Consider the following 56,289-nt stretch of genomic DNA (forward strand, 5'->3'; position numbering starts at 1 on the left):
TACCGGCGCCTCTCCCGCGAGGTGATCGACGCCGAGCGCGAGGTCTTCGTCCAGCTGCGCTGCGACCGGGCGCCGCCGCCCGCGCCGTACCGTCAAGGCGGCGAGCGTCACGGCGACGGCCGGGCTCGTCGCCGTCGGGCTGTCCCTGGCCGCCTGCTCCACCGGTGGCACCGGCTCCCGCGACGAGGGCGCGGCCCGCACCGACGAGATCGCCGCCGCGGCGCCCACCCCCTCCGCCTCCGACACCGCCGGCCCGCAGTCGGCCGAGCGGGTGGATCCGATCGCGCTCCTGAAGGCCGACCCGAAGATCGGCCAGCGGCTGAAGAGCGATCTGAAGCCGTGCGTCGCGGACGCGTACCCCGTGGACGCCTCCTACGGCGACCTCACGAACGCCTCCGCCCCCGACGTCGTCGTCAACGTGATGACCTGCGGCGATGCCGTCGGCATCGGCACGTACGTCTACCGCAAGCAGAGCGACCGGTACGAGAACGTCTTCATGGCCGAGGACGCGGCCGTCTACGCCACGATCGACCGGGGCGACCTCGTCGTCACCAAGCAGGTGTACGCGAAGGGCGACCCGGTCGCGTACCCCTCGGGCGAGGACGTGATCACCTACCGCTGGTCGGGAAGCAGGTTCACCCAGCACGACTGGGTGCACAACGACTACAGCAGGGCCGTCGGCGACGGCGCGGAGCCCGCGCCGGCCGCGTCCCCCACCGGCTGAGCCGTGGACCGCCCCGAACCGCCGACCGCCACCGACCGAGAGAACGCACAGACCCCGAAGGGCACGCACGATGGCCGAAACCCATGTCCTGTTCGTCGAGGACGACGACGTCATCCGTGAGGCCACCCAGCTCGCCCTGGAGCGGGACGGTTTCCGGGTGACCGCCATGCCCGACGGGCTCTCCGGCCTGGACGCCTTCCGGGCGCAGCGGCCCGACATCGCGCTCCTCGACGTGATGCTGCCGGGGATGGACGGGGTGAGCCTCTGCCGCCGCATCCGCGACGAGTCGACCGTGCCCGTGATCATGCTCTCGGCGCGCGCCGACTCGATCGACGTCGTGCTCGGCCTGGAGGCGGGCGCCGACGACTACGTGACCAAGCCCTTCGACGGCTCGGTGCTCATGGCCCGCATCCGGGCCGTGCTGCGCCGCTTCGGGCACGCGGGCGGCGCCGGCGCGGGCGAGCAGGGGGACGCGCCGGACGGCGGGCTCCTCGTCTTCGGCGACCTGGAGGTCGACACCGAGGGCATGGAGGTCCGCAGGGGCGGGGCGCCGGTGGGGCTGACCCCGACCGAGATGCGGCTGCTCCTGGAGTTCTCGACGGCGCCGGGCACCGTGCTGTCCCGGGACAAGCTCCTGGAGCGGGTCTGGGACTACGGCTGGGGCGGTGACACCCGGGTCGTGGACGTCCATGTGCAGCGGCTGCGCGCCAAGATCGGCCAGGACCGGATCGAGACCGTGCGCGGCTTCGGCTACAAGCTCAAGAGCTAGGGCTCGTACTCGTGCGTGTGAAGCTGCTGCCCCTGCGCACCGGGGTCCGCTGGAAGATCGCCGTCGCCATCGCGGCGGTCGGCGCCCTCATCGCGGTCACCCTGAGCATCGTCGTGCACAACGCCGCCCGCATCTCCATGCTCGACAACGCGCGCGAGGTGCAGATGGAGCGGCTGCTCTTCGCCCAGCGGATGTACGAGACGTCGAAGCCGAAGGAGCCCCGCTTCGGCACGAAGATCAACGACCCGGCGCTGCCGGACCAGCTGGACCAGCTGATGCGGGACAAGCGGCGCGGGACGTACGTGCAGGAGCACCGGCACGGGGGGCCGCCGGACGTGTGGGCGGCCGTGCCGCTCGCCAACGGCGACGTGCTGTCGCTGCACATCCCCTTCGCCGACCGCAGCGCGACGATCATGAGCGATCTGGACCGGGCCCTCGTGATCGGCTCGGTGTCGGTGGTCTTCGGCGGCTGCGCGCTCGGCGTGCTCATCGGCGGCGGGCTCTCGCGGCGGCTGCGGAAGGCCGCCGTCGCGGCCGGCCGGGTGGCCCAGGGCAACACGGACGTGCGGGTGCGGGACGCGGTCGGCGGGGTCGTACGGGACGAGACCGACGACCTGGCCTGGGCCGTCGACGCCCTGACCGACGCCCTGAACGAGCGGATCGAGGCGGAGCGCCGGGTCACCGCCGACATCGCGCACGAGCTGCGCACCCCCGTGACCGGGCTGCTCACGGCGGCCGAGCTGCTGCCGCCGGGGCGCCCGACCGAGCTCGTACGGGACCGGGCGCAGGCCATGCGGACGCTGGTCGAGGACGTCCTGGAGGTGGCCCGGCTCGACAGCGCGTCGGAGCGGGCCGAGCTCCAGGAGATCGCGCTCGGGGAGTTCGTGGAGCGGCGGGTGCGGACCCTGGACCCGGAGGTCGTCGTCCGGGTCGTGCACGAGTCCTGGGTGAACACCGACCCGCGCCGTCTGGAGCGGGTCCTGGGCAATCTCCTCGCCAACGCGGCCAAGCACGGCAAGCCGCCGGTGGAGGTCACCGTCGAGGGCCGGGTGGTCCGGGTCCGCGACCACGGTCCGGGCTTCCCCGAGTCGCTCCTCAAGGAGGGCCCGAGCCGTTTCCGTACGGGGACGAGCGACCGCGCGGGCCAGGGCCACGGCCTGGGGCTGACGATCGCGGCGGGCCAGGCCCGGGTCCTCGGCGCCCGGCTGACCTTCCGGAACGTGGCCTCGGAGGGGGCCGCGGAGGGGGTGGGCGGTGCCATCGCGGTGCTGTGGCTGCCGGACCACGCGCCGACGAACACGGGCAGCTTCCCGGTGCTGCGCCTGGCGGAGTGAGCACATGGATGTGGGGCCGGCCCCTTCACGGGACCGGCCCCACATCCGTACGAGGGATCCGTACGAGAGATCCGTATGAGGGATCTACGAGGGATCAGACCGTCTCGGCGACCTTGGGCGCGTCGTCGCCGGACTCCGCCTTCGGCTCCGCGGCCGGTCCGGCGCCGCGGAGCGCCACCTCCTTGACGAAGAAGGCGAGGACGAAGCCGAGGACGGCGACGGCCGAGCCGATGAGGAAGGCGCCGTGCGTGCCGGAGGCGACCGCGTGCTGGTAGGCCTCGCGGAGCGCGGCCGGCAGCTTGGCGAGGCTCGCCGCGTCGAGCTGGGCGGTCCGCTCCGTGAGCCCGCCGCCGCCGCGGGAGGCCATCTCGTCCTGGACGCGGCTGGTGAAGAGGGCGCCCATGATCGCGACGCCGAAGGAGGAGCCGAGCGTCCGGAAGAGGGTGGTGGAGGAGGAGGCGACGCCCATGTCCTTCATCTCCACGCTGTTCTGGGCGACCAGCATGGTGATCTGCATGAGGAAGCCCATGCCGGCGCCGAGGACGGCCATCCAGATCCCGGAGACGAGGCGCGAGGTGCCGGTGTCCATGGTGGAGAGCAGGAAGAGACCGGCCACCATGAGCGCGCCGCCCACGATCGGGAAGACCTTGTACTTGCCGGTGCTGGTGGTGAAGCGGCCGACGAGCAGCGAGACGACCATCATCGACAGCAGCATCGGCAGGAGCAGCAGGCCGGAGTTGGTGGCCGAGGCGCCCTGGACGGCCTGCTGGAAGATCGGCAGGTAGAGGACCGCGCCGAACATCACGAAGCCGGTGATGAAGCCGATCAGGGACATCAGGGTGAAGTTGCGGCTGCGGAAGATGTGCAGCGGCATGATCGGGTCGCTCGCCCGGGTCTCGACGAAGAGGAACGCGGCGAGGGCGGCGGCGCCGCCGATCGCCAGGCCGACGATGGTGGCCGAGCCCCAGGCGTACTCCGTGCCGCCCCAGGTGGTGACGAGGACGATCGCGGTGATGCCGGCGGTCAGCAGCGCGGCGCCGAGGAAGTCGATCCGGGTGCCCGTGGCGCGCTGCTTCTTCGGCAGGTGCAGGACGGTGGTGAGCATGGCGAGGGCGACGGCGCCGAGCGGCAGGTTGATGTAGAAGGACCAGCGCCAGCCCCAGTGGTCGGTGATGGTGCCGCCGACGAGGGGGCCGCCGATCATGGCGAGGGCCATGATTCCGGCCATCATGCCCTGGTACTTGCCCCGCTCGCGGGGCGGGATCAGGTCGCCGATGATCGCCATGACGCCGACCATGAGGCCGCCGGCGCCGAGGCCCTGGACGGTGCGGAAGCCGATGAGCTGCCCCATGTCCTGGGCCATGCCGCTGAGCGCCGAGCCGATCAGGAAGATCACGATCGAGGTGAGGAAGACGCCCTTGCGGCCGAACATGTCGCCGAACTTGCCCCAGAGGGGGGTGGAGGCGGCGGTGGCCAGGGTGTAGGCGGTGACGACCCAGGAGAGGTGCTCCAGGCCGCCGAGCTCACCGACGATCGTCGGCATGGCGGTGCCGATGATCATGTTGTCCAGCATCGCGAGCAGCATCGCGATCATGAGGGCGAGGAGGACGACGCGTACGCTGCGCGGCTGCGGGTCCGCGGCCTCCCCCTGCGCTGCCTTTATGTTCTGTTTCGTCGCCATGTCGGTCCCCGTCGCTCCCTTACTTGCCGCCCGGCTAGTTACTACACTGAGGACGGTAGGCCGGTAACTAGCCGGGCGTCAAGTAAGTTTTCTGGAAAGCGGAGACCCGTCATGGCCCGAGGCAACACCCGCCAGCGCATCCAGGACGTGGCTCTCGAACTCTTCGCCGAGCAGGGGTACGAGAAGACCTCGCTGCGGGAGATCGCGGAACGTCTGGACGTCACGAAGGCGGCGCTCTACTACCACTTCAAGACCAAGGAAGACATCATCGCCGGGATCTTCGAGGACCTGACCCGGCCGATGGACGAGCTGCTCGCCTGGGCGGCCGAGCAGCCGCGCACCCTGGAGACCAAGCAGGAGATCCTGCGCCGCTACCAGAAGGCCCTGCTCGCCGCGGCCCCGCTCTTCCGCTTCATGCACGAGAACCAGGCGACCGTGCGCGACCTGAGCATCGGGCTCACCTTCAAGGAGCATTTCCTCGCGCTCAACGAGTTCGTCCAGGAGCCCGACTCCTCGGTGAAGGACAGGGTCCGCTCCGTCAGCGCGATCTTCACGCTGCACGCGGGCACGTTCTTCACGCAGAACGCCGAGGGCGACCCCGAGGAGCAGCAGGAAGCCGTCCTCGAGGTCGCCCTCGATCTGATCCAGCAGGCCCACCGGGCCTGACGGTCGTCAGCGTCAGACGCCGACGCCGTGGGCCCGCAGGAACGCCATCGGGTTGACGGCGGAGCCGTAGTTCGGGGTCGTACGGATCTCGAAGTGCAGGTGCGGGCCGGAGGAGTTGCCGGTGTTGCCCGAGAGGGCGATCTGCTGGCCGGCGCCGACCTTCTGGCCGATGTGGACCTTGATCTTCGACAGGTGGGCGTACTGCGAGTACGTGCCGTTGCCGTGCTTGACGACGATCGCGTTGCCGTACGCGGGGCCGTCGCCGCCGCCGTTCGGGCCGGCCTTCACGACGGTGCCGGCGGCAGCGGCCTTGACCGGGGTGCCGACCGGGACGGCGAAGTCCTGGCCGGAGTGCTTGTGGGCCCACATGGCGCCGCCCTGGTTGAAGCTGGCGCTGAGGGCGTACGAGGTGACCGGCTTGACCCAGGCCGGGGTGACCTTCTTGGCGGCCTTCACGGGCGTGGCCTTCACGGCGGCGGCCTTGGCGACGGCGGCCTTCACCTGGGCGGCGACGTGGGCCTGGGCGTCGGCCTGGGCGGCGACGGCGGCGGAGGCGGTCAGGGCGACCGGGGCCGCGGCGACCTTGCCCTCGGCGGCGAAGGCGGACCCTGCTCCGGCCACCAGCGACGCTCCCAGACCCGCGGTGGCGAGAGCAACGGCGGTGATACGGGCGGCGGGGTTCATGACGCGCTTCGACATACGGGGGAAAACCTCCGGGAAGTACGGGACCCGACGCGGACGGTGCTGCGCCGGGCTTGCTCATCCTTGGTAACCCGAGCCCCAGCCCATCCCAAAACACCCCATCTACGACATCGCGTCGTAGCGATCTCCGAAGGAATACGTCCCTTGACAGCCCGGAGACCGAGCCGCGAAATCGGACAAAACAACCCCGCGAAACCGGTTTATCCGCATGTCGAGCCCACCCCGAACCGCCCAAAACACGGCGCACGGCCCGGTTCACGACCCGACGGGCCCAAGGACCAGTGGTTGATACCTGAACGTCCCGATTCGCCGTCAATGTGAGCCACTATCCCGCTTAGTACCCTTCAAAACCCCTGTGCGCCTTGTCACCAGCGCCCGGCTCCGAATGGGACCTGGGTCACGCAACCCAACCCCCCGAAAGCCCCTCCCGCACTACGCTGATCACTTCGGGGACCCACGGGGGGCACACATGGAACCAGCACTCATCGGCACGCGCCTCACCTCGGCCGCGATCAGCCCACTCCTGAAGAAACTGCTGGTCAGCGACGGCCCGGGGGCGGGCCTCACCGGCTCTTCGAAGATCCGGCTCTCCTCCCTGGTCTCCTTCCGGGGCGAGAAGCGCACGCTCACGGAGAAGGACGTCCAGAAGCTCGCCGCCACCCTCGTCGGACGCTCGACGGGCGGCCCCGGCGAAGCCCCCTTCCCCACCGACGAGACCGAGGCCGTCACCGACACCCTCGCCAGGACCCTGCTCGCCCTCGGCGACCTCGACATGGACGACGTCCAGGCCGTCCGCCTCGGCCACCGCGACCTCGCCCGCCGCCTGCGGACGGCGGCCCCGGCCCCCGACGGCCTCTCCACCGACTCGGTCCTCTACCTGGAGTCGATGACCGAGTGGGCCTGCCTCCACCTCCTGGAGTTCTTCACCCAGCGCTCCACGTTCGTCGCCCGCAGCCTGGTCGAACAGACCCGGACCCAGACCGAGCTCATCGCGAAGGTCGACGAGGTCATCCGCCGGACACCCCGGACGGACTCGCGTGACGCGGACTTCGAGCGCCGGTACCTGGCGCACCTCGCGAAGAAGCACGGCCGGCTGACGATCTACGGCGTGGACCTCCGGGACGCCCCGGAGAAGTGGCCGCTGGACGTGGCGTACCTGTCGCTGGAGGCGACGGGGGGTTCATGGCTCTCGCCATGGATGGGGAAGGCGGAGCCGTCGGCACGGGCAGCGGCCGAGCGGGTGGCTCCGGAGGGGCCGGCCGGCGCATGGATGGGCGCGGATGCGGGATCGGCCGCAGGTCCGTTCGCGGACACCGCCGCGGCCATCCGCCGAGGCGACCCGCTCGATGGCCGCGCCGACCAGATCCTCGCCCGGCACGACAAGGTCCTCCTCCGTGGCACGGCCGGCTCCGGCAAGACGACCCTCATCCAGTGGCTGGCCGTCTCAGCCGCACACGGGGACCTCGCGGACGACATGGCGTACCTCCACGGCCGGATCCCCTTCGTCCTCCCCCTCCGTTCCCTCACCCGCCACGGCGAGCGGCTCCCCGCCCCCGACCGCTTCCTCTCCGCCGTCGACTGCCCGCTCTCCCCTCCCGACGGCTGGGCCGACCGCGTCCTCGCCGCCGGGCGCGGCCTGGTCCTCGTCGACGGCATCGACGAGATCCCCGAGGCCGAGCGGGACCGCGCGCGCCGCTGGCTCCGCGACCTCCTCGACTCCTACGACGGCAACCGCTGGCTCGTGACCTCCCGGCCCACCGCCGTGCGCGACGACTGGCTCGCCCCGGACGGCTTCGCCGAACTCACCCTCGCCCCGATGTCCTCCACCGAGGTCGCCACCTTCGTCCGCCGCTGGCACCGGGCCGCCGGGCCGGAGGCGGCACCGTACGAACAGCCCCTCCTCGACGCCCTGCGCACGACGGCGGACGTCGCCCAGCTCGCCACCAACCCCCTGATGTGCGGCCTGATCTGCGCCCTGCACCACGGCAGGCGCGGTTTCCTGCCGCGCGGCCGCAAGGCCCTGTACGACGCGGCCCTCTCGATGCTGCTCTCACGCCGCGACCGCGAACGGGACATGGGGACGCCGTACGGGATCGACCTCGGCGAGACCCCGCAGATCCAGCTGATCCAGCGGATCGCGTACTGGCTGACGCTCAACGGCCGCACGACGATGGACCGCGCGCACGCGCAGGACGTCGTACGGGAGGCCGTGCCCGCGATCACGGAGGCGGCCGGCTACGACCCCGGCACCGTCTTCACGCATCTGCTCCACCGCAGCGGCCTCCTGCGCGAGCCGACGGCGGACACGGTCGACTTCGTCCACCGCACCTTCCAGGACTACCTGGCGGCAAAGGCCCTCGTGGACCGGTGGGACATCGGCGTCCTCGTCCGGCACGCGGCGGACGACCAGTGGGAGGACGTCATCCGCATGGCCGTCGGACACGCGCGCCCGCGCGAGTGCGCGGAGATCTTCGACGAGCTGCTGAAGGCGGCGGACGCGGCACCGGACCGCCGGACGCAGCTCCGCGTCCTGGTGGTGGCGGCGACGGCGCTGAACCACGCGACGGAGGTGGCACCGGAGATCCGGGAACGGATCCTGGCCCGCACGGCCGAGGTGATCCCGCCGTGCGGCCCGGACGAGGCCCGGGAGCTGGCGACGGTGGGACGTGCGGTCCTGGACCTGCTGCCGGGCCCGGAGGGGCTGGACGAGGAAGCGGCAGAGGACGTGGTGATCACGGCGACCCACATCACGGACGACGCCACGCTGCCGTACCTCGCACGGTTCGCGGACCATCCCTCTCTGGGCGCCCGCTCCCAGCTGATGTGGGGATGGGCCCGGTTCACGACGGCCCCCTACGCGGAGGAGATCATCGCCCGGCTCGATCCGAGCGGCCTCGACTTCACGCTGGTGTCCGACGACCAGGCAGCCGAGATCGCCCGCCTCGGGCTGCGCCCCGAGCGCTTCGACCTGCGCAGGAGCCCGAGCCTCACCCCCGACGGCATGGCCGTGCTCCGCGCGGCGTTGAGCGAGACGCAGATGGTGCGGCTGCCGGGAGAACTGGCCCCGTTCCTGAGCCACCTCCCCTCCGACAACAAGCTGAGCAACCTCACCCTGACCAGCCGTCCCACAGGAGGACTCGCCTTCCTGCACCGCCTGGCCGGTCTCCATACCCTCGACATCAGCGAAGACGCCGTCATGAGCGAGGAGGACTGGCACGCGGTGGCCGCTCTGGACGGCCTCTCGCTGCTCGACCTGACAGCCGAGACCGTGAAGAGCATCCCGGAATCGCTGAGGCTGCCGCAGACGGACAATCTGTGGGTGGAGTGCTCCGGCCGCACCGCACCGCTGGACGTCATCGCCCGGTCCTTCCCCGCCCTGCACCTGCTGGTCCTCTACGGTGGCCGCGAAGGGCAGGTCCACGACCTCACACCGCTGGCGTCCCTGACCGAACTCCGACGCGTCCATGGCTTCGGCGGCCGCTTCACCGGTACCGAAGCCCTCGCACCCACGGTCGAGATCCGCACATGAGCCGACCGCCCTCCGCCTCTCCCGATACGTTCATGGTCATGACCGACATCGAGCTCGCCGACGCCATCGCCTCCGTACGCGACCAGCTCGTCGCCGCCGCCACGCGGGCGACCGGGCAGCCCGTCGCCTTCGAAGTGGGCGACATCGAGATGGAGTTCACCATCGAACTCCGCAAGGAGGTGAAGGCCGGCGGCAAGGTCAAGGCCTGGGTCGTCGAGGCCGGTGCCGACGCCTCCCGCGCCCGGGGCGAGACCCACCGGGTCTCCTTCACCCTGAAGCCCCGGAACGCCACGGACAACGGCCCCTGGCTCGTCGGCAACGACGAGGGCGCGGACCTGTCCGACTTCGGTGGCGGGGCCGAGGGGCGGTGAGCGGCTCCACCGCCACCGTCTTCGCCGTCCTCGGCGAGCAGCAGGGCACCGGGGTCCTGCTGACCCCGAGCCTCATCCTGACCAGCGCCCACGTCCTCGGCGGCGCCCGCAGCGCCACGGCCGTGGCCCCGCACCAGGCGGTGCCGGGACGGCTGCCGGTCGTCTGGTCCGACGACCGCCTCGACGCCGCCCTCCTTCTCCAGTCCAGCCTTCTCCTCGGCGTACCGCCCCGGTTCAGCTCCCTCGCCACCGACCGGCCGATACCCGGCTGCGAGATCATCGGCTTCCCCCGCGTCCAGCGGTACGAAGGCCAGAAGCCGGACGTCGACCAGTTCACCGGCACCGTCCTGCCCATGGCCGGGCTCCTCCGCCGCACACTGACCGTCGAGCTGGACCACCCTCCCGTCACCGGGACGGAGGACGGCCCCTCGCCCCTCTCGGGCCTGTCCGGCGCCCCCGTCCTCGCCGACGGGAAGCTCCTGGGCATCGTCCGCGCCGTACCGCGCGGACGCGGCCACCGCCGCCTGGAGTGCGTGCCCCTGACCGCCATCCTCGCGGACGAGGAGGTGCGCCGGTTGCTTCCCCCCGGCATCGCCCCGCCGGTACGGATCACCGGCACGCACCCCCACGACCAGCCGTACGAGGAGGAGTACGCGGACGCCGTCGGGGCCGCCTACCGCCGCACCCGGATCTTCGGCCTCGACGAGCTCGGCAAGCGCGCCTCCCAGTGGGACCTCGACACCGCCTACCTCTCCCTGGAGGCCGCTTCCAAGACCCCCGGCTCGCCCGACCGCGTCCCGCAGCGCGTCGACGACCTGCTCGCCTCCCGGCCGCGCGTCCTCCTCCGGGGCGACGCCGGGGCCGGGAAGACCACCCTCGTGTGGTGGCTGGCCGCGCACGCCTCCGCCGGGACCCTCGGGCCGAACCTCGCCGGGCTGAACGGCCTCGTCCCCTTCGTCGTCCCGCTGCGCACCCTGCGCGCCCGGGGCAACGGCTACCCCTCCCCCGCCGACCTGCCCGGAGTCGCCGGTCTCATGGTCGACGCGGCCCCCGAGGGCTGGGCGGGCCGGGTCCTGGCCGCCGGGCGGGGACTCCTCCTGATCGACGGCCTGGACGAGGTCCCGGCGGAGGAGCGCGAGGCCGCCCACGCCTGGCTCTCCCGGCTCCTCGCCCGCTACCCCCGCACCCGCTGCGTGGCGACCGTACGGCCCTTCGCCGTCGCCCCCGACTGGCTCGCCTCCGAGGAGTTCGAGGAACTCACCCTCCTGCCGCTCCGGGACGCCGACATCCAGGCCTTCGTCGCGGCCTGGCACGCGGCCGCCCGGCTGGACGGCGACCCCGACCGGAACCTCGCCGACCTCGAGCGCGACCTGGCCCAGCAGTTCGACCACAACCCCGCCCTGGCCGACCTCGCCCGGACCCCGCTGCTCTGCGCGGTCATCTGCGCCCTGCACCGGTTACGGGAGGGCTTCCTGCCCAAGACCCGCTGGGCGCTCTACTCCTCCGCGCTCCAGATGCTGCTCGGCGCCCGTGACGAACAGCGCGGGATCGGCACCCCCGACGGCATCGGCATGACGGTCGACGAGCACACCGAGCTCCTCCAGCGGCTCGCGGCCTGGCTGGTCCGGGGCGGTCAGACCGAGTTCACCCGGGAAGAGGCCCTGCGGCAGCTCGCCCGCGCCCTGCCCGGCATGCCGGACGTCGCCGGCCAGGGCACCCCCGAGGAGATCCTCACCCACCTCCTGAACCGGAGCGGGCTCCTCCAGGAGCGCACGGACGACGTCTTCCAGTTCGCCCACCGCACCTTCCAGGACTTCCTGGCGGCGAAGGAACTGGTGGACGGCGACCAGCTCAAGGAGGCCCTTCGCCACGCCCACGACCAGCAGTGGCACGACGTCCTGCTCCTGGCGGCCGGGCACTGCACCCGCCGCGACCTGCCCGTCCTGGTCGAGGGCCTCCTCGCGGCCGGCTCGGCCACCCGCAAACGGGAGCTGAAGACCACGCTGTACGTCCTGGCGGCCCTGGCGGCCCAGCACGCGGCCTGGCTGGACGGCAGCCTGCACGGACGGGTACGGAAGGCGGTGAAGTCGGTGGTGCTGCCGAGGGACCGGCAGCAGGTCGGCCAACTGGCCCGCCTGGGCGAGCACGTGCTGCCGCTGCTGCCGAAGCCGGAAACGGTACCCGCGGATGCCGTGGGCCCGGTCGCCGATCTGATCGTCTCGATCGGAGGCCAGGCGGCCCTGCCGTACGCCCGAGCCTTCTGCGAGGCGGGGCACCCGGGCAGATTCGCCAGCAAGTGGGGGGCCTTCCCCTCGGAGGCCTTCGCCCGCCAGATCGCCCCGCACCTCGACGACGAGTTGCTGTTGGTGACCGAAGCGGCACAGTTGCGCGTCCTGAGCACCCTGCGCGACCAGAAGGCCGTCCAGATCATCGGCGACTTCGACGAGGACGACCTCGCCCGCGGACTCGACAAGCACCGGCCGACGTTTCTCGCTCTCGGTCTCAACCCTCGGCTCACCGATCTCGGCTTCCTGCGAGCGCTGGACTGCTCCCGCCTCGGCATGATCATCCTGAGTGACTGCCCCCGGCTGACGGACCTGACAGCACTGGTCGACCTGCCGTCCGTGTCGGTGCAGGTCAGCGGAGTGCTTCGCGACGAAATCATCGGCGCCGCCGCCCTCGGTGACCGGCTCACCGCCCGGTAGACGGCAAAGGGGCGGCCCCGGAACCATCGGGTTCCGGGGCCGCCCCTTGTTCAGCTACGCCTTACGCGTCCTTCGAGAGGTTCGGGCCCGAGCCGCCCGCCGCCTCGATCGGCGGGGCGTCCGGCAGGGCCGTCTTCTCCTCGCCGCGGAAGGTGAACTTGCGCTCCTCGCCCTCGCCCTCCGTGTCCACGACCACGATGTGACCGGGGCGCAGCTCGCCGAAGAGGATCTTCTCCGACAGCGTGTCCTCGATCTCGCGCTGGATCGTCCGGCGCAGCGGCCGGGCACCCATCACCGGGTCGTAACCCTTCTTGGCGAGCAGCTCCTTCGCGGACTGGGAGAGCTCGATGCCCATGTCCCGGTCCTTGAGGCGCTCGTCGACGCGGCTGATCATCAGGTCGACGATCTGGAGGATGTCCTCCTGCGTCAGCTGCGGGAAGACGATGATGTCGTCCACACGGTTGAGGAACTCCGGGCGGAAGTGCTGCTTCAGCTCGTCGCTGACCTTCGCCTTCATCCGCTCGTAGTTGGACTTCGTGTCGCCCTGGGCGGCGAAGCCCAGGTTGAAGCCCTTCGAGATGTCCCTGGTCCCGAGGTTGGTCGTCATGATGATGACCGTGTTCTTGAAGTCCACGACCCGGCCCTGGGAGTCGGTCAGGCGACCGTCCTCCAGGATCTGGAGAAGGGAATTGAAGATATCGGGGTGGGCCTTCTCGACCTCGTCGAAGAGGACGACGGAGAACGGCTTGCGGCGCACCTTCTCGGTGAGCTGGCCGCCCTCTTCGTAGCCGACGTATCCGGGCGGCGAACCGAAGAGGCGGGAAACCGTGTGCTTCTCGCTGAACTCCGACATGTCGAGGGAGATCATCGCGTCCTCGTCGCCGAAGAGGAATTCGGCGAGCGCCTTGGAGAGCTCGGTCTTACCGACGCCGGACGGGCCGGCGAAGATGAACGAGCCACCGGGGCGCTTCGGGTCCTTCAGACCCGCACGGGTACGGCGGATGGCCCGCGAGAGGCCGATGACGGCGTCCTTCTGGCCGATGACGCGCTTGTGGAGCTCGTCCTCCATGCGGAGCAGACGCGAGGACTCCTCCTCGGTCAGCTTGAAGACCGGGATGCCGGTGGCGGTCGCGAGGACCTCGGCGATCAGCTCGCCGTCGACCTCGGCGACGACGTCCATGTCGCCGGCCTTCCACTCCTTCTCGCGCTTGGCCTTCGCGGCGAGGAGCTGCTTCTCCTTGTCGCGCAGGGACGCGGCCTTCTCGAAGTCCTGCGAGTCGATCGCGGACTCCTTGTCGCGGCGGACGCCGGCGATCTTCTCGTCGAACTCGCGGAGGTCCGGCGGCGCGGTCATCCGGCGGATGCGCATCCGGGAGCCGGCCTCGTCGATCAGGTCGATCGCCTTGTCCGGGAGGAAGCGGTCCGAGATGTACCGGTCGGCCAGGGTCGCGGCCTGGACGAGGGCCTCGTCGGTGATGGAGACCCGGTGGTGGGCCTCGTACCGGTCGCGCAGACCCTTGAGGATCTCGATGGTGTGCGGCAGCGACGGCTCGGCGACCTGGATGGGCTGGAAGCGGCGCTCGAGGGCCGCATCCTTCTCCAGGTACTTCCGGTACTCGTCGAGCGTGGTGGCGCCGATGGTCTGGAGCTCACCGCGGGCCAGCATCGGCTTGAGGATGCTGGCGGCGTCGATCGCGCCCTCGGCGGCGCCCGCACCCACGAGGGTGTGGAGCTCGTCGATGAACAGGATGATGTCGCCGCGGGTGCGGATCTCCTTGAGGACCTTCTTCAGGCGCTCCTCGAAGTCACCGCGGTAGCGGGAGCCGGCGACCAGCGCGCCGAGGTCCAGGGTGTAGAGGTGCTTGTCCTTGAGGGTCTCGGGCACCTCGCCCTTGACGATGGCCTGCGCCAGGCCCTCGACGACGGCGGTCTTGCCGACGCCGGGCTCGCCGATGAGGACCGGGTTGTTCTTGGTGCGGCGGGACAGCACCTGCATGACCCGCTCGATCTCCTTCTCGCGCCCGATGACCGGGTCGAGCTTGGATTCGCGGGCCGCCTGGGTGAGGTTCCGGCCGAACTGGTCGAGGACCAGGGACGTCGAGGGGGTGCCCTCGGCAGGACCGCCGGCCGTGGCGGCTTCCTTGCCCTGGTAGCCGGAGAGCAGCTGGATGACCTGCTGCCGCACCCGGTTGAGGTCGGCGCCCAGCTTCACGAGGACCTGGGCGGCGACGCCCTCGCCCTCGCGGATCAGGCCGAGCAGGATGTGCTCGGTGCCGATGTAGTTGTGGCCGAGCTGGAGGGCCTCCCGGAGCGACAGCTCCAGGACCTTCTTGGCACGAGGGGTGAAGGGGATGTGCCCGGACGGGGCCTGCTGCCCCTGGCCGATGATCTCCTCCACCTGCTGGCGGACCGCCTCGAGCGAAATCCCGAGGCTCTCCAGGGCCTTAGCGGCGACACCCTCACCCTCGTGGATAAGGCCCAGAAGGATGTGCTCGGTGCCGATGTAGTTGTGGTTGAGCATCCGGGCTTCTTCCTGAGCCAGGACGACAACCCGCCGCGCGCGGTCGGTGAACCTCTCGAACATCGTTAATCGCTCCTCAGAGCGGTCAGTCAGTTAGGGGTCGATCCCCTCCCTGTCCTTCCGCAGCTTAGTCCCGCAAGCGGGGACCGCTCATTCCAACTGCCGACATCCGTCCGGATCACCCCCTCTTCAGCGGGGAGACCTGCTGCCGAACAGCCGACAAATGCTCCAACCCGATGGTGCGAGACGATGTTCCCGCAGGCCAAGTAGTTACCCGCGCCATCAGTACGCCGATGGCGAACGTGAGACGCCGAAGCCCGCGAGTCGCCCCTCCCCACTAGGAATGTCTTACCCGTAAGGACTGACACTCCATGCGGCGCACCCCGGTTCCCTCCGCTACCAGCGAACACCCTTGCGCGCTCGAATGCACCCTTACGCCCCATCCCGGACACCCTGCGCGACCGACGGGGACGCTGTGTCACCGTGGGCGTAACCAAGACGCCCCCTCGGGAGTTCCCCGGACATGGCCTTCACCGTCCCGCCGCCCCGCTCGCCGATCGACGGCGATGTGGCGCGGTGGTACGAGGACGAGCTCGGCTGGGCGACGGAGGCGGGGCCGCCGGTGCGGCTGGTCACCGGGCTGCGCTTCGACGTCCTGGAGGTGCCTGTCGAGGCCGGCCGGGGCGTGCTGCGCCGGATGGGCGCGGCGACGGGTCCGGTGGCCCTGATGGGGCGCCGGATGGGGCTGCTCGTGGCCGCGGGGAGCGCGGAGGAGCTGCCGGGGCTGCTCGACTGGCTGGAGTGGGGCGGGATCTCACTGGATCTCGCGATCCTCGGTGCCGACGGCCGGATGACCGCACCCCTTCCCCCGGGGCGGGGCGGATCCGGCGCGCCGGGCGCCGCGGTGTGGCTGCGGGCGCCCGCGCCGGGCCGCGAGGTCGAGTCCTCGCTCCCGGTGCTGCGGTCCGCACCGTGGGGCGTTGCGGGCGCCCCCTGTCTGGTGCGTCTCGTGGCCGCCGCCGCCGCGGAGTGCCATCGGGTGCGGCTGCTGAGCGCCCGTACCCGCGGGACGGCTCAGCAGCTGTCGCCTCAGCGGTTCGCGTCCTCGTAGGCAGCCTTGATGTCGGCGGGCACGCGACCGCGGTCGTTGACGTTCATGCCGTTCTCCTTGGCCCACGCGCGGATCTTCGCGGTGTCCTGGCTGCCCGTGGCCACGGCGCGGCCCTTGCCGCGTCCGCCGGTGGTGCGGCCACCGGTGCGACGGCCACTCGTGGTGTACGGCTCGAGCAGGCCACGGAGCTTTTCCGCGTTGGCGGTGGTGAGGTCGATCTCGTAGGTCTTGCCGTCCAGCGCGAACGTCACGGTCTCGTCCGCCTCGACGCCGTCGAGGTCGTCGACAAGAAGGACCTGAACCTTCTGTGCCACCGGATTTCCTTTCATCGAAAATGCAGTACGCGGAAAGGAAACCGCTTTTCCCGGAAAAACACAAACCCCTGGGAGAGGTTCAGAACCCCGGCACCACGGGAAACGTGCGCGATTCGGACATAGGGATCCCGGGCTTCCGCGTCACAGGTGCAGAAGCATCCGGCTGTTGCCCAAGGTGTTCGGCTTCACTCGTTCGAGACCGAGGAACTCGGCGACTCCCTCGTCATAGGAACGCAGGAGCTCGCTGTAGACATCTCCGTCGACCGGGGTCTCGCCGATCTCGACGAACCCGTGCTTCGCGAAGAAGTCGACTTCGAAGGTCAGGCAGAATACCCGCCGCACCCCGAGCCATCGGGCGGTGTGCAACAACTTGTCCAGCACCTGATGTCCGACGCCGGCGCCCTTGAACTCGGGATCGACGGCGAGAGTGCGGACTTCGGCGAGGTCTTCCCACATGACGTGGAGCGCGCCGCAGCCGACGACGGTGGCGTCCTCGTCGCGTTCCGCGACCCAGAACTCCTGGATGGACTCGTAAAGGGTCACGGTCGCCTTGTCGAGCAGGATGCCGCGCTGCACGAAAGGATCGACGAGGCGGCGGACCGCGGGGACGTCGCTGGTGCGGGCCCTGCGGACGGTGACGGCTTTGGCGGAGGTCGACATGGGGGGACGCTATCGCTACGGGCGGGCTGTTCCCTCGCCACCCTCGGGCTCCCGCGGGGCGGCGGGGAGGGGGCTGTCGCGCTGGACGATCCGGATGGCGTCGTTCAGCGACTCCCGCTGTTCCGGCGACATCATCCCGAAGAAGGCGACGAGTGCGGCGGCGGGGTTGTCGCTCTGTGCCCAGGCCTCGTTCATGAGGGCCGCCGAGTAGGCGGCGCGGGTGGAGACCGCCGTATATCGATAGGCGCGGCCTTCGACTTCCCTGCGGACCCAGCCCTTCTGGTGGAGATTGTCCATGACGGTCATGACGGTGGTGTAGGCGATGGACCGCTCCTGCTGGAGGTCCTCCAGAACTTCCCGGACGGTCACCGGGCGGTTCCATTGCCAGACGCGCGTCATGACGGCGTCTTCGAGCTCTCCCAATGGACGGGGCACAGCGTCACCATAGTGCGAAAAGCGTCAATACGGGGCTATTGGCGACAAGAAACCAACAAAAAGGACGCACGACCTCGAAAGGTCGCACGTCCTCGGTGGTACGGGGCCGGCGGGGCCTCAGGAGGCGGCGGAGCCGTCCGCCTGGCGGGCCGCCTCGGCGCGGGCGAGGGCGGCGTCCACGGCCGCGTCCTCCTTGGCCTTGTTCGGGCCGCCCTGGGTCTTGACGATCGTGACGACGAGAGCGATGAAGAACGCGGCCATCACGACGGGGGGCAGGAGCGCGGATACGTAGTCCATGCCGTCCAGAGTAGCCAGGGGGTGGCCCTCCGGTCAGGCCGGGTCGGCGCGTGCCGCGCCCGGCCTGACCGGAGGGTCACCCCCTCATCCGGCGACCCGTTCCTCGGGCGGGGGCGGGGGTACGGGGCGGCGGCGCGGCGGGAAGGCCTCGGAGGGCTTGGGCACCGGGCGCTCGGCCGGGGCGGGCGGGGTCGGCTTGGGCTCGTCGCCCGCCCCGCGCCCGCCGGGCAGGGCGAGCAGCCGGGCCCGGGAGGGGGAGGGCACGGCCGGGGCGGTGGCCTGGGAGACCCGGGCCAGGCGCGCGCGTACGGAGCGCTCGGCGAGGACCTGGCAGCGGGCGAGCAGCTCGGCGGCGGCCGGGTTGCGGCGCAGCGCGCGCAGGGCGGCGAGGTCGTCAGCGGCGGGCTCGTAGCCGGCGGCCAGCGCGTCCCGGAGGAGCTCCAGGTAACCGCCGAGGGACCCGGGCAGCGCCTCGCGGTAGCGGGCCAGGTCGTCGAGGAGGAAGGCGCGCAGCCGGCCGGCCTCGCGTACCGCCTCGTCCACGGATTCGGTCAGACGCAGGCAGTCCTGGACGTCCTCCTCCTGGAGGGGGGCAGGGTGGAGGGCGGTGGCAAGGGCGCGGCGAAGCACACGCAGTTCGTCCGCGCTGAACGCCATGCCGCCGCGGGATCCGTATGGCGTGGGCATGGGCCGACACTACGCGCTAATCGGACAATTTTCGCTTAGCGATCATCGCGGCGCGCCGAACCCACCCCTACATGCGGGACACGTTCCGCTCGTAGACCAGGCGCAGACCGATCAGGGTCAGCCAGGGCTCGTGCGCGTCGATCTCCTTCGAGTCGGCGAGGACCATAGGCGCCAGGCCGCCGGTCGCGATCACCGTGACGTCGGAGGGGTCGCCCTTCGGCCCGACCAGTTCCCGCTTCATCCGGGCCACGACGCCGTCGACCTGGCCCACGTACCCGAAGACGATGCCCGACTGCATGGCCTCGACCGTGTTCTTGCCGATCACGCTGCGCGGCCGGGCCAGCTCGATCTTGCGGAGCATGGCGCCCTTGACGCCCAGGGCCTCCACCGAGATCTCGATGCCCGGCGCGATCGCGCCGCCCGCGTACTCCCCGCGCGTGCTGACCGCGTCGTACGTCGTCGCCGTGCCGAAGTCCACGACGATCGCCGGACCGCCGTACAGCTCGACGGCCGCGACCGCGTTGACGATGCGGTCGGCGCCGACCTCCTTGGGGTTGTCCGTGAGGATCGGCACCCCCGTCTTCACGCCCGGCTCCACCAGGACCGCCGGCACGTCCCCGTAGTACCGGCGGGTCACCTCGCGCAGCTCGTGCAGCACCGAGGGGACCGTCGCGCAGATGGCGATCCCCTCGATGCCGTCGCTCAGCTCGACGCCCAGCAGCGGGTGCATGCCCATGAGGCCCTGGAGCAGGACCGCCATCTCGTCGGCGGTCCTGCGCGGGTCCGTGGAGATCCGCCAGTGCTCGACGATCTCCTCGCCGTCGAAGAGACCGAGCACCGTGTGCGTGTTGCCGACGTCGATGGTGAGCAGCATCAGGCCCGCACCTCGCGCAGGTCCAGGCCGATGTCGAGGATCGGGGAGGAGTGGGTGAGGCCGCCGACCGCCAGGTAGTCCACGCCGGTCGCCGCGTACGCCGCCGCGTTCTCCAGGGTCAGCCGGCCCGAGGACTCCAGGACGGCGCGGCCCGCGACCAGGGCGACGGCCTCCTCGGTCTCCAGCGGGGTGAAGTTGTCGAGGAGGATCAGGTCGGCGCCCGCGTCCAGGACCTCGCGGACCTGGTGCATCGTGTCGACCTCGACCTCGATCGGCACCTCCGGGAACAGCTCGCGGACGGCCTTGAAGGCCTCGGCGACGCCGCCGGCCGCCACCACGTGGTTGTCCTTCACCAGGGCGGCGTCGGAGAGCGACATGCGGTGGTTGACGCCGCCGCCGCAGCGGACCGCGTACTTCTCCAGGGCACGCAGGCCCGGCGTCGTCTTGCGGGTGTCGCGGACCTTCGCCTTCGTGCCCTCCAGCGCGTCCGCCCACGCGCGCGTGGCGGTGGCGATGCCGGAGAGGCGGCACAGGATGTTGAGCGCGCTGCGCTCGCCCGTGAGCAGGTCGCGGGTGCGGGCGGTGACGCTGAGCAGCTTCTGCCCGGCCTCCACGCGCGCGCCGTCCTCGACGTGCCGCTCGACCTCGAACTCGTCGGTGCAGACGATCGACAGGACGGCCTCGGCGACCCGCAGACCGGCCACGACACCGGCCTCGCGGGCGGTGAAGTCGGCCGTGGCGACGGCTTCCTCGGGGACGGTCGCCACGGTCGTGACGTCGACCCCGCCGTCGAGGTCCTCGGCGATCGCCAGGTGCGCGATGTCCTCGACCTGGACGGGGTCGAGACCGGCTTCGGCGAGCAGCTCCGCGAGGGCGGGGTCGAGCCCGCACTCGAACTCCTCGCCGTCGCCGCAGGCGCAGCCCTCGCCGCAGCCGTCGGGCTCCTCGTCGGAGACCGTGTTGATCTGGATGAGAGGGACGTCCACGGGCTCGGGACGGGCTTCCTCGGGCGTGCTCACTTACGGCTCCCTGGGGGCGTCGACGGTGGGGGGAAGGTCGGAGGTCTCGGTGGTGCGGACGTCGAGGGTCCGCTCCGGGGTGAGGTGGACGACGAGGTGCCTGCGCCACCGGGCGTCGTCCCGGTCGGGGTGGTCCTCGCGCCAGTGGCAGCCGCGGGTCTCCTCGCGGCGGGACGCCGCCGCGACCAGGAGGCGGGCGACGGCGAGCAGGTTGGTGGTCTCCCAGGACTCGACGCCCGGCTCGGCGGACTTCCGGTCGCCGGCCTCGCCGGACACGGGCGGGATGTGGAGGGCGTCCAGCTCCCCGGAGGCCGTGCGCAGGCCCGCGGCGGACCGGAGCACTCCCGCGCCCAGCGTCATGGTGCGCTGGATACGGCGCCGGGCGCCGGGGTCGAGCAGCGGCAGGACCACCGGGGCCGGGTGCTCCACCGGGACGGCCGGGCCGCGGCCGGGGGCGCGCGCCACGACGTCCTCGGCGATCCGCTCGGCGAAGACCAGGCCCTCCAGGAGCGAGTTCGAGGCGAGCCGGTTGGCGCCGTGGACGCCCGTGCAGGCGGCCTCCCCGCACGCGTAGAGCCCGGGAACGGTCGTCCGGCCCGACAGGTCCGTACGGACGCCGCCGGAGGCGTAGTGGGCGGCCGGGGCGACCGGGATCGGCTCCGTCACCGGGTCGATGCCGTGGGCGCGGCAGGCCGCCAGGATCGTCGGGAAGCGCTCCGCCCACATCTCGGCGCCGAAGTGGCGGGCGTCGAGGTACATGTGCTCGGCGTCCTGCTCCTGCATCCGGCGCGTGATCGCCTTGGCGACGATGTCCCGGGGCGCCAGCTCGGCCAGCTCGTGCTGCCCGAGCATGAAGCGGACCCCGTCGCCGTCGACCAGGTGGGCGCCCTCGCCCCGTACCGCCTCGGAGACCAGCGGCTGCTGGCCCTCGGAGCCGGCCCCGAGGAAGAGCACCGTGGGGTGGAACTGGACGAACTCCAGGTCGGAGACCTCGGCCCCGGCCCGCAGCGCGAGCGCGACGCCGTCGCCGGTGGAGACGCCCGGGTTGGTGGTGGCGGAGAAGACCTGCCCCATGCCGCCGGTGGCGAGGACGACCGCGGGCGCGTGGACGGCCCCGACGCCGTCGTGCTGCCCCTCGCCCATGACGTGCAGGGTCACGCCCGCCGTACGGCCCTCGGCGTCCGTCAGGAGGTCCAGGACGAGGGCGTGCTCGATGGTGCGCACGCCCCGGTCCCGTATCGCCTCGACCAGGGCGCGGGAGATCTCGGCGCCGGTCGCGTCCCCGCCCGCGTGGGCGATCCGGCGGCGGTGGTGGCCGCCCTCCCGGGTCAGCGCGATCTCGCCGTCGGCTGTCTTGTCGAAGTCGGCGCCGGTCGCGATCAGGCGGCGGACGGCGTCGGGGCCCTCCGTGACCAGGGTCCGCACGGCCCGCTCGTCGCACAGCCCGGCACCGGCGACGAGGGTGTCGTCGAGGTGCTGCTCGGGGGTGTCGCCCTCGCCGAGCGCGGCCGCGATGCCGCCCTGCGCCCAGCGGGTGGAGCCCTCGTCGAGCCGCGCCTTGGTGACGACGACCGCACGGAGCCCGGCGGCGGTGCAGCGCAGGGCGGCGGTGAGGCCGGCGACCCCCGAGCCGACCACGACGACGTCGGCGTCGATGGCCCAGCCCGGCGCGGGTGCGTGCAGCCGTATTCCGGTCACTTGGTGGCTCCGAAGGTCAGGGGGATGTTGTCGATGAGCCGCGTGCTCCCCACGCGCGCGGCGACGGCGAGGATCGCCTCCCCGTCATGGCCGTCGGCGACCTCGGTGAAGTCGGCCGGGTCCACGAGGGCCAGGTAGTCGAGGGTGAGCGGCGGCTCGGCCTTGGCGGCCTCGTCCAGGACGGCGCGGGCCGCGGCCCGTACGGCCTCGGCGCAGCCGCCCTCGGCGGCCTGCGCGACCGCGTGCGCGTCGGCGGCGGCCCGGGCCTCGCCGAGCCGCGACAGCGCCTCGGCCCGGTTCTCGGCCCGGCCCTGGGCGCCGGGCAGCGAGGCGGCACGCGCGCGCAGCGCCTCCTGGGCGGCGAGCCGCTCACGGGCGGTGAACAGGGCGCGCGACAGCGACAGCGCCGTCCGGCGCTCCCCGGCCGAGAGGTAGCGGTTGCGGCTGGAGAGGGCCAGGCCGTCGGCCTCGCGGACGGTCTCCACGCCGACGATCTCGACGGGGAAGTTCAGATCGCGGACCATGCGGCGGATCAGGGCCAGCTGCTGGGCGTCCTTCTGACCGAAGAAGGCCAGGTCGGGCGAGGTGAGGTGGAGCAGCTTGGCGACGACCGTCAGCATGCCGTCGAAGTGACCCGGCCGGGAGGCGCCTTCGAGCCGCTCGCCCATGGGTCCGGCGGTGATCCGGACCTGGGGCTCGCCGCCCGGGTAGACCTCGTCCACGGAGGGCGCGAAGACGGCGCTCGCGCCCGCCTCGAAGGCCAGCGCGAGGTCGGCGTCCAGGGTGCGGGGGTAGCGGTCGAGGTCCTCGCCGGCGCCGAACTGGAGCGGGTTGACGAAGACGGTGACGACGACGAAGCCCTCGGCGCCGACGCGCTCGCGTGCGGCCCGGATCAGGGTGGCGTGGCCCTCGTGAAGGGCGCCCATGGTCATGACCACGGCGGTGTTCCCGCGCGTCGCCCAGTGGGCCGCCGCATACTCCAGGTCCTCCACCGTGGGCAGCAGCTCGGCCGGCTCGTACCGGCCGGCGGCCTTCTTGGCGAACAGGGTCATCGGTCGTCTCCTTGCGGCCCGTCGGCGGGGTCTGCGGGGTGGGCGGAACCCGAGGGCTCGGCCAGCACACCCAGCAGGTCCTCGGCCAGCTCGGGCTTGAGCAGGCCGTGCGCGAGCGCCCGGTCGGCGGTCGTGCGGGCCATCGCCAGATAGCCGGACACGGTGCCGGGCGCGTGCTTGCGCAGCTCGGACACGTGGGCGGCGACCGTGCCGGCGTCCCCGCGCGCGACGGGCCCGGTGAGGGCCGCGTCCCCGGACCGCAGGGCGTTGTCCAGGGCGGCGCCCAGGAGCGGGCCCAGCATGCGGTCGGGGGCGGCGACCCCGGCCTTGTGGAGCAGCTCCATCGACTGGGCCACCAGCGTGACCAGGTGGTTCGCACCGAGGGCCAGGGCCGCGTGGTAGAGCGGCCGGGCCTCCTCCGCGATCCACTCGGGCTCGCCGCCCATCTCGATCACCAGCGCCTCGGCGGCGAGCCGCAGCTCCTCGGGCGCGGTCACCCCGAAGGAGCAGCCGGCGAGCCGCTGGACGTCGACGGCGGTGCCGGTGAAGGTCATGGCGGGGTGCAGGGCCAGCGGCAGGGCGCCGGCCCGGCGGGCGGGGTCCAGGACCCGTGCCCCGTACCGCCCGGAGGTGTGGACGAGCAGCTGGCCCGGCCGTACGGCCCCGGTGTCGGCGAGGCCCTCGACCAGTCCGGGCAGCGCGTCGTCCGGCACGGTCAGCAGGACCAGGTCGGCGAGGGCGAGGACTCGGGCGGGCTCGACGACCGGGACGTCGGGCAGGAGTTCGGCGGCGCGCCGCCGGGAGGCGTCGGAGACCGCCGAGACGGCGACGGGACGGTGCCCGGCGAGCCGGAGCGAGGCGGCGAGGGCGGGGCCCACACGGCCGGCGCCGACGACTCCGACGGTGAGCCGGGCGGGTCGGTCCTCGGCCCGGGGCTCCGATGCTCTGGACTCTGGCGCTGCTGGTGCGTTCACGGTGGGGACGGCCTTCCGTTCCAGTCCTCGGCGGGTACCGGACGATTTCTGGTCATGCTACGCCAGCGTTTCGCGGCGCCCCGTGGACCGTCCACAGGGTGTGGGCGGTGGTGTGATGATCGGCCCATGAATCCTGTGACTCCTGCGGAGACTCCTGTGGACGAGGAAGCCGCCCGGCTCCACCGGGCGAAGGTGTGGGGCAGCGCCGAGCGCCGCCTGTGGGACACCTCGATCGACGGCACGGTCGGCTCGCGGCTGCGCGAACTGACCGCCTGGGCCCGGGCCGCCGGCCACGAGGACGCCCCGGTCGACACGTACGGGAACGGTCTCGTGGAGGAGCTGGAGCGGCGCGTCGCCGAGGAGCTCGGCCTCCCCGACGCCGTCTTCTTCCCCACCGGCACCATGGCCCAGCAGGCGGCGCTGCGCTGCTGGGCCGGGCGCACCGGCAGCCCCGTCGTCGCCCTCCACCCGCTCGCCCACCCCGAGGTCCACGAGAACGGGGCGTTCGGGGCTGTCTCGGGGCTCCGCACGGTCCACCCGACCGGCGCGCCCCGGCTGCCGACCGCCGAGGAGGTGCGGAACCACCCGGAGCCCTTCGGGACGCTGATGCTGGAGCTGCCGCTGCGGGACGCCGGCTTCGTGCTGCCGTCCTGGGAGGAGCTGACCGAGGTGGTGGAGGCGGCCCGGGAGCGGGACGCGGTGGTCCACTTCGACGGGGCCCGGCTGTGGGAGACCACGACGCATTTCGGCCGCGGGCTCGCGGAGATCGCGGGACTCGCCGACAGCGTGTACGTCTCGTTCTACAAGTCCCTCGGCGGCATGTCCGGGGCCGCGCTCGCCGGCCCCGAGGAGGTCATGGAGGAGGCCAGGACCTGGCGGCACCGGTACGGCGGGATGGTCTTCCAGCAGTACCCGGCGGCGCTCTCCGCGCTCCGGGGCCTGGATGTCGAGCTGCCCCGGCTGCCCTCGTACGTGGCGCACGCGCGCGTGGTGGCCGACGCGGTCCGGGAGGCGTTCGCGGAGGCGGGCACCGGCTGGTCCCGGGTCCACCCGGAGGCTCCGCACACCCACCAGTTCCAGGTCTGGCTGCCGTACGAGCCGGACGTCCTGACGGCGGCGGCCCTCGCCCAGACCGAGGACACCGGCGCCGCCTTCTTCCGCCGCTGGTTCGCCCCGGGCGCGGGCGGTCCCCCGGGCGTCGCGGTCACGGAGCTGACGGTGACGGGCCCCGGCCTGGAGTGGACGGCGAAGGACGTGAAGGAGGCGGTACGGGACTTCCTGGCACGCGTCGAGAGGTGAGGCCGTCCTGACCGGCCGGGGCTTCGGAGGCCGTCAGGACGGTGGGCCTCCCCAGGCCGTCAGGACGGTCGGCGGCGGAGCAGGCCGTCAGGACGGCCAGCGGTGGCGCAGGGCCGCGCGGAGGCGCAGGCGCAGCCCGCCGCCGGCCCTGCGGATGCTCAGGCGCAGCCCGCCACCGGCCCTGCGGCCCGCCACCACCCGCTCGAAGCGGCGGCGGTCGCGGACGGCCCGCAGGACGGCGACGTCGTGGGTGCCGGGCGCCGGCGGCGTCGGTTCGCCGAGCCGGGCGGCACGGTAGGCGTCGAAGAGGTGCTGGTGCAGCGCGTTCATGCCCTCACCGTGCGCCGCGCCGCCACGCCCCGGCCCCCGGATTGACGCCCCCCGTCAATCCGGGGCCCGCCGATTGACGACCCCCGTCAAACGGGACGACAGCTCCCCCGTCCCGCCCCGCACCATGGACGGGTGAGCGTGACCATCGACATCACCGGACTGCCGCACGAGCGGATCACCTTCTGCCCCTCGCCGCTGGCCGAGCTGGGCGCCGCCCTGCACGCCCTCTCCCAGCCCACGCACCACCCCCGGCTGCACGCCTGGACCACCACCACGACCGCGGCCCTGAAGCCGGAGCTCGCGGACCGGCTCCACGAGGCCGACTTCATGTGGAACACCACCCGCTCGGACATCCTGCTGACGGCGCGGCCCCGGGAGACCCTCGCGGAGGAGCTGGACGACCTCGACCTCATGGACGACGAGAAGTTCGTGGGCTCCGCTCTGGAGATCTCCTGCAACAGCAACTACGCCCAGGGCGCCCCCTCGCCGCTCGTCGACGAGCGGATGCGCCGTCGCGCCCTCGACCTGGCCGCCGCCCGCGGCCCGCGTCAGACCGCGTTCGTGGAACGGATGCTCGCCGACCCGCCCGGTACGCGCGCGTGGATCCGGCGGCTCCTGGAGGACTGCGACGAGGCCTTCTTCGCGGACACCTGGCGCCGCGTCCGGGTCCAGCTCGCCGCCGACGCCCGCCACAAGACGGAGCTGATGCGCCGCAAGGGGCTCGCCGAGGCCGTCGCCGACGCCTCCCCCGCGATGAGCCTGGAGGAGGACGGGCACGGCTCCCGGATCGTCGTCGACAAGCTGGTCCAGGGCCGGACGAGCGCCGAGGGCACCGCGGTGACGTTCCTGCCGACGGCCTTCGGCTGGCCGCACCTCTTCGCCCTCCACACCCCCGGCTGGCAGCCCGTCGTCCAGTACCCCATCCCCGCCCGCGACCTCGGCGGCGCGGCCTCCGTCGAGGCGGTCAAGCTGCGCCTGGAGGCCGTCGCCCACCCCATGCGGATGCGGCTCTGCCGCAGCCTGGCCCGGGGCTCCAGCACGACGAGCGAGCTGGCCGACGCGTACAACATCACCGCCCCCGAGGTCTCCCGCCACCTCGCGGTCATGAAGAAGGCCGGGCTGATCACCACCCAGCGCCGCGGCCGGTACGTGCTCCACCAGCTCGACGTGTCCGTCGTCGCCCGCCTCGGCAGCGACTTCCTGGAGTCGGTGCTCCGCTAGGACCCGACTCCAGGTAGGACCCGACTCCGGGGGTGGGCCTAGACCGCGCCGCCGCCCGCCCGGACCAGGCCCGTCTCGTACGCCAGGACCACGACCTGGACCCGGTCGCGCAGGCCCAGCTTGGTCAGGATGCGGCCCACGTGCGTCTTCACCGTCGCCTCGGAGAGGACGAGCCGGGCGGCGATCTCGCCGTTCGACAGACCCTGCGCGACCAGCATCATCACCTCGCGCTCCCGCTCCGTCAGCCGCTCCAGCCCCTTGTGCCGGGGCTCCTTCCCCGAGGACGGCAGCATCGGCGAGAAGCGGTCGAGGAGCCGGCGCGTGGTCGAGGGCGCCACCACCGCGTCCCCGCTGTGCACCGAGCGGATCGCACCGAGCAGCTCCGCCGGCGGCACGTCCTTCAGCATGAAGCCGCTCGCACCGGCCTTCAGGCCCGAGAAGGCGTACTCGTCGAGGTCGAAGGTCGTCAGGATCAGGACCTTCGGAGCATCCGGCTGCGAGCAGATCCGCCGGGTCGTCTCCACCCCGTCCAGCTTCGGCATGCGCACGTCCATCAGGACGACGTCGACCGCCGTGGAACGCAGCACCTCCAGGGCCTCGACACCGTCACCGGCCTCCGCCACGACCTCCATGTCCGGCTGGGCGGCGAGCACCATGCGGAAACCGGTCCGCAGCAGCACCTGGTCGTCGACGAGCATCACGCGGATGGACATCAGGTCAGTTCCTTAGGGGTCGTCAGTGAGCGGGCTTGAGGGGGAGCAGGGCGCTGATCCGGAAACCGCCGCCCGGACGCGGGCCCGCGTCCAGGGTGCCGCCGACCATGCCGACCCGCTCCCGCATGCCGATCAGACCGTGGCCCCGCCCGTCGGCGCCCCCGTCCTCGTACATCTCCTGCGGAGCGCCCCGGCCGTCGTCCTCGACGAGCAGGCCGAGACCGTCGTCGAAGTAGACGAGGCGCACGCTGGCACCCGCGTCCGGCCCGCCGTGCTTGCGCGTGTTGGTGAGGGCCTCCTGCACGATCCGGTACGCGGTGAGCTCGACGCCGCTGGGCAGCGGGCGCGGGCTCCCCTCGATCGCGAAGTCGACGGTGAGGCCGGCGCCCCGGACCTGCTCCACGAGGTCCTCGATCTGCCGCACGTCGGGCTGGGGCACGTACTCCCCGGCCTCCTGGTGCTCGCCGGTGCGCAGGATCCCGAGGAGTCTGCGCATCTCGGCGAGCGCCTGCCGGCCGGTGGTGGAGATCGTCTCCAGGGCCTGCTTGGCGGTCTCCGGGGAGGAGTCCATGACATAGGCGGCGCCGTCGGCCTGGACCACCATCACCGACACGTTGTGCGCGACGACGTCGTGCAGCTCGCGGGCGATCCGGGCGCGCTCGGCGGCGACCGCGACCTTGGCCTGGGCCTCGCGCTCCTGCTCCAGGCGGGAGGCCCGCTCCTCCAGCTGCGCGAAGTAGGCGCGGCGGGTGCGGAGCGAGTCGCCGAGGACCCAGGCGAGGGCGAACGGCACGGTCATGATGATCGTGAAGAAGATCTTGGCCGCGCCGGAGTTCGCGCCCTCCTCCATGGGCCATCTGAGCTGCGAGAGCGTGGAGGCGCTGAGTCCGCCGATGAGCGCGAGTCTGGACGCCCAGCGGGGTCCGTCGTGCGCCGCGACGGTGAAGATGATCACGAGCATGGCGAAGTCGGCCATGAACGGCACCAGGCCGAAGGCGAGCTGGGCGACGCCCAGCGCGACCGCGAGCACCAGCATCTTCTCCGGGGCACGCCGGCGCAGGGCCACGACCAGGGAGAAGAGCACGGCGACGATCGCGTACCCGGCGGCGCTGCCCGTGGTGGGTCCGGTCGACACCACCCACAGCGCGGAGAACCCGAGGAGGACGACGGCCCAGAAGCCGTCGACGCCCGTCGGGTGTCTGCGGATGAAGTCGTAGAGGCGCTGCACGTCACCCAGAGTAGGGAAAGGGACGGGTGCGGGGATCAACCGTGGGGTCGATCCTTGGCGCCGGGCCCCTACTCCCCGAGGTGGACACTGGGGCACGTGACGGATGAGACGTGTCAGTGGCAGGGGTGGCGGGAGGCCACGGAACGGGCGCTGTACGGCCCCGGGGGCTTCTACCTGCGCCCCGAGGGCCCGGCGGGGCACTTCCGCACCTCGGTGCACGCCTCCCCGCTCTTCGCGGCGGCCGTGGCCCGGCTGCTCGGCGAGGTCGCGGAGGAGCTGGGGACCGCCGAGGTCGACCTGGTGGACGTGGGCGCGGGCCGCGGCGAGCTGCTGACGTCGGTGCTCGCGGTCGTCGGGTCCTCGCTCGCGGTGCGGGCGTACGCGGTCGAGCGCGCCGCCCGCCCGGACGGGCTCGACCCACGGGTGGAGTGGACGGACCGGGTGCCGCGGGGCGTGCGCGGACTGCTCTTCGCGAACGAGTGGCTCGACAACGTGCCGGTGGACGTCGCCGAGGCGGACGCGACGGGCACGGTCCGGTACGTGGAGGTCCGCGCGGACGGCACGGAGCGGCTCGGCGCACCCGTCTCCGGGCCGGACGCCGACTGGCTGGCCCGCTGGTGGCCGCTGCGGGAGCCGGGTGCGCGGGCCGAGATCGGGCGGCCCCGCGACGAGGCCTGGGCGGCGGCGGTCGCCTCCCTGGCGGCGGGCCGCGCGGTGGCCGTGGACTACGCGCACGTACGGGAGGCCCGGCCGCCCTTCGGGTCCCTGACCGGCTTCCGCGCGGGCCGCGAGGTCCCCCCGGTCCCGGACGGCAGCTGCGACGTGACGTCCCACGTGGCCCTGGACGCGTGCGGGGACCTGCCGGCCGGGGACGGGCTCGCCGTCGCCGAGCTGGTCACCCAGCGGGAGGCGCTGGGGCGGCTCGGGGTGTCCGGGGGACGGCCGCCGCTCGCGCTCGCATCGACCGACCCCGCCGGTTACGTCCGCGCGCTCGCCTCCGCCGGAGAGGCGGCCGAGCTCACCGCCCGCGGCGGTCTCGGCGACTTCCTCTGGCTGAGCTGCCGGGTCCGCCCCTCGGGCAGGAGGCCGGGGCCCCGGGACGGCAGGGGATACTGACCGCATGACGGAGACGACGGTCGGAATCGGCGGCGCGGCGGAGAGCACCGACATGGTGCTGAACATCGGGCCGCAGCATCCCTCGACCCACGGCGTGCTCCGGCTCCGGCTCGTGCTCGACGGCGAGGTCGTCCGGCACGCCGAGCCGGTGATCGGCTACATGCACCGCGGTGCCGAGAAGCTCTTCGAGGCGCGGGACTACCGGCAGATCATCATGCTGGCCAACCGCCACGACTGGCTGTCCGCCTTCTCCAACGAGCTCGGCGTCGTCATGGCCGTCGAGCGGATGCTCGGCATGGAGGTCCCGGAGCGGGCCGTGTGGACGCGGACGCTCCTCGCCGAGCTGAACCGGGTCCTCAACCACCTGATGTTCCTCGGCTCGTACCCGCTCGAACTGGGCGGGATCACCCCCGTCTTCCACGCCTTCCGGGAGCGCGAGGAGCTCCAGGCGGTGATGGAGGAGGTCTCCGGCGGCCGGATGCACTACATGTTCAACCGGGTCGGCGGCCTCAAGGAGGACCTGCCCGCCGGCTGGCTTGGGCGGGCGCGGCAGGCCGTCGCGGACGTCCGGTCGCGGATGGACGTGTACGACCGGCTGGTCCTCGGCAACGAGATCTTCCGGGGCCGTACGCGCGGGGTCGGCGTCCTCAGCCCGGAGACCGTCCACGCGTACGGGGTGTCCGGGCCCATCGCCCGCGCCTCGGGTGTCGACTTCGACCTGCGCCGCGACGAGCCGTACCTCGCGTACGGGGAGCTCCAGGACACCCTGCGGGTCGCCGTGCGGCAGGAGGGCGACTGCCTCGCCCGGTTCGAGTGCCTGCTCGACCAGACGCACAACTCCCTGGACCTGGCGGACGCCTGCCTGGACCGGCTGGCCGAGCTGCCGCCGGGGCCGATCAACCAGCGGCTGCCGAAGGTGCTCAAGGCGCCGGAGGGGCACACGTACGCCTGGACCGAGAACCCGCTCGGCGTCAACGGCTACTACCTGGTGTCCAAGGGCGAGAAGACCCCGTACCGGCTGAAGCTGCGCTCGGCGTCCTTCAACAACATCCAGGCGCTGGTGGAACTGCTGCCGGGGACGCTGGTCGCGGACATGGTGGCGATCCTGGGCTCGCTCTTCTTCGTCGTGGGCGACATCGACAAGTAGCGCCCCACCCGTTGTGGGCAATCGTTCCGCTGGGGCGGTGCCCACCCACCCCGTTGTGGGCAATCGTTCCGCTGGGGCGGAACGGGTGGGCACAACGGAACGGCGCCCCTTGCCGGGCCTAGGCTCCCGCGCCTGGACGGTCACCACTGGTGCGCCGCACGGGTGGTGCGGGTTCAGGCGCGGAACGCGGAGGCGCCGCTGAGCGCGCCGTCCCGTGTGCCCACCCGTCCCGCCCCAGCGGGACGATTGCCCACACGGGGGGGTGGCGGGGGGCACCGCCCAGCGGGCGCGCGCCCGCACGGCCGGGGCACCGCCCCGCAGGCGCGGTGGGCTACTCGTCGCCCTCCAAGTCGCCCTCCGTCTCCAGGAAGACCCGCCGCAGCGCCGCCAGCGTCTCCGGGTCCGGCTTCTCCCACATGCCGCGCGACTCGGCTTCGAGGAGGCGTTCCGCGATGCCGTGCAGGGCCCACGGGTTGGCCTCCTTGAGGAAGGCCTGGTTCGTCTCGTCGAGGACGTACTCCTGCGTGAGCTTGTCGTACATCCAGTCGGCGACGACCCCCGTCGTGGCGTCGTAGCCGAAGAGGTAGTCGACGGTCGCCGCCAGCTCGAACGCGCCCTTGTAGCCGTGGCGGCGCATCGCCTCGATCCAGCGCGGGTTCACGACACGCGCCCGGAAGACGCGGGAGGTCTCCTCGACCAGTGTGCGGGTGCGGACGGTCTCCGGGCGGGTCGAGTCGCCGATGTACGCCTCGGGGGCGGTGCCGGTGAGCGCGCGGACGGTCGCGACCATGCCGCCGTGGTACTGGAAGTAGTCGTCGGAGTCGGCGATGTCGTGCTCGCGCGTGTCCGTGTTCTTCGCGGCGACCGCGATCCGCTTGTACGCGGTCTCCATCTCGGCGCGCGCCGGGCGGCCTTCGAGCCCGCGGCCGTAGGCGTACCCGCCCCAGACCGTGTAGACCTCCGCCAGATCCGCGTCCGTGCGCCAGTCGCGCGAGTCGATCAGCTGGAGGATGCCCGCGCCGTACGTGCCGGGGCGGGAGCCGAAGATGCGGGTGGTGGCGCGCCGTTCGTCGCCGTGCTCGGCGAGGTCGGCCTGCGCGTGGGCCCGTACGTAGTTGTCCGAGGTGGACTCGTCCTCCAGGCCCGCCACCAGCCGTACGGCGTCGTCGAGGAGTCCGATGACGTGCGGGAACGCGTCGCGGAAGAAGCCCGAGATGCGCAGCGTCACGTCGACGCGCGGGCGGCCGAGCTCGGCGAGCGGGATGGGCTCCAGGCCGTTGACCCGGCGGGAGGCCTCGTCCCACAGCGGGCGGACGCCGAGGAGGGCGAGCGCCTCGGCGACGTCGTCTCCGGCGGTGCGCATCGCGCTCGTGCCCCAGAGGGAGAGGCCGACGGAGGTCGGCCACTCGCCGTTGTCGGCGCGGTAGCGCTCCAGCAGCGAGTCCGCGAGCGCCTGGCCGGTCTCCCAGGCGAGCCGGGACGGCACGGCCTTCGGGTCGACGGAGTAGAAGTTGCGGCCGGTCGGCAGGACGTTGACCAGGCCCCGGAGCGGGGAGCCGGACGGGCCGGCGGGGACGAAGCCGCCGTTCAGGGCGTGCACGGCGTGGGCCAGCTCGTCGGTGGTGGCGGCCAGGCGCGGCACGACCTGGAGGGCGGCGAAGGACAGCACCTCGCGGACCTCGGGGCCGTACGCGGCGGCGACCGTGTCGATCGCGTCCACCGCCCAGCCGGCGGCCTCCATCGCCTCGACCAGCTCGCGGGCCTTCGCCTCCGCCTCGTCGGCGGTGGTGCGGGTCGCGGCCGACTCGTCGAGGCCGAGGGCCTCGCGCAGGCCGGGCAGCGCCTGCGTGCCGCCCCAGATCTGGCGGGCGCGGAGGATGGAGAGGACCAGGTTGACCCGGGCCTCGCCCTCCGGCGCGCCGCCGAGGACGTGCAGGCCGTCGCGGATCTGGGCGTCCTTGACCTCGCACAGCCAGCCGTCGACGTGCAGCAGGAAGTCGTCGAAGCCGTCGTCCTCGGGCCGCTCTTCGAGCCCCAGGTCGTGGTCGAGCTTGGCGGCCTGGATCAGGGTCCAGATCTGGGCGCGGATGGCCGGGAGCTTCGCCGGGTCCATCGAGCTGATCTGCGCGTACTCGTCGAGCAGCTGCTCCAGGCGGGCGATGTCGCCGTACGAGTCGGCGCGGGCCATCGGCGGCACCAGGTGGTCGACGAGGGTGGCGTGGACGCGCCGCTTGGCCTGGGTGCCCTCGCCCGGGTCGTTGACGAGGAACGGGTAGACCAGCGGGATGTCGCCGAGGGCCGCGTCGGGGCCGCAGGCGGCGGACAGGCCGGCGTTCTTGCCGGGCAGCCACTCCAGGTTGCCGTGCTTGCCGAGGTGGACCATGGCGTCGGCGCCGAAGCCGCCGTCCTCGGCGCGGGCGGCGATCCAGCGGTAGGCGGCCAGGTAGTGGTGGGACGGCGGAAGATCGGGGTCGTGGTAGATCGCGATCGGGTTCTCGCCGAAGCCGCGCGGCGGCTGGATGAGGATCAGGAGGTTCCCGCGCCGCAGCGCGGCGAGGACGATGTCGCCCTCGGGGTTGCGGGAGCGGTCGAGGAACATCTCGCCGGGCGCGGGGCCCCAGTGCTCCTCCACCTGCTCGCGGAGCTCGGCGGGCAGGGTGGCGTACCAGCGCTTGTAGTCGGCGGCCGGGATGCGGACCGGGTTCTTCGCGAGCTGCTCCTCGGTCAGCCAGTCCTGGTCGTGGCCGCCGGCCTCGATGAGGGCGTAGATCAGCTCGTCGCCGTCGCCGGAGACGAGGCCGGGGAGGTCCTCCACCGGGCCGAAGTCGTAGCCCTCCTCACGGAGGCGGCGCAGGAGCGCGACCGCCGACGCCGGGGTGTCCAGGCCGACGGCGTTGCCGATGCGGGAGTGCTTCGTGGGGTACGCGGAGAGGACGAGCGCCAGCTTCTTCTCGGCGTTCGGGATGTGGCGGAGGCGGGCGTGCCGGACGGCGATCCCGGCGACGCGGGCGGCGCGCTCGGCGTCGGCGACGTACGCGGGCAGACCGTCCTCGTCGATCTCCTTGAAGGAGAAGGGGACGGTGATGAGCCGGCCGTCGAACTCGGGCACGGCGACCTGGCTGGCGGCGTCCAGCGGGGAGAGGCCCTCGTCGTTCTCCTCCCACGCGGACCGCGAGCCGGTCAGGCACAGCGCCTGGAGGATCGGCACGTCGAGCGCGGCGAGCGCGCCCGCGTCCCAGGCCTCTTCGTCGCCTCCGGCCTGCGCCTCGGCGGGCTTGGTGCCGCCGGCGGCGAGGACGGTGGTGACGATGGCGTCGGCCGTACGGAGACGGTCGAGCAGCTCCGGCTCGGGGGCGCGCAGGGACGCCACGTACAGCGGGAGGGCCCGGGCGCCGGCGTCCTCGATCGCCCCGCAGAGGGCGTCGACGAAGGCGGTGTTCCCGCTCATGTGGTGGGCGCGGTAGTAGAGCACGGCGACGGTCGGGCCGGTCTCGTTCCGGACGGTCCGCTCCAGGGGGCCCCAGGTGGGGGCGGCGGCCGGGGCCTCGAAGCCGTGGCCGGTGAGCAGGACGGTGTCGGAGAGGAAGCGGGCCAGCTGCTCCAGGTTCCCGGGGCCGCCGTGCGCCAGGTAGGCGTGGGCCTCGGTGGCGACGCCGATCGGGACGGTGGAGGCCTCCATGAGCTGGGCGTCGGGGGCCTGCTCGCCGCTGAGGACGACGACCGGCTTCCCGGCGGCGAGGACCGCGTCCAGGCCCTCCTGCCAGGAGCGGACGCCGCCGAGGAGGCGGACGACGACCAGGTCGGCGCCGTCGAGGAGGGCCGGGAGGTCGGCGAGCGGAAGGCGGGAGGGGTTGGCGAAGCGGTACTCCACCGGCCCTCCGGCCGCGCGGGCGCTGAGCAGGTCGGTGTCGGAGTGCGACAGCAGCAGGAGCATGGCGAGCTCAGGCCTTCCTCGGGGTTGTCCGCGCCCCGGGTGGTCGTGTGGACGGCAGGAGTTCCTGACTCACCCGTGCCATCGCTGGTACGGGTTCACAGTGGCGGGACCGCGCCGGATTCTCACCGGGCTTCCTCCCCGGGGCCCTGGGACCCCATGCCGATCTGCATCCTAGATCGTGCCGTCTCCGGGCCGGAGGGAACCGGGGAGTCGGCCGGATCACACCCGGTGGTCAGCCGGTTCCCCGTGGGTATGCTCGCCGCCATGCCGCCCACCCCGCCCCCGACGCCCGAACCGGGCGAACCTCGCATACGGGACCGTGGCGACGCCTGCCCCGGGGCGCTGCGCCTGCACCCCGCCGACGACGGACGCCTCGCCCGACTGCGCCTGCCCGCAGGCCGCCTGACGGGCCGTCAGGCCGAGGTCCTGGCCCGCGCCGCCGAGACCCTCGGCGACGGGCGGATCAGCATCACCTCACGCGGCAACGCGGAGCTGCGCGGCCTCGGCGAAGGCTGCGGGGCGGAGCTCGCGGAGCTCCTGGCCGGGGCCGGTCTGCTGCCCTCCCCCACCCACGAACGCGTCCGCAACATCGTGGCCTCGCCCGGCGCGGAACTCGACGGACTCGGCTGTGCGGACGTGCAGTTGTGGGCGCGCGCACTGGACGCCGCCCTGTGCGCCGAGCCCCGGGCCGCGTCCCTTTCGGGACGGTTCCTGTTCGTCCTCGACGACGGGCGCGGGGACGTCGCCGGACTCGGCGGCGATGTGAGCTTGATCGCAGGCCAGGACGGGTCCGTCCTCCTCCGGCTCGGCTCCCGGGCCTTCCGTCTCGCCGCCGACGACGCCGTACGGGCCGCCCTCGCCGCCGCCCTCGCGTTCCTCGACGCCGCCGAGGCCGCCGGGAACGGGGCCTGGCGGCCGCACGAGCTGCCCGACGGGCACGTCCCCGACTGGGCCGGGGCCCTCGCACGGGCCGGGATCACGGCGGAGCCCGTACCCGTACCGCCGCTTCCCGTGTCCCGGCCGCCCGCGCCCGGGCCGCTCGGCGAGCACGCCCTGCACGTCCTCGCCCCCCTCGGCCGGCTGACCGCCGCGCAGCTGCGGGCCCTGGCCGACGGGGCCGGCGAGCTGCGGTTCACGCCCTGGCGCGGGGTGGTCGCCGTCGAGGCCCGTGCCGACCGGCTGCCCGGCCTGGAGACGCACGGCCTGGTCACCCGGCCCGACCTGCCCTCGGTCGGGGTCAGCGCCTGCACCGGACGGCCCGGCTGCGCCAAGTCCCTCGCCGACGTCAGGACCGTCGCCCTCGCCGCACCCGCGGGGCCGCTGCCCGTGCACTTCTCCGGGTGCGAACGCCGCTGCGGGCACCCGCACGGCACCTGGGTCGACGTCCTCGCCACCGGCGACGACGCCTACCTGGTGGACGGCGTCCCCACCCCCCGTACCTCCCTGCCCGAAGCAGTGACCACGGCCCGCACGACGAGATGAGCGAGAGCAACAGGATGTTCGACTACGAGAAGGACGGGACGGAGATCTACCGCCGGTCCTTTGCCACGATCCGCGCCGAGGCGGACCTCGCGGGCCTGCCCGCCGACGTCGCCCAGGTGGCGGTCCGGATGATCCACGCCTGCGGCATGACCGACCTCGTGCAGGACATCGCGTACTCCCCGGGCGTCGTCGCGAGCGCCCGCGCCGCCCTCCGCGCCGGCGCGCCCGTCCTCTGCGACGCCCAGATGGTCGCCAGCGGCGTCACCCGCAAGCGGCTGCCCGCCGACAACGAGGTGCTCTGCGCCCTCTCCGACCCGGCCGTGCCCGGCCTCGCCGCCGAGCTGGGCACCACCCGCTCCGCCGCCGCGCTCGAACTGTGGCGGGACCGCCTCGAAGGCTCCGTCGTCGCCATCGGCAACGCCCCGACCGCCCTCTTCCACCTCCTGGAGATGGTCGCGAAGGGCGCGGGGAAGCCCGCCGCCGTCCTCGGCATCCCGGTCGGCTTCATCGGCGCCGCCGAGTCCAAGGACGCCCTCGCCGAGAACACCCTCGGCCTCGACTACCTGGTCGTACGGGGCCGGCGCGGCGGCAGCGCGATGACGGCCGCCGCGATCAACGCCCTCGCCCACGAAGCGGAGATCCAGGCATGACCACCCCGACCGGCAAGCTCTACGGCGTGGGCCTCGGCCCCGGCGACCCGAACCTGATGACCGTCGCCGCCGTGAAGGCGATCGCCGAGGCCGACGTCGTCGCCTACCACTCGGCCCGCCACGGCCGCTCCATAGCCCGCTCCATCGCCGCCGAGCACATCCGCGAGGACCACGTCGAGGAGCGGCTGATGTACCCGCTCACGGTGGAGACCACGGACCACCCGGGCGGCTACCGGGGCGCCCTGAACGACTTCTACGAGGAGGCCTCGGCCCGCCTCGCCGCCCACCTCGACGCCGGCCGCACCGTCGCCGTCCTCGCCGAGGGCGACCCGCTCTTCTACGGCTCGTACCAGCACATGCACAAGCGGCTCGCCGACCGCTACGACACGACCGTCATCCCCGGCGTCACCTCGGTCAGCGCCGCCGCCGCCCGGCTCGGCGAGCCGCTGTGCGAGGCGGAGGAGGTCCTCACGATCATCCCCGGCACCCTGCCGGAGGACGAGCTGACGGCCCGCCTCGCGGGCACCGACTCGGCGGTCGTCATGAAGCTCGGCCGCACCTTCCCCACCGTGAAGCGGGCGCTGGAACGGGCCGGCCGGCTCGACGACGCGCGCTATGTGGAGCGCGCGTTCATGACGGGCGAGCGCACGGAGAAGCTGACGGACGTGGACCCGTCCTCCGTCCCGTACTTCTCGGTGGCCGTCCTGCCCTCCCGCATCGACCAGGAGCCTCCCGTACGGGAGATGGGCGAGGTCACCGTCGTCGGCACCGGCCCCGCCGGGGCGCCCTGGCTCACCCCCGAGTCGCGCGGCGCGCTCGTCAACGCCGACGTCCTCGTCGGCTACACGACGTACCTCGACCGGGTCCCCGTCCTCCGCCCCGGGCAGATCCGGCACGGCTCCGACAACAAGGTCGAGTCCGAGCGCGCCGAGTTCGCCCTCGACCTGGCCCGGCGCGGCCGGAAGGTCGCGGTCGTCTCCGGCGGCGACCCGGGCGTCTTCGCCATGGCGACGGCCGTCCTGGAGGTCGCCTGCGAACCGCAGTACGCGGACGTGCCCGTACGGGTCCTCCCGGGGGTGACCGCGGCGAACGCGGCCGCCGCCGCGGCCGGCGCCCCCCTGGGCCACGACTACGCCACGATCTCCCTCTCCGACCGCCTCAAGCCCTGGGACGTCATCGAGGCCCGGCTGCGCGCCGCCGCCTCCGCCGACCTCGTCATCGCCCTCTACAACCCGGGCTCCAGGTCCCGCACCCACCAGGTGGCCGCCGCCCGCGACCTCCTCCTCGAACTCCGCGCCCCCGAGACCCCGGTGGTCGTCGCCCGCGACGTCGGCGGCCCGGAGCAGTCGGTCCGGGTCCTCACCCTGAAGACCCTGGACCCCTCGGAGGTCGACATGCGCACCCTCCTCCTGATCGGCTCCTCGCAGACGCGCGCGGTCGAACGGGGCGACGGCCGCACGATCACGTGGACGCCGCGGCGGTACGGCTGAACACGGAGGTGACGATGTGGGGGCCGGGGCAACCCTGCCCCCACCTCGCGAGTCACACAGGCGTTCACCTGTTCCACGTGCTTTCCACAGGCCCGGAAAGGCCCCCTCCCTGTGATGACTCGTACCCGGCTGAGCGCGATCGCCGCCACGGCCGCCCTCGCCGCCTCCGGCGGGCTGCTCACCGCCACCCCGGCCGCCGCGGCCGTCACCTGCGCGTCCCCCGTGTGGAAGGCGGAGTTCTTCGCCAACACCACGCTCACCGGCACCCCGAAGCTGACCGCCTGCGACAGCGCGATCGCCGAGAACTACGGCCTCGGCGACCCGGCCGGCGTCACCCTGCCGAAGGACAACTTCTCCGTCCGCTGGTCGGTGACCCGCGACTTCGGCTCCGGCGGCCCGTTCTCCTTCGCCGCCGAGACGCAGGACGGCATCCGCGTCTACCTCGACGGCGTCCGGAGGATCGACCTCTGGAAGAACGTCTCCACCACCCAGAAGAAGACGGTCAACCTGACCGTCCCGGCCGGCAGGCACACCCTCCGCGTCGACTACGTGGCGTGGACGGGCACGGCGAACGTCAAGTTCACGTACGCGCCCGTCACTTCGGCCACCGTGGACAAGGTCCGCCCGCTGGCGCCCGTCGGCGCGACCGTCGCGTACGACAAGGTCCTGAACAGGGCCGCCCTGAAGTGGGCGGCCAACAAGGAGATGGACCTCGCCGGCTACCGCGTCTACCGGCGGCTCGGCACCTCCACCACCTGGACGAAGGTCAGCAGCGCCACCGCCCTGGTCACGACCGCCTCCTTCGTGAACTCCCCGCCGCCGACCGGCCAGACGTACCTCTACGAGGTCCGCGCCGTCGACAAGGCCGGCAACGAGTCCTACGGCTCCGCCGACCTGACCGTCGCCTCGGTGGACAGGACCCCGACCGCCGCCCCCGCCGGCGTGACCGCGAGCGACGGGGCCACCGGCGTCCACCTGGCGTGGCAGCCGGTCACGGGCGCCGTGAAGTACACCGTGCACCGGCAGCGCACCGGCACCACCGACCCCGTCGCCCAGGTCGCGACCGGCGTCACCGGCACCACGTGGACGGACGCCACCGCCGCCGAGAACACCGGCTACACCTACGGGGTCTCGGCCGTCGACGCCGCCGGCAACACCTCCCCGCGCACCACCGTCACCGCCACGCACGGCGACTACGCGCCCGGGGCTCCGAAGGGTCTGACGGCGGTGGACACCGGGAGCTACATGCTGGGCTTCGCCCTGAACTGGACCGCCCCGGCGGACACCGACGTGGTCTCCTACCGCGTCTACCGCGACGGTTTCCTCATCGGAACCACCTCCGCCACCTCCTACACCAACGACACCGGCCTCTGGAAGGGCACGACGTACCGGTACACGGTCACGGCGGTCGACCGGGCCGACAACGAGTCCCCGGCCTCCGGCGAGGCCGTGGTCGCGACCGAGGGCGACCTGGTCGCCCCGGCGCCCGTCACCGGCCTCAAGGCGACGCCGCACGAGGACGGCGTGCTGGTCGAGTGGGACGCGAGCACGGAGCCCGACCTCAAGCGTTACGAGGTCTACCGGGCCGAGAAGTACGACAACGGCGAGGGCGAATCCGGCTGGGTCACCTACCGCGTCGCGTACCTCGCCAAGGACGCCACCTCGTTCCTCCACCCCAACGCGGCGGACGGCGAGACCGTGATGTACACCGTGATCGCCGTGGACCAGTGGGAGAACATGCTCCACGCGACCGACCCGAACCTGAACTGGGTCGAGGTCACCGAACTCGGCACCCCCGTCACCGAGTAGCGGCGACCCACGCGGCGGCCTCCTCCGGGGTCGCCGCCACCGGGACGCCGGACGGGACCGGCGGGCGGCGGACCACCACGACCGGGAGGCCCGCCTCGCGGGCCGCCGTCAGTTTCGGGGCGGTCGCCGCACCGCCGCTGTCCTTCGTCACCACCACGTCGATCCGGTGCCGGGCGAGGATCTCCCGCTCGCCGTCCAGGGTGAAGGGGCCCCGGTCGAGGAGGACCTCGGTGCGGGCCGGCACCGGGGCGTCCGGGGCGTCCACCGAGCGGACCAGGAACCACTGCGGGCAGGCGGCGAAGGCCGCGAGGCCCATGCGGCCGGTCGTCAGGAAGACGCGGTCGCCCAGGCCGTCCAGGGCCCGGGCCGCCTCCTCCAGGGACGCCACCGGGCGCCAGTCGTCGCCGTCCACCGGGACCCACCCGGGACGGCGCAGCGCCAACAGGGGAACATGGGTGGTGGCGGCCGCCCGGGCCGCGTTGAAGCTGATCCGCTCGGCGAAGGGATGGGTGGCGTCGATGACCGCGTCCACGGCGTGCCCCGCCATCCAGTCCACGAGACCGTCGACGCCCCCGAACCCCCCGATCCGGACCTCCCCGGCCGGCAGTCGGGGGCTCGCCACCCGCCCCGCGAGGGAACTGGTGACCCGGACCCGGCCGTGCAGCAGCCCGGCGAGGGCGCGGGCCTCGGTGGTCCCGCCGAGAACGAGTACGTGCACAGGAGCCCCTTCGTGACGTCAGGCGGCGGGCGTGAGGCCCAACTCAAGCACACCGGCCTCCGCCCGGGCTGGACGACCGGTGCCTGCGCGACCGCGGCCACCACCGCCGCGTACACCGCGCTGCTCACCGGCGACTTCCCGGACCCGGTGACGATCACGCTCCCGAAGGGGCAGACGCCGTCCTTCGCGCTGACCGCCGAGTCCCTGACGGCCGATGCCGCCATGGCCGCCGTCGTCAAGGACGCCGGCGACGACCCGGACGTCACCCACGGGGCCGTGATCCGCTCGACCGTACGGCTCCTGCCGCCCGGCTCCGGGGTCGTCTTCCGCGCGGGCCCCGGCGTCGGCACCGTCACCCTGCCCGGTCTCCCCCTCGACGTCGGCGAACCCGCGATCAACCCCGTGCCCCGGCGGCTGATGCGCGAACACGTCGCCGCCGTCGCCGCCGCGCACGGCGCCCCCGGCGACGTCGAGATCACGATCTCCGTCGACGACGGCGCCGAGATCGCCCGCTCCACCTGGAACCCGCGCATCGGCATCCTCGGCGGCCTGTCGATCCTCGGCACGACCGGCGTCGTCGTCCCGTACTCCTGCTCCGCCTGGATCGACTCCATCCGCCGGGGCGTCGACGTGGCCCGCGCGGGCGGTCTCACCCACGTGGCGGGCTGCACCGGCTCCACCTCCGAGCGGACCGTCACGGAGCTCTACGACCTGCCGGAGATCGCGCTCCTCGACATGGGCGACTTCGCGGGCGCCGTCCTCAAGTACGTCCGCCGCCACCCCGTCGACCGGCTCACGATCTGCGGCGGCTTCGCCAAGCTCTCCAAACTGGCCGCCGGCCACCTGGACCTCCACTCGGCCCGCTCCCAGGTCGACAAGGCCTTCCTCGCCGAGCTCGCCCGCACGGGCGGCGCCTCCGAGGCCCTCGCCGCCGAGATCGCCGCCGCCAACACGGGCCTCGCCGCCCTCCGCCTCTGCGAGGCCGCGGGAGTGCCCCTGGGCGACCTCGTCGCCGCCCGCGCCCGCGACGAGGCCCTCGCGGTCCTGCGGGGCGCCCCGGTCGCCGTGGACGTGATCTGCATCGACCGCGCGGGCGTCGTCGTGGGACGGTCGGCGGTGGCCGGGCCTTAATACGGGCGACAACCCCTGCGGCGGCCGCCGAGAATCCCGGGATGAGCGACTTCTCGTACAAGCCCACCCTCACCGGCGACCTGGTGGCCCTCCGTCCCGTCACCGAAGCGGACGTGCCCGCGCTGCTGCCGCTCTTCGAGGACCCGGAGGTCACCCGGCTCACCGGCGGCCACACGTCGTTCGACGAGGCGGCCCTGCGGAAGTGGTACGGCTCACGCGGGGCGCAGGACGACCGGCTCGACCTCGCCGTGGTCGAGCGGACCACCGGGCGGGTCGTCGGCGAGGCCGTCCTCAACGAGTGGGACCCGGACAACGAGAGCTGCGCCTTCCGGATCGCCTTCGTCCCGGACGCCGTCGGCCGGGGCCTCGGCACGGAGGCGACCCGGCTGATCGTCGGCCACGGCTTCGAGACGCTCGGCCTGTACCGGATCTGGCTGGAGGTCTACGCGTTCAACCCCCGCGCCCGCCGCGCCTACGAGAAGGCCGGCTTCCGGGCGGAGGGCGTATTGCGCGGGGCGCTGCTGTGGGAGGGGGAGCGGGTGGACGCGACGGTGATGTCGGTGATCGCTCCGGAGTGGGGGGCTGTTCAGGCGGGGTAGCCGATCTCCGCGATGTCCTCGGCGAGGTCGGGGAGCGCCACCTGGGGGTTGAGGCGCGCCACCAGCTCCGGGGTCAGCGGCTCCAGGGCCAGGACGTGGCGCACGGCCTCGACGTCGACCGGCTGCTCGTAGTAGTCGGCCGCCCATTCCGCGTACGCCTCCGCCGAGCGGTCCGTCAGCAGGTGGAGGAGGCGACCGGAGCCGTCCGGGTCCTCGTGGCCGTCCAGGTCCGGGAACTCGACCGGGCCCGTCCGCCAGGCCGTGTCGGCGGTCTCGCGCCACAGGCAGGCGGTGGTCACGTGCACCCCGTCCTCGTCCGTGAACGCCGGCTCCGTCAGGTACTCCCGGAAGGCCTCCGGGACCCCGTCGAGCACCCCGGGCCAGGTCCGCCCGTCCGCGAGCGGCCCGTAGGGGCTCAGCGGCGACTCGTGGTCGAAGACGCGCGCGTACGCCCCCGCCGGGGAGAGGACGATCGTGTACTCACCACCGGAACCGTCCCGCATCGACGCCAGCTGCTCGGTCTCCGACCAGTGCGCGTCGAAGGAGTAGTACCGGCCCTCCCACTCCGGGCTCAGGACGGCGTCCAGCATCGCGAGCCCTCGGCTGTGGTCGCGCAGTTCCTCGATGCCCGGCAGCGCCCGGGCCACGTCGTAGACGGTCACGGGAGCATTCAAGCCCCTGTCACCGACATGCGGCACCACGGCCCCGCTCCTAGGCTGGCCACGGCAGAGTTCCCCGTTCCCCGAGCGAGAGGGAGTCCCATGGCGAAGCGCGGCAACAAGAAGCGGGCCCGCAAGAAGAAGAAGGCGAACCACGGCAAGCGGCCGAACGCCTGACGCACGTGCGGCGGGGCCCCGGGAACCTCCCGGGGCCCCGCCGCATGCCGGTGTGCGGCTCAGCAGGCGTGGCGGTCCCGCGCCGGGTCGTACAGGTGGCTGTCGCGGAACCCCGAGGCCCCCAGCGTGCGGCCCACGATGATGACGGCCGTCTTCGTGATGCCCGCCGCCTTCGTCTGCTCCGCGATGTCCTCCAGGGTGCCCCGCAGGACCACCTCGTCCGGGCGGCTGGCCATCGCGACGACGGCGGCCGGGCAGTCGGCGCCGTAGTGGGGGACGAGTTCGCCGACGACCCGGTCGACGTAGCGCGCGGCGAGGTGGAGGACGAGCAGGGCGCCGCTGCGGCCGAGGGTGGCGAGGTCCTCGCCCTCCGGCATGGGGGTGGCCTGCTGGGCGATGCGGGTGAGGATGACGGTCTGGCCGACCGTCGGGACGGTGAGTTCCCGCTTCAGGGCGGCCGCCGCCGCCGCGAACGCCGGGACGCCGGGCACGACCTCGTACGGGATGCCGGCCGCGTCCAGGCGGCGCATCTGCTCGGCCACGGCGCTGAAGACCGACGGGTCGCCGGAGTGCAGCCGGGCGACGTCCCGGCCGGCCTCGTGGGCGGCGGTGATCTCGGCGACGATCTGGTCGAGGTCCATCTTCGCCGTGTCGACGAGCTTCGCGTCCGGCGGGCACTCGGCGAGCAGCTCGGTGGGGACGAGGGAGCCGGCGTAGAGGCAGACCCCGCACTCGGCGAGGGTCCGCGCGCCGCGCACGGTGATCAGGTCGGCCGCGCCGGGGCCCGCGCCGATGAAGTAGACGGTCATTGCTCTGTTGAACCCTTCGTTACGGACCACTGGGTGACGGGCATGGCCTGGCGCCAGCCGGTGAAGCCGCCCACGGGCACGGCGGTGGAGACGGCGAGCCGGACCAGTTCGCCGCCGTGGCGGCCGTACCACCGGGCCAGCAGCGCCTCGGATTCCAGCGTCACGGTGTTGGCGACGAGCCGGCCGCCGGGCGGCAGGGCCTCCCAGCAGGTGTCGAGCAGGCCGGGTGCGGTGAGGCCGCCGCCGACGAAGATCGCGTCGGGGGTTTCCAGATCGGCCAGGCCCGTCGGGGCGGCGGCCGTGACGACGCGCAGGCCCGGTACGCCGAGGGCGTCGGCGTTGCGGGTGATGCGGGCGGCCCGCTCGGGGGACTTCTCGACGGCGATCGCCCGGCAGGAGCGGTGGGTCCGCATCCATTCGACGCCGATGGAGCCGGAGCCGCCGCCGACGTCCCAGAGGAGTTCGCCGGGGGCGGGGGCGAGGGCGGCGAGGGTGGCGGCGCGCACGTACCGCTTGGTGAGCTGGCCGTCGTGCTCGTACGCCTCGTCGGGGAGTCCGGGCACGGCGCCGAGGCGGAGGGTGCCGGGGTCGCGGGCGCAGTCGAGGGCGAGGACGTTGAGGGGGTCGGTGCGCTGGTGCGGCCAGTCGGCGGCGGTCCCGTCGAGGACCCGCTCGGCGGGGCCGCCGAGCTGTTCGAGGACGCGGACGCGGGTGCCGCTCCAGCCGGTCGTGCGCAGCAGCTCCGCGACCCGCGCGGCGGTGTCGGCGCCTTCGCTGAGCACGAGGAGGCGGCGGCCCTCGTGCAGGGCGGCGGAGAGCGCGGCGAGCGGCCGGGCGACGAGGGAGAGCGTCTCGGTCGCCTCCAGGGGCCAGCCGAGGCGGGCGCAGGCGTACGAGACGGAGGACGGGTGCGGGTGGACGTGGAGGCGGTCGGCGCCGACGGTCTCCGCGAGGGTGCGGGCGATGCCGTAGAAGGAGGGGTCGCCGCTGGCGAGGACGGCGATCGCGCGGCCCTGGTGGGCGGCGAGCAGTCCGGGGACGGCGGGGCGGAGGGGGGAGGGCCAGGCGATCCGCTCGCCGGGGCAGTCGTCCTCCGGGAGGAGGCCGAGCTGGCGGGGGGCGCCGAGCAGGACCTCGGCGGCGCGCAGGGCGCGGCGGGCGGTCTCGGGGAGCCCGTCCCAGCCGTCCGCGCCGATCCCGACGACCGACACCACCGATATCGCAGCGTTCACGTCCGGGACTCTACGTGAGGGCCGCAGGTGGGCGGCACGTGGCGGCCCTCACTCACCTCTGGGCGTTCTGCCCGACGTAGAAGAGCAGCCAGACGAAGCCGGCGAAGGCGTGGGTGGCGAAGACGTACACGAAGACGCGGAGCATCACGCCCCGCTCCTTCCAGCGCTCGCTGTCGTGGGTCTTCCCGGTCATGCGCTCCAGGGTACGGGCGTGGGTGGAGGGGGCCGGCCCGGAATAGGGGAGGGGGTCGCGCGGTTCGAGGTAATAGTTTAAGCTTCAACCAACAGCAGGAACCGCGAGAGGTGAGCACGATGCAGTTCGGGATCTTCACCGTCGGCGACGTGACGACCGACCCCACCACCGGCCGCACCCCCACCGAGCACGAGCGCATCAAGAACACCGTCGCGATCGCGCTCAAGGCGGAGGAGGTCGGGCTCGACGTCTTCGCGACCGGCGAGCACCACAACCCGCCGTTCGTCCCGTCCTCCCCGACGACGCTCCTCGGGCACATAGCCGCCCGCACGGAGAACCTGATCCTGTCGACCTCCACCACCCTGATCACCACCAACGACCCGGTGAAGATCGCCGAGGACTACGCGACCCTCCAGCACCTCGCCGACGGCCGCGTGGACCTGATGATGGGCCGCGGCAACACCGGCCCGGTCTACCCGTGGTTCGGCCAGGACATCCGCCAGGGCATCCCGCTCGCCATCGAGAACTACGCGCTCCTCCACAAGCTGTGGAGGGAGGACGTGGTCGACTGGGAGGGCAGGTTCCGCAGCGCCCTCCAGGGCTTCACCTCCACCCCGCGCCCCCTCGACGGCGTCCCGCCGTTCGTCTGGCACGGCTCCATCCGCTCCCCCGAGATCGCCGAACAGGCCGCCTACTACGGCGACGGCTTCTTCGCGAACCACATCTTCTGGCCCAAGCAGCACACCGAGAAGATGGTCCGCCTCTACCGGCAGCGGTACGCGCACTACGGCCACGGCACCCCCGAGCAGGCCATCGTCGGCCTCGGCGGCCAGGTCTTCCTGCGGAAGAACTCGCAGGACGCGGTACGGGAGTTCCGCCCGTACTTCGACAACGCGCCGGTCTACGGCCACGGTCCGAGCCTGGAGGAGTTCAGCCGCGAGACCCCGCTGACCGTCGGCTCCCCGCAGGAGGTCATCGAGCGCACGCTCTCCTTCCGCGAGTACGTGGGCGACTACCAGCGCCAGCTGTTCCTCGTCGACCACGCCGGACTGCCCCTCAAGACGGTCCTGGAACAGCTCGACCTGCTCGGCGAGGAGGTCATTCCGGTGCTGCGCAAGGAGTTCGCGAACCTGCGGCCCGCCGGAGTGCCGGAGACCGCCCCGCTCCACCCCGCCGTCGTCCCGAACGCCCCGAAGGAGGTCTGACGCCATGCAGACGTTGAAGCTGGTCGCCGTGTCCGCCGGACTCAGCGCCCCCTCCTCCACCCGGCTCCTCGCCGACCGGCTCCTCCAGGCGGCCCGGTACCGGCTGGCCGAGCAGGAGTACGCCGTCGACGTCGAGGTCGTCGAACTGCGCGACCTGGCCGTCGACATCGCGAAGAACTTCGTGACGGGCTACCCGTCGGCCGCGCTCCAGGAGGCGATCGACAAGGTCACGGGCGCGGACGGGGTCATCGCGGTCACCCCCGTCTTCACGGCTTCCTACAGCGGCCTGTTCAAGTCCTTCTTCGACCTCGTCGACCCGGCGGCGCTCACGGGGACCCCGGTCCTCGTCGCCGCGACGGGCGGCACCGCCCGCCACTCCCTCGTCCTCGACCACGCCCTGCGACCCCTCTTCGCCTACCTGCGGGCCCTCGTCGTCCCCACCGCGGTCTACGCGGCCTCGGAGGACTGGGGCACCGGCGGCGACGAGTACACGGAGGGCCTGCCGGCCCGGATCACCCGCGCGGGCAACGAGTTCGCGGACACGGTGGCGGGGAGGCCGGCGCGGCGCACGGAGGACGACGAGATCGTCCCCTTCGAGAAGCAACTGGCGGACCTGCGCCTGGACTGACACCCCGCCGCGTGGGCGCTCGTCCCGCAGAACGGGACGATCGCCCACGACGGGGAGGTCACCACGGTGCGGGGCGGCCCCTGGCGTCCTCGTGCGTGTAGAAGAGATAGAACGCGGCGACGCCGACGACCAGCCCCACGATGAGCCCCAGCAGCGCCGACGAGTAGACGCTCGCGTCGGTGACGCTGTAGAGGAAGCCGACGGCGATGCCGGCGAGGGCGCCCCAGGCGACGGCGCGGGCCTCGCGGGGCAGGGCGCGACCGTACCGCCGGAGGGCGTACAGAGCACCGGCGAGGACGACGGCGGAGACGATGCCGAGCCAGAACTGACCCCAGCTGAGCCCGCCGCCGTCGCGGGCGTTCACCTCCGCGTAGAACCCGTACAGGACGCCGATCGTGACCGGGAGTCCCCAGCCGTGCGTGCTGACTCGGCGCCGGTTGGGCACCGCTGCGTGTGCGGCCATGGCAGGAGCTCCTTCGTGTCCGGCCCCCCTGGTTCCCGGTTCCCGCACCCTCCAGGGCACACCCCCGCCCGGCGGCCCGCAAGTGGATCAGTCGGCGGGCCGTGCGGCGACGGCGTCGGTCCCGAAGAGGGTCCCCGGCAGGGCGAGCGCCTGGAACTGCTTGTCGAGATGGAGACGAGGAGAGGAAAGAGGCCCCCGTCACACGCTCGTGACACGGCGGCGAAGTTCCCGTCGAACAAGATCCATAACTTTGTTCACACAGCCCGCCGAACCTCCAACGGCCCCACCCGAACGAGCAGACGGCATGCGGCTCTCCTCTTCCACACCTGTCTTCCAGGAGTCGTCATGCGCACCGCCCTTCGCACCGCCATCACCACCGCCGCCCTCGCCGGTGCCGTCCTCGCCCCGGCCGTCGGCGCCTTCGCCGCGACGCCCGCCCCGACCGCGACCCCGACGGCCACCGCGACCCGGGCCCCGGCGGCGCCCGCCGCCACCCGGGCCCCGGCCACCGAGGCACCGAAGGTCCAGGCGCCGAAGACCGAGGGCACGACCCCGGGCACGACGGGAAGCGCGTCCGAGGGCACCACGAACGGGCAGCTCGGTGAGCAGGGCCCGGAGGGGGCGGCGGGCACCGGCCTCGGCCGCCGCCCGCTCGCCGACGGCGGATACGCCGAGCTCTACCGCACGAGCACCGGCGGCTACCTCGCCGAGCTCCACTCCCCCCAGGGCAAGGTCACGGGCCGCCTGAAGGCGGACGGCCGCGGCGCGGGCGACCAGTTCGGCACCGTCTTCGTCGTCCTGGAGGCCGACGGCACCCTCACCTCCTGGCGCAACCCGCAGCCGGGTGGCGGCGACTTCAGCGAGGTCCGCGAGGGCTGCACGGTGACCCGGTCCGCCGCCGCGCCCTTCGAGGGCGTGTCCATGGCCCTGACGAACAGCCCCAAGGGCCCGGTCGCGAAGCTCAGCCAGAACGGCAAGGTCATCGCGGTCCTCGACCGCGGCCACGACACGGCCCTCTACGGCGGCGCCCGCATCAAGGGCCTGCTCGACCCGGCCCCGGCGGTGCCGATGCTCCAGATGCGGGTGCACGGCGGCCCGATCCCGTGGGCGGGCCTGGCTTTCCCGGCAGTCCCGAAGAACTGCGCCACCGACTCGGAGAAGACCCCGGACACGGGCTCCGGCACGAGCACCGGCACCGGCACCGGCACCGGCACGAACCAGGGCGCCACCGCCGCGCCCGCCGCGCAGCACGCGACCCGGACCGGCGCCGAGGCGGCCACCGCCCCGCAGACCTCCGTCGTCCCCAACGGCTCCGTCGCCGCCGGTGCGGAGCCGGTCGCCGCCGACCGCACCCCCGCCTTCGCGGGCGGCGCGGCCCTGGCGGGAGCGGGCGCGGCAGGTGTCGCCCTGGCGCTGTTCCGTCGTCGCGGAACCGCTGCCTGATCCCCGTACGACCCACGCGTCCGGCGACGGGCCGGTGCCCCGCCCTCCCCCGGGCGGGGCACCTCGCGTTCGTCCCCGCTCAGCCCCGCTCAGCCGCCACCGCCGCCAGTCGCCCCAGTGCCTCGTCGAGTACCGCGTGGGGCGGGGACGCGAGGCCGATCCGGATCGCGTCGAAAGCAGCGCCGCGGCCCACCGCGAAGACCTCGCCGGGGGTGACCGCCACGCCCGCGCGTGCGGCGGCGGCCGCCGTGAAGGTCTCCGCGCGCCAGGGCGCGGGCAGCTCCCACCAGCAGTAGTAGGCGTGCGGGGAGGTCCGGAGCGCGTGCCCGGCGAGCCGCTGCCGGAGCAGGGCGTGCCGGGCCCTGGTGTCGGCCCGTTTGGCGGCGACGGCCTCGGCGACGGTGCCGTCGTCGGTCCAGCGGGTGGCGGCGGCGAGGGCGAGTCCGCCGGCCGTCCAGGCCCCGGAGCGCAGGGCGTCGGCCACCGCCGTACGGAGTCTTCCCGGCACCACGACGTAGCCGACGGTCAGGCCGGGGGCGAGCCGTTTGGAGAGGCTGTCGACGAGGAGGACCCGCTCGGGCGCGTGCGCGGCGAGCGGCGCGGGCGCGTCGGGGAGGAGGAAGGCCCAGGTGGTGTCCTCGACGGCGGTCAGGTCCAGGCGGCGGAGGAGTTCGGCGAGTTCGGCCCGCCGGACTTCCCCGGTGGTGGTGGAGAGCGGGTTGTGCAGGGTGGGCTGGAGGTAGACGGCGGCGAGGGGCGCGGCCCGGTGGGCGGCTTCGACAGCCTCCGGCCGCACCCCTTCCGCATCGAGGGCGAGGGGCACGAGCCGGATGCCGAGGCGTTCGGCGACCGCTTTGACCAGGGGGTACGTGAGCGCTTCGACGCCGAGGCGGCCGCCGGGCGGGACGAGGGCGAAGAGCGCGGCGGCGAGGGCCTGTCGGGCGTTCCCCGCGAAGAGGACGTTCTCGGGGTCCGGCGCCCAGCCGGGCCGGGCGAGGACGGTGACCGCCGCCTCCTGGGCCTCGGGGGTGCCGACGGCGGCGGCCGGGCGGGAGACGGCCTCGGCGAGCACGTCGGGCCGGGCGAGCGCCGCGAGCGCGCGGGCCATCAGCTCCGACTGGCCTTCGGCGACCGGGTAGTTGAGCTGGAGGTCGACGGGCGCGGCGCCGGTCGCCTCGGCGAGGGCGGGTCCGGGCAGCGGGGGTGCGGCACGGACGAAGGTGCCGCGGCCGACCTCGCCGACGACGAGGCCGCGGCGGGCCAGCTCCCCGTACACCCGGATCGCCGTCGAGTTCGCGATCCTGTGGCGGCGGGCGAAGACCCGCTGCGGCGGCAGCCGGTCGCCGGGGCGCAGCCGCCCGTCCCGTACGGCGGCCTCGACCCGGTCCGCGATCCTGCGGTACTCCTCCATCCAAACCCCCATTGCACCGAGAGCAAAGATCTTATTGCACCGAGAAGTTGGGGCTGCCTAGCCTGCGGTCATGCGCTTCACCGACATCCTCGCCACCCGGATCCACTTCGAGGACCGGGGTTCCGGCCCCGCCCTCCTCCTCGTCCACGGCCACCCCTTCGACCACACCATGTGGCAGCCCCAGATCGACCGCTTCTCCCTCACCCACCGGGTGATCGCCCCCGATCTGCGGGGCTACGGCATCACCCCGCTGGGCGCCGAGACCGAGGTCACCGGCCTCGGCGACTTCGCCGAGGACCTCATCGACCTCCTCGACGATCTGGAGATCGACGACTGCGTCGTCGCCGGCCTCTCCATGGGCGGCCAGATCGCCATGGAGCTCGTCCGCCGCCACCCCGAGCGGGTCCGGGGCCTCGTCCTCGCCGACACCTTCCCGGCCGCCGAGACCGAGGGCGGCAGGAAGACCCGGAACGCCATGGCCGACCGGCTCCTGCGGGAGGGCATGCGCGGGTACGCCGACGAGGTGCTGGACCGGATGGTCGCCCCGTACAACACGCACGCCGCGCCGCACGTCCACCGCATGATGTGCGCCACCGACCCGGTCGCCGCGGCCGCCGCCCTGCGCGGCCGGGCCGAGCGCCCCGACTACCGGGAGACGCTCGCCGCCGTCACGGTCCCCGCACTCGTCGTCGTCGGCCGCGACGACACGTACACGCCGGTGGCGGACGCGGAGGAGATGCACGCCCTGCTCCCCCACTCGACGCTCACCGTGATCGAACGGGCCGCGCACCTGCCCAACCTGGAACGGCCCGAGGAGTTCGACGCGGCCCTCGACGCCTTCCTTCGCTCACTCGTTCGGCCCCGTTGAAAGTTCGGAATCGTACGAACACTCCGACGATGGGGCCATGAGCCAGAACACCACATCACGCAAGACGGCCCCCCAGCCGAGCACCGCCGGCGCCTGGGCCTCCGGCGGCACCCTCTTCGCCGGTGTCCTCATGCTGGTCACCGGCTTCATGGACGTCTTCCAGGGCATCGCCGGCATCGCCGAGGACGACGTCTACGCCCGCGTCGGCGACTACGTCTTCAAGTTCAACCTCACCACCTGGGGATGGATCCACCTCGTCCTCGGCGTCATCGTCGCCATCGCCGGCTACGGCATCCTCAAGGGCGCCGAGTGGGGCCGGGTCGCCGGCATCTCCCTGGCCTCCCTCAACGTCCTCTTCCACTTCCTCTTCCTGCCCTACCAGCCGTGGTGGGCGCTCTTCTCCATGGCCATCTCGATCTTCGTGATCTGGGCGCTGGCGACGGACGAGGCGTACGGCCCGGACGAGCGGTTCTGAGACGCCGGCCCATGGAACGAGGAACCGGAACCGTCCTCGCCGCCACCGCCGCCGCCCTCCTCGCCCTCACCGGCTGCGACGCCGCCAAGGACAAGGCCGGCGAGATCGTCTCCTCCGCCACGGCGGCCGTCGCCTCGGCCGCCCAGGAGAAGATGAACCAGGTCAAGGACGGGGTGAACGCCACCGACGACGTACGCGCCGGGGCCACGCGCACCGACGGGGACCGCACGGTCGCCGAGATCACCGCGACCAACCCCAAGGACAAGAACGCCGACTACACGATCATGGTCAACTTCCGTGACACGGAAGGGAACTTCCTCGACTCCGTCGTCCTGAACATCAACGACGTCGCACCCGGGAAGTCCAGGACCGGCACCGCCCGCAGCAACCGGACCCTCTCGGGCGGGACGAAGGCGGAGATCGCGCAAGCGCTCCGTCACTGAGCCGCGCGGTCGCCCCTCCCCTCTCGACCTGCGCGCCCGGCGCCGATCCGCCACGCTGAAGGCATGGACAACGACGAGATCCTGGACGACATCGGCGCCCTCGTCGAGGAGGAGCGCGCCCTGCGGCAGCGCACCGGCGGGCTCCTCCCCGAGGAACGCACCCGCCTCGCGGAGCTCGAGGTACGCCTCGACCAGTGCTGGGACCTGCTGCGGCAGCGGCGCGCGAAGGCGGAATTCGGGGAGGACCCGGACACGGCGGCCCTCCGCCCGGCCGCGGAGGTCGAGTCCTACCGCAACTGACGGACCCGGGCCACCTCCGTGTGGGCAATCGTCCCGCAGGGCGGGACGGGTGGGCACACGGGACGGCGCGCTCAGCGGCGCCTCCGCGTTCCGCGCCTGAACCCGCACCACGAGTGCGGCGCGCATCCGGTGCGGGTCAGGGCGCGAGAGCCTCTGGCGCCGGCAAGGGCGCCGTTCCGTTGTGCCCACCCGTTCCGCCCCAGCGGAACGATTGCCCACAACGGGGGCGGGTGGGCACCGCCCCAGCGGAACGACTGCCCACAACGGGGTGGCGGGGGAGCGTGCGGCGTACGTTGGTCGCATGGCTCGGCCCGTACGGATCACCCCACCCGCCTGGCTCACCGCCGGCCTGAAGCCGGCCCCCGCGCCGATCCCCTGGGCCGCCGTCGCCCGGGCCGCCGTCGCGATGTCGGCGCCGCTCGCCGTCGGCCTGGCGGCGGGGCAGCCGGCGTACGGGGCGCTGGTCTCGATGGGCGCGCTCTCGGGCGTGATCGGGGACACCGCCGACGCCTACCGGATGCGGGTCTTCAACATCGCGGTGCCGCAGGCGTTCGGCGCGCTGGGGGTCACCCTGGGGACCCTCGCGTTCGGGCACGGGTGGGCCGCCGTCGCCACCCTCACCCTCGTCGCCCTGGTCTCCGGGATGATCTCCTCGATCGGCGCGGTCGCCTCCGTCTCGGGCCTGCTCCTGCTGCTCAACGCGGTCGTCGGCGCGGGCCTGCCGATGCCGGACCCGTGGTGGAAGGCGCCCGTCCTCCTCGCCCTCGGCGGCCTGTTCGTCCTCGTCCTCTCGCTCCTCGGCTGGCCGATGCGCCGCGCCGCCCCCGAGCGGGAGGCCGTGGCGGCGACCTACCGGACCGTCGCCGAGCTGTACGAGGCGACCGGCACGGCCGCGTACGACGAGAAGCGGCAGGCCGTCACCGCCTCCCTCAACCAGTCGTACGACCTGGTCCTCGCCCGCCGGGCCCGCCAGCACGGCCGCGCCGCACCGCTGGTGCGGATCCTGGCCCAGCTCAACGTGGTCGTCCCGCTCGTCGAGGCCGCCGCCGCCGCGCATCTGAGGGCCCGGCTGATCGGCCCGCTGCCCCCGGCGATCCCGGCGGCGGTGCGGGGGCTCGCGGACGCCGTCGAGGAGGGCCGCACCGGGACCCCCGTACTGGATCTGCCGGTGCCCGAGCGGCCCGCCGAAAGGGCCGTCGACCACGCCCTGCGGCACGCGGCGGCCGTCGTCCACAAGGCGGACCCCGACCCGTACAACGTCGACGACCGTCTCGGCCGCCCCGCCGCGCTCCGGATCCGGGCCCGCCGGGCCGCCCGCGCGGTCCTGCTCTCGGAGGCGTCCTGGCGGTACGGCCTGCGGCTGGCGCTCTGCGTCGGCCTCGCGCAGGCCCTGGTCTCGCTGATCCCCGTGCCCCGCTCGTACTGGGTGGCGCTCACCGTCACCTTCGTCATGAAGCCGGACTTCGGCTCGGTCTTCTCGCGGGCCGTGCTCCGCGCCGCCGGCACGGCCGCCGGGCTGGTCCTCGCCGCCCTCGTCCTCTCCGAGGTCCCCAGGGGATGGTGGGACGTCCCCGTGATGTGCGTCCTCGCCGCCCTCGTCCCCGCCTTCTCCGCGAAGGGGTACGCCTTCCAGACGGCGGCCATCACCCCGGTCATCCTGCTGCTCTCCGACACGCTCAACCACCAGGGCTTCGACCTCGTCCTGCCCCGGCTGTACGACTCGCTCATCGGCTGCGGGATCGCACTGGTCGCCGGCTACCTCCTCTGGCCGGAGTCCTGGCACTCCCGGATCGGGGACCGGCTCGCGGACGCGGTCGCGGACACCGCCGCGTACGTGGCCTGCGCGTTCGACGGGGCCGGGCCGGACCAGGGCGGGCGGCTGCGGGCCCGCCGGAAGCTCTACCGGGACCTGTCGGCCGTCCGCTCGGAGTTCCAGCGGGCCCTGACCGAACCGCCGCCGACGGGCGCCCGGGCCGCCGCCTGGTGGCCGCTCGTCGTCGCCGTGGAACGGATCGTGGACGCGACGACCGCCGCCCGGATCCGGGTCGACCACGGCGCCCCGGCACCCGACCCGGCGGAGGTCGCCGACGTGCGGCGGGAGTTGCGGGAGCTCGCGGACGGGCTGCGCGACACCGACACCCTCGTGGAGGTCCGCGCGGAGCTCCCCGGCGACGAGAACGGAGTCCTCGCGCCGCTCCGCCAGGAGGTGAGCGCGGCCCGCGCCATCGCCGGTCCCGACCTGCGGTAAACCCTCCTCGGGGGGCGTACGGGAGAACTTACCGGCGGTCACGGAACGGAACCCTCCCCACCACCGTTACCGGAAGCCACCCGGGCGACTACGATGCGCTCGATTCACCGTGATCCGCGCCCGCCGCCGCCGGCAACCGGCCCGGCGGACGGGCCACTCAGCCCTGCCACAGTCCTGCCTCAGCCCCCGCGCCCCCGAGGACCCGCCATGCGCACCACCACGAACAGAGGGCTCCAGCCCAACGTCCTCGGTACCTTCGACACGATCGTGATGGCCGTCGCCGGCAGCGCCCCCGCCTATTCGCTGGCCGCGACCACCGCCGTCCTCTTCGGCGCGGTCGGCCTCGCCGGACCCGCCGCGCTGCTCTACTGCGCGATACCGATGCTCGGCATCGTCCTCGCGTACGCCCGCCTCGGCCGCATCGACGTCAACGCCGGCGCCGGGTACTCCTGGGTGGGCCGCACCCTCCACCCCTTCCTCGGCTTCCTCTCCGGCTGGGCGCTCGTCTTCGCCGCCACCGTGTTCATGGTGGCCGGTTCGCTGCCCGCCGGGACCCTCACGCTCTCCCTGATCGACCCGGACCTCGCCGCGAACACCCCGCTCGCCGCGGCCGTCGGCGCCGGCTGGTTCCTGATGATGCTGCTCGTCGTCCTGGGCGGCGCCCGGCTCACCGTACGGGCGCAGCTCGTGATGTCCGGCGTCGAGATGCTGATCCTGCTCGCCTTCGTCCTGGCCGCCGTCGCGC

52 protein-coding genes and 1 riboswitch (1 of these 53 only partly in view) are annotated in these 56,289 nt (G+C 73.1%); of the genes, 27 read left to right on the forward strand and 25 right to left on the reverse strand.

All coding sequences use genetic code 11. The annotated features are described in order from the left end of the window. The coding region (locus ABZ318_RS02870; RefSeq protein ID WP_356900713.1) for a hypothetical protein at positions 1-228 on the reverse strand (228 nt) is incomplete at its 3' end. Between ABZ318_RS02870 and ABZ318_RS02875 the strand changes: the two genes are divergently transcribed. The 3 genes from ABZ318_RS02875 to cseC all read left to right on the forward strand — a co-directional run bounded on the left by ABZ318_RS02875 (position 140) and on the right by cseC (position 2,827). Then, positions 140-724: a hypothetical protein gene (locus ABZ318_RS02875; RefSeq protein WP_356900803.1), complete on the forward strand. Its 585-nt coding sequence runs from the start codon at positions 140-142 to the stop codon at positions 722-724. The genes ABZ318_RS02870 and ABZ318_RS02875 overlap by 89 nt on opposite strands. 70 nt (positions 725-794) lie before the next feature. Next, positions 795-1,493, forward strand: coding sequence for a two-component system response regulator CseB (gene cseB, locus ABZ318_RS02880; protein ID WP_356900714.1), 699 nt, complete (start codon positions 795-797; stop codon positions 1,491-1,493). 17 nt (positions 1,494-1,510) lie between these two features. Then, entirely contained in the window at positions 1,511-2,827 is a 1,317-nt protein-coding gene (gene cseC, locus ABZ318_RS02885; protein WP_356900715.1) for a two-component system sensor histidine kinase CseC, read from the forward strand. Between the two features lie 94 nt (positions 2,828-2,921). Here the strand turns inward: cseC and ABZ318_RS02890 are convergent, their stop codons facing one another. Continuing rightward, a complete protein-coding gene (locus ABZ318_RS02890; protein WP_356900716.1) occupies positions 2,922-4,508 on the reverse strand; it encodes an MDR family MFS transporter in 1,587 nt (528 codons plus the stop codon). Between the two features lie 111 nt (positions 4,509-4,619). Here ABZ318_RS02890 and ABZ318_RS02895 point away from each other — a divergent pair, with 111 nt between their 5' ends. After that, positions 4,620-5,174 (forward strand): helix-turn-helix domain-containing protein, encoded by a 555-nt coding sequence (locus ABZ318_RS02895; protein WP_356900717.1) that lies wholly within the window; start codon positions 4,620-4,622, stop codon positions 5,172-5,174. 12 nt (positions 5,175-5,186) lie between these two features. Here ABZ318_RS02895 and ABZ318_RS02900 read toward each other — a convergent pair whose 3' ends face one another. Next, positions 5,187-5,873, reverse strand: a complete 687-nt coding sequence (locus ABZ318_RS02900; RefSeq protein WP_356900718.1) for a M23 family metallopeptidase — start codon at positions 5,871-5,873, stop codon at positions 5,187-5,189. Positions 5,874-6,345: 472 nt separating this feature from the next. On the opposite strand from ABZ318_RS02900, the gene ABZ318_RS02905 reads away from it, so the two are divergent. From ABZ318_RS02905 to ABZ318_RS02915, 3 genes are read left to right on the forward strand one after another with little or no spacing between them, the layout of a single operon-like run. Continuing rightward, on the forward strand, positions 6,346-9,405 hold the full coding sequence (locus ABZ318_RS02905) for an NACHT domain-containing protein (protein WP_356900719.1): 3,060 nt from the start codon (positions 6,346-6,348) through the stop codon (positions 9,403-9,405). 38 nt (positions 9,406-9,443) lie between these two features. Continuing rightward, positions 9,444-9,776 carry a trypco2 family protein gene (locus tag ABZ318_RS02910; protein ID WP_356900720.1) on the forward strand — a complete coding sequence of 111 codons (333 nt, stop codon included), beginning with the start codon at positions 9,444-9,446 and terminating at the stop codon, positions 9,774-9,776. Continuing rightward, positions 9,773-12,481 (forward strand): NACHT domain-containing protein, encoded by a 2,709-nt coding sequence (locus ABZ318_RS02915; RefSeq protein WP_356900721.1) that lies wholly within the window; start codon positions 9,773-9,775, stop codon positions 12,479-12,481. Before ABZ318_RS02910 ends, ABZ318_RS02915 begins: the two co-directional genes overlap by 4 nt. A 61-nt stretch (positions 12,482-12,542) precedes the next feature. Here the strand turns inward: ABZ318_RS02915 and ABZ318_RS02920 are convergent, their stop codons facing one another. Continuing rightward, positions 12,543-15,065: an ATP-dependent Clp protease ATP-binding subunit gene (locus ABZ318_RS02920; protein ID WP_190155752.1), complete on the reverse strand. Its 2,523-nt coding sequence runs from the start codon at positions 15,063-15,065 to the stop codon at positions 12,543-12,545. A 460-nt stretch (positions 15,066-15,525) separates the two neighbouring features. Between ABZ318_RS02920 and ABZ318_RS02925 the strand changes: the two genes are divergently transcribed. Then, positions 15,526-16,113, forward strand: coding sequence for an SCO3374 family protein (locus ABZ318_RS02925; protein WP_356900722.1), 588 nt, complete (start codon positions 15,526-15,528; stop codon positions 16,111-16,113). Here the strand turns inward: ABZ318_RS02925 and ABZ318_RS02930 are convergent. The 10 genes from ABZ318_RS02930 to ABZ318_RS02975 all read right to left on the reverse strand — a co-directional run bounded on the left by ABZ318_RS02930 (position 16,092) and on the right by ABZ318_RS02975 (position 24,123). Continuing rightward, positions 16,092-16,427 (reverse strand): Lsr2 family protein, encoded by a 336-nt coding sequence (locus ABZ318_RS02930; protein ID WP_030324199.1) that lies wholly within the window; start codon positions 16,425-16,427, stop codon positions 16,092-16,094. The genes ABZ318_RS02925 and ABZ318_RS02930 overlap by 22 nt on opposite strands. 141 nt (positions 16,428-16,568) lie before the next feature. Next, positions 16,569-17,087, reverse strand: a complete 519-nt coding sequence (locus ABZ318_RS02935) for an amino-acid N-acetyltransferase (protein WP_123452951.1) — start codon at positions 17,085-17,087, stop codon at positions 16,569-16,571. Positions 17,088-17,102: 15 nt separating this feature from the next. Beyond that, positions 17,103-17,522 (reverse strand): BlaI/MecI/CopY family transcriptional regulator, encoded by a 420-nt coding sequence (locus tag ABZ318_RS02940; protein ID WP_093875467.1) that lies wholly within the window; start codon positions 17,520-17,522, stop codon positions 17,103-17,105. Positions 17,523-17,639: 117 nt separating this feature from the next. Then, positions 17,640-17,819 carry a hypothetical protein gene (locus tag ABZ318_RS02945; protein ID WP_356900723.1) on the reverse strand — a complete coding sequence of 60 codons (180 nt, stop codon included), beginning with the start codon at positions 17,817-17,819 and terminating at the stop codon, positions 17,640-17,642. A gap of 84 nt (positions 17,820-17,903) precedes the next feature. Beyond that, positions 17,904-18,476, reverse strand: a complete 573-nt coding sequence (locus ABZ318_RS02950; RefSeq protein WP_356900804.1) for a hypothetical protein — start codon at positions 18,474-18,476, stop codon at positions 17,904-17,906. 97 nt (positions 18,477-18,573) lie between these two features. Next, positions 18,574-19,380 (reverse strand): type III pantothenate kinase, encoded by an 807-nt coding sequence (locus ABZ318_RS02955; RefSeq protein ID WP_190155747.1) that lies wholly within the window; start codon positions 19,378-19,380, stop codon positions 18,574-18,576. Then, complete coding sequence (gene nadC / locus ABZ318_RS02960; RefSeq protein WP_356900724.1) at positions 19,380-20,399, reverse strand: carboxylating nicotinate-nucleotide diphosphorylase; 1,020 nt, start codon at positions 20,397-20,399, stop codon at positions 19,380-19,382. The genes ABZ318_RS02955 and nadC overlap by 1 nt, the downstream gene beginning before the upstream one ends. Next, complete coding sequence (locus ABZ318_RS02965) at positions 20,400-22,097, reverse strand: L-aspartate oxidase (RefSeq protein ID WP_356900725.1); 1,698 nt, start codon at positions 22,095-22,097, stop codon at positions 20,400-20,402. Further along, a complete protein-coding gene (gene panC / locus ABZ318_RS02970) occupies positions 22,094-23,149 on the reverse strand; it encodes a pantoate--beta-alanine ligase (RefSeq protein ID WP_356900726.1) in 1,056 nt (351 codons plus the stop codon). The genes ABZ318_RS02965 and panC overlap by 4 nt, the downstream gene beginning before the upstream one ends. Next, positions 23,146-24,123: a DUF2520 domain-containing protein gene (locus ABZ318_RS02975; RefSeq protein ID WP_356900727.1), complete on the reverse strand. Its 978-nt coding sequence runs from the start codon at positions 24,121-24,123 to the stop codon at positions 23,146-23,148. The genes panC and ABZ318_RS02975 overlap by 4 nt, the downstream gene beginning before the upstream one ends. Positions 24,124-24,249: 126 nt before the next feature. Between ABZ318_RS02975 and ABZ318_RS02980 the strand changes: the two genes are divergently transcribed. After that, on the forward strand, positions 24,250-25,422 hold the full coding sequence (locus ABZ318_RS02980; protein WP_356900728.1) for a beta-eliminating lyase-related protein: 1,173 nt from the start codon (positions 24,250-24,252) through the stop codon (positions 25,420-25,422). A gap of 87 nt (positions 25,423-25,509) precedes the next feature. Here ABZ318_RS02980 and ABZ318_RS02985 read toward each other — a convergent pair whose 3' ends face one another. Continuing rightward, positions 25,510-25,752 (reverse strand): hypothetical protein, encoded by a 243-nt coding sequence (locus ABZ318_RS02985; protein WP_356900729.1) that lies wholly within the window; start codon positions 25,750-25,752, stop codon positions 25,510-25,512. A gap of 132 nt (positions 25,753-25,884) precedes the next feature. Here ABZ318_RS02985 and ABZ318_RS02990 point away from each other — a divergent pair, with 132 nt between their 5' ends. Then, on the forward strand, positions 25,885-26,973 hold the full coding sequence (locus ABZ318_RS02990; protein WP_356900730.1) for a DUF5937 family protein: 1,089 nt from the start codon (positions 25,885-25,887) through the stop codon (positions 26,971-26,973). 38 nt (positions 26,974-27,011) lie between these two features. Here the strand turns inward: ABZ318_RS02990 and ABZ318_RS02995 are convergent, their stop codons facing one another. Together ABZ318_RS02995 and ABZ318_RS03000 are read right to left on the reverse strand one after the other, a co-directional pair. After that, positions 27,012-27,686 carry a response regulator transcription factor gene (locus tag ABZ318_RS02995; RefSeq protein WP_356900731.1) on the reverse strand — a complete coding sequence of 225 codons (675 nt, stop codon included), beginning with the start codon at positions 27,684-27,686 and terminating at the stop codon, positions 27,012-27,014. A gap of 22 nt (positions 27,687-27,708) precedes the next feature. Continuing rightward, on the reverse strand, positions 27,709-28,914 hold the full coding sequence (locus ABZ318_RS03000) for a sensor histidine kinase (RefSeq protein ID WP_356900732.1): 1,206 nt from the start codon (positions 28,912-28,914) through the stop codon (positions 27,709-27,711). Positions 28,915-29,010: 96 nt separating this feature from the next. On the opposite strand from ABZ318_RS03000, the gene ABZ318_RS03005 reads away from it, so the two are divergent. Together ABZ318_RS03005 and ABZ318_RS03010 are read left to right on the forward strand one after the other, a co-directional pair. Next, positions 29,011-30,030 carry an SAM-dependent methyltransferase gene (locus ABZ318_RS03005; RefSeq protein WP_356900733.1) on the forward strand — a complete coding sequence of 340 codons (1,020 nt, stop codon included), beginning with the start codon at positions 29,011-29,013 and terminating at the stop codon, positions 30,028-30,030. A gap of 4 nt (positions 30,031-30,034) precedes the next feature. After that, the gene (locus ABZ318_RS03010; RefSeq protein ID WP_356900734.1) at positions 30,035-31,177 is read left to right on the forward strand and encodes an NADH-quinone oxidoreductase subunit D; all 1,143 of its coding nucleotides are present in this window, start codon (positions 30,035-30,037) and stop codon (positions 31,175-31,177) included. Between the two features lie 331 nt (positions 31,178-31,508). On the opposite strand, the gene cobN is transcribed toward ABZ318_RS03010, so the two are convergent. Continuing rightward, positions 31,509-35,111 (reverse strand): cobaltochelatase subunit CobN, encoded by a 3,603-nt coding sequence (gene cobN, locus ABZ318_RS03015; RefSeq protein ID WP_356900735.1) that lies wholly within the window; start codon positions 35,109-35,111, stop codon positions 31,509-31,511. A 37-nt stretch (positions 35,112-35,148) separates the two neighbouring features. Then, positions 35,149-35,288, reverse strand: a riboswitch (cobalamin riboswitch). A gap of 75 nt (positions 35,289-35,363) precedes the next feature. Between cobN and ABZ318_RS03020 the strand changes: the two genes are divergently transcribed. From ABZ318_RS03020 to ABZ318_RS03035, 4 genes are all read left to right on the forward strand, one after another. Continuing rightward, complete coding sequence (locus ABZ318_RS03020; RefSeq protein WP_356900805.1) at positions 35,364-36,593, forward strand: cobalamin biosynthesis protein CobG; 1,230 nt, start codon at positions 35,364-35,366, stop codon at positions 36,591-36,593. Further along, a complete protein-coding gene (locus ABZ318_RS03025; RefSeq protein ID WP_356900736.1) occupies positions 36,590-37,243 on the forward strand; it encodes a precorrin-8X methylmutase in 654 nt (217 codons plus the stop codon). The genes ABZ318_RS03020 and ABZ318_RS03025 overlap by 4 nt, the downstream gene beginning before the upstream one ends. Beyond that, complete coding sequence (locus tag ABZ318_RS03030; protein WP_356900737.1) at positions 37,240-38,733, forward strand: precorrin-2 C(20)-methyltransferase; 1,494 nt, start codon at positions 37,240-37,242, stop codon at positions 38,731-38,733. Before ABZ318_RS03025 ends, ABZ318_RS03030 begins: the two co-directional genes overlap by 4 nt. 114 nt (positions 38,734-38,847) lie before the next feature. After that, positions 38,848-40,542: a PA14 domain-containing protein gene (locus tag ABZ318_RS03035; protein ID WP_356900738.1), complete on the forward strand. Its 1,695-nt coding sequence runs from the start codon at positions 38,848-38,850 to the stop codon at positions 40,540-40,542. Here the strand turns inward: ABZ318_RS03035 and ABZ318_RS03040 are convergent. Next, positions 40,532-41,260, reverse strand: a complete 729-nt coding sequence (locus ABZ318_RS03040) for a cobalt-precorrin-6A reductase (RefSeq protein ID WP_356900739.1) — start codon at positions 41,258-41,260, stop codon at positions 40,532-40,534. The genes ABZ318_RS03035 and ABZ318_RS03040 overlap by 11 nt on opposite strands. 12 nt (positions 41,261-41,272) lie before the next feature. Here ABZ318_RS03040 and ABZ318_RS03045 point away from each other — a divergent pair, with 12 nt between their 5' ends. After that, complete coding sequence (locus ABZ318_RS03045) at positions 41,273-42,391, forward strand: cobalt-precorrin-5B (C(1))-methyltransferase (protein ID WP_356900740.1); 1,119 nt, start codon at positions 41,273-41,275, stop codon at positions 42,389-42,391. Between the two features lie 41 nt (positions 42,392-42,432). After that, positions 42,433-42,990, forward strand: coding sequence for a GNAT family protein (locus ABZ318_RS03050; RefSeq protein ID WP_356900741.1), 558 nt, complete (start codon positions 42,433-42,435; stop codon positions 42,988-42,990). On the opposite strand, the gene ABZ318_RS03055 is transcribed toward ABZ318_RS03050, so the two are convergent. From ABZ318_RS03055 to ABZ318_RS03070, 4 genes are all read right to left on the reverse strand, one after another. Beyond that, complete coding sequence (locus ABZ318_RS03055) at positions 42,978-43,652, reverse strand: hypothetical protein (RefSeq protein ID WP_356900742.1); 675 nt, start codon at positions 43,650-43,652, stop codon at positions 42,978-42,980. The genes ABZ318_RS03050 and ABZ318_RS03055 overlap by 13 nt on opposite strands. 233 nt (positions 43,653-43,885) lie before the next feature. Continuing rightward, a complete protein-coding gene (cobM, locus tag ABZ318_RS03060; protein ID WP_356900743.1) occupies positions 43,886-44,635 on the reverse strand; it encodes a precorrin-4 C(11)-methyltransferase in 750 nt (249 codons plus the stop codon). After that, a complete protein-coding gene (gene cbiE, locus ABZ318_RS03065) occupies positions 44,632-45,867 on the reverse strand; it encodes a precorrin-6y C5,15-methyltransferase (decarboxylating) subunit CbiE (protein WP_356900744.1) in 1,236 nt (411 codons plus the stop codon). The genes cobM and cbiE overlap by 4 nt, the downstream gene beginning before the upstream one ends. A 52-nt stretch (positions 45,868-45,919) precedes the next feature. Beyond that, complete coding sequence (locus ABZ318_RS03070) at positions 45,920-46,060, reverse strand: DUF6126 family protein (RefSeq protein WP_356900745.1); 141 nt, start codon at positions 46,058-46,060, stop codon at positions 45,920-45,922. A 119-nt stretch (positions 46,061-46,179) separates the two neighbouring features. Here ABZ318_RS03070 and ABZ318_RS03075 point away from each other — a divergent pair, with 119 nt between their 5' ends. Together ABZ318_RS03075 and ABZ318_RS03080 are read left to right on the forward strand one after the other, a co-directional pair. Beyond that, a complete protein-coding gene (locus ABZ318_RS03075; RefSeq protein ID WP_356900806.1) occupies positions 46,180-47,265 on the forward strand; it encodes an LLM class flavin-dependent oxidoreductase in 1,086 nt (361 codons plus the stop codon). Between the two features lie 4 nt (positions 47,266-47,269). Further along, on the forward strand, positions 47,270-47,893 hold the full coding sequence (locus ABZ318_RS03080) for an FMN reductase (protein ID WP_356900746.1): 624 nt from the start codon (positions 47,270-47,272) through the stop codon (positions 47,891-47,893). 58 nt (positions 47,894-47,951) lie between these two features. Here ABZ318_RS03080 and ABZ318_RS03085 read toward each other — a convergent pair whose 3' ends face one another. Then, positions 47,952-48,356 carry a hypothetical protein gene (locus tag ABZ318_RS03085; protein WP_356900747.1) on the reverse strand — a complete coding sequence of 135 codons (405 nt, stop codon included), beginning with the start codon at positions 48,354-48,356 and terminating at the stop codon, positions 47,952-47,954. Between the two features lie 345 nt (positions 48,357-48,701). Between ABZ318_RS03085 and ABZ318_RS03090 the strand changes: the two genes are divergently transcribed. Next, the gene (locus ABZ318_RS03090; RefSeq protein WP_356900748.1) at positions 48,702-49,799 is read left to right on the forward strand and encodes a hypothetical protein; all 1,098 of its coding nucleotides are present in this window, start codon (positions 48,702-48,704) and stop codon (positions 49,797-49,799) included. Between the two features lie 79 nt (positions 49,800-49,878). Here the strand turns inward: ABZ318_RS03090 and ABZ318_RS03095 are convergent, their stop codons facing one another. Beyond that, positions 49,879-51,210 (reverse strand): PLP-dependent aminotransferase family protein, encoded by a 1,332-nt coding sequence (locus ABZ318_RS03095; protein WP_356900749.1) that lies wholly within the window; start codon positions 51,208-51,210, stop codon positions 49,879-49,881. A gap of 70 nt (positions 51,211-51,280) precedes the next feature. Here ABZ318_RS03095 and ABZ318_RS03100 point away from each other — a divergent pair, with 70 nt between their 5' ends. From ABZ318_RS03100 to ABZ318_RS03125, 6 genes are all read left to right on the forward strand, one after another. Then, complete coding sequence (locus ABZ318_RS03100) at positions 51,281-52,078, forward strand: alpha/beta hydrolase (RefSeq protein WP_356900750.1); 798 nt, start codon at positions 51,281-51,283, stop codon at positions 52,076-52,078. Between the two features lie 37 nt (positions 52,079-52,115). Next, positions 52,116-52,553, forward strand: coding sequence for a hypothetical protein (locus ABZ318_RS03105; protein WP_356900751.1), 438 nt, complete (start codon positions 52,116-52,118; stop codon positions 52,551-52,553). Between the two features lie 11 nt (positions 52,554-52,564). Next, positions 52,565-52,996, forward strand: coding sequence for a hypothetical protein (locus ABZ318_RS03110; protein WP_356900752.1), 432 nt, complete (start codon positions 52,565-52,567; stop codon positions 52,994-52,996). A 63-nt stretch (positions 52,997-53,059) separates the two neighbouring features. Further along, entirely contained in the window at positions 53,060-53,296 is a 237-nt protein-coding gene (locus ABZ318_RS03115; RefSeq protein ID WP_123453390.1) for a DUF2630 family protein, read from the forward strand. Positions 53,297-53,597: 301 nt separating this feature from the next. Further along, positions 53,598-55,544, forward strand: coding sequence for an FUSC family protein (locus ABZ318_RS03120; RefSeq protein WP_356900753.1), 1,947 nt, complete (start codon positions 53,598-53,600; stop codon positions 55,542-55,544). A gap of 207 nt (positions 55,545-55,751) precedes the next feature. Beyond that, a protein-coding gene (locus ABZ318_RS03125; RefSeq protein WP_356900754.1) for an APC family permease crosses the window boundary here: on the forward strand, positions 55,752-56,289 show its start. The gene runs 938 nt beyond the window's last position; 538 of the gene's 1,476 nt are visible here — the first part of the coding sequence; the start codon lies at positions 55,752-55,754; the stop codon falls past the right edge of the window.

The sequence above is a fragment of the Streptomyces sp. NPDC006197 genome (genome assembly GCF_040613865.1).
Taxonomy (GTDB): domain Bacteria; phylum Actinomycetota; class Actinomycetes; order Streptomycetales; family Streptomycetaceae; genus Streptomyces.

Excerpts from the sequence above, each read along its gene's own strand:
- cseB (WP_356900714.1), top strand. The coding sequence starts at position 795 with ATGGCCGAAACCCATGTCCTGTTCGTCGAGGACGACGACGTCATCCGT.
- ABZ318_RS02890 (WP_356900716.1), bottom strand. The coding sequence starts at position 4,508 with ATGGCGACGAAACAGAACATAAAGGCAGCGCAGGGGGAGGCCGCGGAC.
- ABZ318_RS02895 (WP_356900717.1), top strand. The coding sequence starts at position 4,620 with ATGGCCCGAGGCAACACCCGCCAGCGCATCCAGGACGTGGCTCTCGAA.
- ABZ318_RS02900 (WP_356900718.1), bottom strand. The coding sequence starts at position 5,873 with ATGTCGAAGCGCGTCATGAACCCCGCCGCCCGTATCACCGCCGTTGCT.
- ABZ318_RS02905 (WP_356900719.1), top strand. The coding sequence starts at position 6,346 with ATGGAACCAGCACTCATCGGCACGCGCCTCACCTCGGCCGCGATCAGC.
- ABZ318_RS02910 (WP_356900720.1), top strand. The coding sequence starts at position 9,444 with ATGACCGACATCGAGCTCGCCGACGCCATCGCCTCCGTACGCGACCAG.
- ABZ318_RS02920 (WP_190155752.1), bottom strand. The coding sequence starts at position 15,065 with ATGTTCGAGAGGTTCACCGACCGCGCGCGGCGGGTTGTCGTCCTGGCT.
- ABZ318_RS02925 (WP_356900722.1), top strand. The coding sequence starts at position 15,526 with ATGGCCTTCACCGTCCCGCCGCCCCGCTCGCCGATCGACGGCGATGTG.
- ABZ318_RS02935 (WP_123452951.1), bottom strand. The coding sequence starts at position 17,087 with ATGTCGACCTCCGCCAAAGCCGTCACCGTCCGCAGGGCCCGCACCAGC.
- ABZ318_RS02945 (WP_356900723.1), bottom strand. The coding sequence starts at position 17,819 with ATGGACTACGTATCCGCGCTCCTGCCCCCCGTCGTGATGGCCGCGTTC.
- ABZ318_RS02950 (WP_356900804.1), bottom strand. The coding sequence starts at position 18,476 with ATGGCGTTCAGCGCGGACGAACTGCGTGTGCTTCGCCGCGCCCTTGCC.
- ABZ318_RS02955 (WP_190155747.1), bottom strand. The coding sequence starts at position 19,380 with ATGCTGCTCACCATCGACGTCGGCAACACGCACACGGTGCTCGGTCTC.
- panC (WP_356900726.1), bottom strand. The coding sequence starts at position 23,149 with ATGACCCTGTTCGCCAAGAAGGCCGCCGGCCGGTACGAGCCGGCCGAG.
- ABZ318_RS02980 (WP_356900728.1), top strand. The coding sequence starts at position 24,250 with ATGAATCCTGTGACTCCTGCGGAGACTCCTGTGGACGAGGAAGCCGCC.
- ABZ318_RS02985 (WP_356900729.1), bottom strand. The coding sequence starts at position 25,752 with ATGAACGCGCTGCACCAGCACCTCTTCGACGCCTACCGTGCCGCCCGG.
- ABZ318_RS02995 (WP_356900731.1), bottom strand. The coding sequence starts at position 27,686 with ATGTCCATCCGCGTGATGCTCGTCGACGACCAGGTGCTGCTGCGGACC.
- ABZ318_RS03010 (WP_356900734.1), top strand. The coding sequence starts at position 30,035 with ATGACGGAGACGACGGTCGGAATCGGCGGCGCGGCGGAGAGCACCGAC.
- cobN (WP_356900735.1), bottom strand. The coding sequence starts at position 35,111 with ATGCTCCTGCTGCTGTCGCACTCCGACACCGACCTGCTCAGCGCCCGC.
- ABZ318_RS03020 (WP_356900805.1), top strand. The coding sequence starts at position 35,364 with ATGCTCGCCGCCATGCCGCCCACCCCGCCCCCGACGCCCGAACCGGGC.
- ABZ318_RS03025 (WP_356900736.1), top strand. The coding sequence starts at position 36,590 with ATGAGCGAGAGCAACAGGATGTTCGACTACGAGAAGGACGGGACGGAG.
- ABZ318_RS03030 (WP_356900737.1), top strand. The coding sequence starts at position 37,240 with ATGACCACCCCGACCGGCAAGCTCTACGGCGTGGGCCTCGGCCCCGGC.
- ABZ318_RS03035 (WP_356900738.1), top strand. The coding sequence starts at position 38,848 with ATGACTCGTACCCGGCTGAGCGCGATCGCCGCCACGGCCGCCCTCGCC.
- ABZ318_RS03050 (WP_356900741.1), top strand. The coding sequence starts at position 42,433 with ATGAGCGACTTCTCGTACAAGCCCACCCTCACCGGCGACCTGGTGGCC.
- cobM (WP_356900743.1), bottom strand. The coding sequence starts at position 44,635 with ATGACCGTCTACTTCATCGGCGCGGGCCCCGGCGCGGCCGACCTGATC.
- ABZ318_RS03070 (WP_356900745.1), bottom strand. The coding sequence starts at position 46,060 with ATGACCGGGAAGACCCACGACAGCGAGCGCTGGAAGGAGCGGGGCGTG.
- ABZ318_RS03075 (WP_356900806.1), top strand. The coding sequence starts at position 46,180 with ATGCAGTTCGGGATCTTCACCGTCGGCGACGTGACGACCGACCCCACC.
- ABZ318_RS03080 (WP_356900746.1), top strand. The coding sequence starts at position 47,270 with ATGCAGACGTTGAAGCTGGTCGCCGTGTCCGCCGGACTCAGCGCCCCC.
- ABZ318_RS03085 (WP_356900747.1), bottom strand. The coding sequence starts at position 48,356 with ATGGCCGCACACGCAGCGGTGCCCAACCGGCGCCGAGTCAGCACGCAC.
- ABZ318_RS03090 (WP_356900748.1), top strand. The coding sequence starts at position 48,702 with ATGCGCACCGCCCTTCGCACCGCCATCACCACCGCCGCCCTCGCCGGT.
- ABZ318_RS03095 (WP_356900749.1), bottom strand. The coding sequence starts at position 51,210 with ATGGAGGAGTACCGCAGGATCGCGGACCGGGTCGAGGCCGCCGTACGG.
- ABZ318_RS03100 (WP_356900750.1), top strand. The coding sequence starts at position 51,281 with ATGCGCTTCACCGACATCCTCGCCACCCGGATCCACTTCGAGGACCGG.
- ABZ318_RS03105 (WP_356900751.1), top strand. The coding sequence starts at position 52,116 with ATGAGCCAGAACACCACATCACGCAAGACGGCCCCCCAGCCGAGCACC.
- ABZ318_RS03110 (WP_356900752.1), top strand. The coding sequence starts at position 52,565 with ATGGAACGAGGAACCGGAACCGTCCTCGCCGCCACCGCCGCCGCCCTC.
- ABZ318_RS03115 (WP_123453390.1), top strand. The coding sequence starts at position 53,060 with ATGGACAACGACGAGATCCTGGACGACATCGGCGCCCTCGTCGAGGAG.
- ABZ318_RS03120 (WP_356900753.1), top strand. The coding sequence starts at position 53,598 with ATGGCTCGGCCCGTACGGATCACCCCACCCGCCTGGCTCACCGCCGGC.